This window comes from Pseudomonas sp. NFPP02, from assembly GCF_900119355.1.
Taxonomy (GTDB): domain Bacteria; phylum Pseudomonadota; class Gammaproteobacteria; order Pseudomonadales; family Pseudomonadaceae; genus Aquipseudomonas; species Aquipseudomonas paracarnis.
In genome coordinates, this window is sequence record NZ_FPJI01000002.1 from 1,818 (window position 1) to 59,488 (window position 57,671).

At 59.9% G+C, this 57,671-nt stretch carries 45 protein-coding genes (1 of these 45 only partly in view); 39 read left to right on the plus strand and 6 right to left on the minus strand.

All coding sequences use genetic code 11. The features are described 5' to 3' along the window. Positions 1–1,130: retention module-containing protein (locus BT204_RS03455; RefSeq protein WP_072445718.1), on the minus strand; the 1,130-nt coding region annotated here is incomplete at its 3' end. Between the two features lie 339 nt (positions 1,131–1,469). Here BT204_RS03455 and BT204_RS03460 point away from each other — a divergent pair. From BT204_RS03460 to BT204_RS03510, 11 genes are all read left to right on the plus strand, one after another. Then, positions 1,470–2,825 (plus strand): TolC family outer membrane protein, encoded by a 1,356-nt coding sequence (locus BT204_RS03460; RefSeq protein ID WP_034125411.1) that lies wholly within the window; start codon positions 1,470–1,472, stop codon positions 2,823–2,825. 41 nt (positions 2,826–2,866) lie between these two features. Next, positions 2,867–5,023, plus strand: coding sequence for a type I secretion system permease/ATPase (locus BT204_RS03465; RefSeq protein WP_072445719.1), 2,157 nt, complete (start codon positions 2,867–2,869; stop codon positions 5,021–5,023). Continuing rightward, positions 5,013–6,377, plus strand: coding sequence for an HlyD family type I secretion periplasmic adaptor subunit (locus BT204_RS03470; RefSeq protein ID WP_014716369.1), 1,365 nt, complete (start codon positions 5,013–5,015; stop codon positions 6,375–6,377). The genes BT204_RS03465 and BT204_RS03470 overlap by 11 nt, the downstream gene beginning before the upstream one ends. A gap of 213 nt (positions 6,378–6,590) precedes the next feature. Next, on the plus strand, positions 6,591–7,463 hold the full coding sequence (locus BT204_RS03475; RefSeq protein WP_087149556.1) for a TauD/TfdA dioxygenase family protein: 873 nt from the start codon (positions 6,591–6,593) through the stop codon (positions 7,461–7,463). A gap of 60 nt (positions 7,464–7,523) precedes the next feature. Beyond that, entirely contained in the window at positions 7,524–8,444 is a 921-nt protein-coding gene (locus tag BT204_RS03480; protein ID WP_072445720.1) for a LysR family transcriptional regulator, read from the plus strand. Positions 8,445–8,671: 227 nt separating this feature from the next. Further along, positions 8,672–10,207 carry an MFS transporter gene (locus BT204_RS03485; RefSeq protein ID WP_072445721.1) on the plus strand — a complete coding sequence of 512 codons (1,536 nt, stop codon included), beginning with the start codon at positions 8,672–8,674 and terminating at the stop codon, positions 10,205–10,207. 15 nt (positions 10,208–10,222) lie between these two features. After that, positions 10,223–11,281: an HlyD family secretion protein gene (locus BT204_RS03490; protein ID WP_032878511.1), complete on the plus strand. Its 1,059-nt coding sequence runs from the start codon at positions 10,223–10,225 to the stop codon at positions 11,279–11,281. Then, on the plus strand, positions 11,278–12,723 hold the full coding sequence (locus BT204_RS03495; protein WP_072445722.1) for an efflux transporter outer membrane subunit: 1,446 nt from the start codon (positions 11,278–11,280) through the stop codon (positions 12,721–12,723). Before BT204_RS03490 ends, BT204_RS03495 begins: the two co-directional genes overlap by 4 nt. Before the next feature lie 74 nt (positions 12,724–12,797). Further along, positions 12,798–13,307, plus strand: coding sequence for a sigma-70 family RNA polymerase sigma factor (locus BT204_RS03500; protein WP_054922440.1), 510 nt, complete (start codon positions 12,798–12,800; stop codon positions 13,305–13,307). Continuing rightward, complete coding sequence (locus BT204_RS03505) at positions 13,304–14,254, plus strand: FecR domain-containing protein (protein WP_054922438.1); 951 nt, start codon at positions 13,304–13,306, stop codon at positions 14,252–14,254. Before BT204_RS03500 ends, BT204_RS03505 begins: the two co-directional genes overlap by 4 nt. Before the next feature lie 92 nt (positions 14,255–14,346). Beyond that, positions 14,347–16,800 (plus strand): TonB-dependent siderophore receptor, encoded by a 2,454-nt coding sequence (locus BT204_RS03510; RefSeq protein WP_054896851.1) that lies wholly within the window; start codon positions 14,347–14,349, stop codon positions 16,798–16,800. Positions 16,801–16,862: 62 nt separating this feature from the next. Here BT204_RS03510 and BT204_RS03515 read toward each other — a convergent pair whose 3' ends face one another. From BT204_RS03515 to BT204_RS03530, 4 genes are all read right to left on the minus strand, one after another. Further along, a complete protein-coding gene (locus BT204_RS03515; protein ID WP_239695906.1) occupies positions 16,863–17,387 on the minus strand; it encodes a HipA domain-containing protein in 525 nt (174 codons plus the stop codon). Between the two features lie 68 nt (positions 17,388–17,455). After that, entirely contained in the window at positions 17,456–17,815 is a 360-nt protein-coding gene (locus BT204_RS03520) for a helix-turn-helix domain-containing protein (protein WP_070415449.1), read from the minus strand. A 105-nt stretch (positions 17,816–17,920) separates the two neighbouring features. Next, positions 17,921–18,625, minus strand: a complete 705-nt coding sequence (locus BT204_RS03525; RefSeq protein ID WP_072445723.1) for a DUF3142 domain-containing protein — start codon at positions 18,623–18,625, stop codon at positions 17,921–17,923. After that, positions 18,622–20,784: a PA5441 family protein gene (locus BT204_RS03530; RefSeq protein ID WP_072445724.1), complete on the minus strand. Its 2,163-nt coding sequence runs from the start codon at positions 20,782–20,784 to the stop codon at positions 18,622–18,624. The genes BT204_RS03525 and BT204_RS03530 overlap by 4 nt, the downstream gene beginning before the upstream one ends. A gap of 193 nt (positions 20,785–20,977) precedes the next feature. On the opposite strand from BT204_RS03530, the gene BT204_RS03535 reads away from it, so the two are divergent. The 23 genes from BT204_RS03535 (at position 20,978) to BT204_RS03650 (ending at position 54,023) form a co-directional block, all read left to right on the plus strand. After that, the gene (locus BT204_RS03535) at positions 20,978–22,558 is read left to right on the plus strand and encodes a glycosyltransferase family 39 protein (protein WP_057977812.1); all 1,581 of its coding nucleotides are present in this window, start codon (positions 20,978–20,980) and stop codon (positions 22,556–22,558) included. 32 nt (positions 22,559–22,590) lie between these two features. After that, positions 22,591–22,836, plus strand: coding sequence for a DUF2789 domain-containing protein (locus BT204_RS03540; RefSeq protein WP_072445725.1), 246 nt, complete (start codon positions 22,591–22,593; stop codon positions 22,834–22,836). Positions 22,837–22,937: 101 nt separating this feature from the next. Further along, positions 22,938–24,410 (plus strand): Fic family protein, encoded by a 1,473-nt coding sequence (locus BT204_RS03545; RefSeq protein ID WP_057977815.1) that lies wholly within the window; start codon positions 22,938–22,940, stop codon positions 24,408–24,410. Positions 24,411–24,510: 100 nt separating this feature from the next. Then, entirely contained in the window at positions 24,511–24,795 is a 285-nt protein-coding gene (locus BT204_RS27115) for a hypothetical protein (protein WP_125919887.1), read from the plus strand. Between the two features lie 285 nt (positions 24,796–25,080). Continuing rightward, positions 25,081–25,500 carry a MarR family winged helix-turn-helix transcriptional regulator gene (locus tag BT204_RS03550; RefSeq protein ID WP_034125424.1) on the plus strand — a complete coding sequence of 140 codons (420 nt, stop codon included), beginning with the start codon at positions 25,081–25,083 and terminating at the stop codon, positions 25,498–25,500. Then, positions 25,497–27,575, plus strand: coding sequence for an FUSC family protein (locus tag BT204_RS03555; protein WP_054922453.1), 2,079 nt, complete (start codon positions 25,497–25,499; stop codon positions 27,573–27,575). Before BT204_RS03550 ends, BT204_RS03555 begins: the two co-directional genes overlap by 4 nt. Further along, a complete protein-coding gene (locus tag BT204_RS03560; RefSeq protein ID WP_003187469.1) occupies positions 27,572–27,781 on the plus strand; it encodes a DUF1656 domain-containing protein in 210 nt (69 codons plus the stop codon). The genes BT204_RS03555 and BT204_RS03560 overlap by 4 nt, the downstream gene beginning before the upstream one ends. Continuing rightward, entirely contained in the window at positions 27,778–28,668 is an 891-nt protein-coding gene (locus tag BT204_RS03565; protein WP_032878498.1) for an efflux RND transporter periplasmic adaptor subunit, read from the plus strand. The genes BT204_RS03560 and BT204_RS03565 overlap by 4 nt, the downstream gene beginning before the upstream one ends. Beyond that, a complete protein-coding gene (locus BT204_RS03570; RefSeq protein WP_072445726.1) occupies positions 28,665–30,107 on the plus strand; it encodes an efflux transporter outer membrane subunit in 1,443 nt (480 codons plus the stop codon). Before BT204_RS03565 ends, BT204_RS03570 begins: the two co-directional genes overlap by 4 nt. Before the next feature lie 81 nt (positions 30,108–30,188). After that, the gene (locus BT204_RS03575) at positions 30,189–30,821 is read left to right on the plus strand and encodes a hypothetical protein (protein ID WP_019819550.1); all 633 of its coding nucleotides are present in this window, start codon (positions 30,189–30,191) and stop codon (positions 30,819–30,821) included. 147 nt (positions 30,822–30,968) lie between these two features. Continuing rightward, a complete protein-coding gene (locus BT204_RS03580; protein WP_034125427.1) occupies positions 30,969–32,465 on the plus strand; it encodes a YdgA family protein in 1,497 nt (498 codons plus the stop codon). 336 nt (positions 32,466–32,801) lie between these two features. After that, positions 32,802–35,282 (plus strand): poly-beta-1,6 N-acetyl-D-glucosamine export porin PgaA, encoded by a 2,481-nt coding sequence (gene pgaA / locus BT204_RS03585; RefSeq protein WP_072445727.1) that lies wholly within the window; start codon positions 32,802–32,804, stop codon positions 35,280–35,282. Positions 35,283–35,294: 12 nt separating this feature from the next. Continuing rightward, on the plus strand, positions 35,295–37,292 hold the full coding sequence (gene pgaB, locus BT204_RS03590) for a poly-beta-1,6-N-acetyl-D-glucosamine N-deacetylase PgaB (RefSeq protein WP_072445728.1): 1,998 nt from the start codon (positions 35,295–35,297) through the stop codon (positions 37,290–37,292). Between the two features lie 2 nt (positions 37,293–37,294). Then, entirely contained in the window at positions 37,295–38,635 is a 1,341-nt protein-coding gene (gene pgaC, locus BT204_RS03595) for a poly-beta-1,6-N-acetyl-D-glucosamine synthase (RefSeq protein WP_054896841.1), read from the plus strand. Between the two features lie 2 nt (positions 38,636–38,637). Next, positions 38,638–39,114, plus strand: coding sequence for a poly-beta-1,6-N-acetyl-D-glucosamine biosynthesis protein PgaD (gene pgaD, locus BT204_RS03600; RefSeq protein WP_034125431.1), 477 nt, complete (start codon positions 38,638–38,640; stop codon positions 39,112–39,114). 455 nt (positions 39,115–39,569) lie between these two features. Further along, the gene (locus BT204_RS03605; protein WP_072445729.1) at positions 39,570–41,291 is read left to right on the plus strand and encodes a ShlB/FhaC/HecB family hemolysin secretion/activation protein; all 1,722 of its coding nucleotides are present in this window, start codon (positions 39,570–39,572) and stop codon (positions 41,289–41,291) included. 30 nt (positions 41,292–41,321) lie between these two features. After that, positions 41,322–49,478: a two-partner secretion domain-containing protein gene (locus BT204_RS03610; protein ID WP_083544048.1), complete on the plus strand. Its 8,157-nt coding sequence runs from the start codon at positions 41,322–41,324 to the stop codon at positions 49,476–49,478. Beyond that, a complete protein-coding gene (locus BT204_RS27120; protein WP_054896839.1) occupies positions 49,475–49,876 on the plus strand; it encodes a DUF6911 family protein in 402 nt (133 codons plus the stop codon). Before BT204_RS03610 ends, BT204_RS27120 begins: the two co-directional genes overlap by 4 nt. A gap of 1,010 nt (positions 49,877–50,886) precedes the next feature. After that, positions 50,887–51,318, plus strand: coding sequence for a hypothetical protein (locus BT204_RS03630; protein WP_054896837.1), 432 nt, complete (start codon positions 50,887–50,889; stop codon positions 51,316–51,318). Positions 51,319–51,717: 399 nt separating this feature from the next. After that, on the plus strand, positions 51,718–52,074 hold the full coding sequence (locus BT204_RS03635) for a hypothetical protein (RefSeq protein WP_054896836.1): 357 nt from the start codon (positions 51,718–51,720) through the stop codon (positions 52,072–52,074). 234 nt (positions 52,075–52,308) lie between these two features. Further along, positions 52,309–52,890 carry an imm11 family protein gene (locus BT204_RS03640; RefSeq protein ID WP_229999312.1) on the plus strand — a complete coding sequence of 194 codons (582 nt, stop codon included), beginning with the start codon at positions 52,309–52,311 and terminating at the stop codon, positions 52,888–52,890. Between the two features lie 105 nt (positions 52,891–52,995). Next, the gene (gene comJ / locus BT204_RS03645; RefSeq protein WP_072445731.1) at positions 52,996–53,469 is read left to right on the plus strand and encodes a competence protein ComJ; all 474 of its coding nucleotides are present in this window, start codon (positions 52,996–52,998) and stop codon (positions 53,467–53,469) included. Positions 53,470–53,579: 110 nt separating this feature from the next. Beyond that, positions 53,580–54,023, plus strand: a complete 444-nt coding sequence (locus tag BT204_RS03650) for a hypothetical protein (protein WP_072445732.1) — start codon at positions 53,580–53,582, stop codon at positions 54,021–54,023. A 77-nt stretch (positions 54,024–54,100) separates the two neighbouring features. Here the strand turns inward: BT204_RS03650 and BT204_RS03655 are convergent, their stop codons facing one another. Next, complete coding sequence (locus BT204_RS03655) at positions 54,101–54,358, minus strand: hypothetical protein (RefSeq protein ID WP_005783616.1); 258 nt, start codon at positions 54,356–54,358, stop codon at positions 54,101–54,103. 254 nt (positions 54,359–54,612) lie between these two features. Between BT204_RS03655 and BT204_RS03660 the strand changes: the two genes are divergently transcribed. From BT204_RS03660 to BT204_RS03680, 5 genes are all read left to right on the plus strand, one after another. Beyond that, on the plus strand, positions 54,613–55,305 hold the full coding sequence (locus BT204_RS03660) for a hypothetical protein (RefSeq protein WP_054920389.1): 693 nt from the start codon (positions 54,613–54,615) through the stop codon (positions 55,303–55,305). A 374-nt stretch (positions 55,306–55,679) separates the two neighbouring features. Then, positions 55,680–56,360: a CsgG/HfaB family protein gene (locus BT204_RS03665; protein WP_054920387.1), complete on the plus strand. Its 681-nt coding sequence runs from the start codon at positions 55,680–55,682 to the stop codon at positions 56,358–56,360. A 29-nt stretch (positions 56,361–56,389) separates the two neighbouring features. Then, positions 56,390–56,752 carry a DUF4810 domain-containing protein gene (locus BT204_RS03670; RefSeq protein ID WP_005783622.1) on the plus strand — a complete coding sequence of 121 codons (363 nt, stop codon included), beginning with the start codon at positions 56,390–56,392 and terminating at the stop codon, positions 56,750–56,752. Beyond that, entirely contained in the window at positions 56,749–57,399 is a 651-nt protein-coding gene (locus tag BT204_RS03675; protein ID WP_005783625.1) for a DUF799 domain-containing protein, read from the plus strand. Before BT204_RS03670 ends, BT204_RS03675 begins: the two co-directional genes overlap by 4 nt. A gap of 201 nt (positions 57,400–57,600) precedes the next feature. Continuing rightward, positions 57,601–57,671, plus strand: the start of a protein-coding gene (locus tag BT204_RS03680; protein ID WP_072445733.1) for a vWA domain-containing protein. 1,558 nt of this gene lie beyond the right edge of the window; only the first 71 of its 1,629 coding nucleotides appear in the window; it begins with the start codon at positions 57,601–57,603; its stop codon lies off the right edge, out of view.

Consider the following 57,671-nt stretch of genomic DNA (forward strand, 5'->3'; position numbering starts at 1 on the left):
ACCGTGGTGGTGTCGATCGAATCGGTAATGGTGGTGACCGCTGGCGTGGTATTCGGTACCAGGTTCTCGAAGTTACCGCCCGTTGCGCCCGTGATCGTGGTGCTGACCGTCGAACCGTTGTTGTAGACGTCGTTAGCTGGCGTATCTACGACAACGCTGCCCGTCGATTCACCGGCCTTGATCGTGATCACCGAGCCATTGCTCAAGGTGACATTCACCGGCGTCTGCGCCGGGTTGGTCAAGGTGGCGGTGTAGGTGATTTGACCGCCTTCGGTCACGGTCGAACCAGCCGTTAGAGTGACCGTGGTGGTGTCGATGGTGTCGGTGATCTGCGTCACGGCCGGGTTAGGGTCGATGGTCAATACCAGGTTGCCGCCACCGGTGGTGCCCGTAACGCCCACGCTGATCTGGCTCGGGTCGTTGTACGGGGTGTCGTTGGGCGCCAGGGGTACGTTGACCGTACCGGTCAGTTGGCCTGACGGGATAGTAATCACCGCGCCATTGGACAAGGTGACGGTAAGGTCGCTGCTGGATGGTCGCGTCACGGTCGCGGTGTAGGTCAGCACACCACCGGCTTCGGTGATGGTGGGGGTTGCGCTCAGGGACAGGGTCGAAGGCTGCAGCACCAGGTTGCCCGCGTCAGCGGAGCCTGGGGCACCGGTCAGCGCGTTGAGAGCCGAAGTGCCCTGACCAAGCGTACCGGTGGGGAAGCCGATGGTCGGATCAACACGGCCGGCGGTCGCATCCAGCACCACGAAGCTGTGGCCACCCCCGGCTGCGCCGTTACCGGCAGCGTTTGCGCCGGCGGCGGTGGCTTCCAGGTCGGTGGTCGGGTCGGCGCCAGCGGCGATGGCTTGTTGCAGCTCGGCAACCGATGGCGCGGCTTGCTCGCTGGCAGCGGCGAGGTCGAGGCTGGAGTCCGGCAGGTCGGCGCTCCACTGGGTGTCACGGCCCAGGTCCAGAATGCGACCGTCGGCCAGCTCCAGGCTCACGGCGCCCGACATACCGGTGTCGATCTGGTCGCCCGCGAACAAGCGATCACCTTCAACGAGTACGCGCCGAGCACCTTCCGGAGAAATAACGAAAACTTGACCAACAATGCTTTTGACGATGGCAACAACACTGCTCATTAAAATTTTCTCCGGCGATCCGTTTCGACAAATTCCATTTCGCAGCACGCTATTAGGGCTGCCAATTGGGAGGGCGTAGTCTATATATGCATTGACGTCAAATAATTGGCTAGATTTTTTAGCTATCTAGTTAGTGCCAAACTATTGACCTTAGGGCCGCCATCCTAAACAATCGGCCCCGTAATGTCACATTGATATTTATGCGGCGAACCGTCCTACATGTGTGTGAAGCAGTTCCGCTTTTTGAACTTTCCGACGTACGGTCATTACGGTAGCCATTATCCGACGCAGCGGTGCCAATCGCTGTGATTTGAGACAAGAAGTCCTAGGGAATTTTAAATGCGTCTGCACCTGTTCAAGGCAATACCGTTCGTTCTCGCCGCCAGTTTCGTACAAGCCCAGACACTGCCCCAAGCCATGCAACAGGCATTGGATGTACACCCGGAAATCCAGGCAGGTGTTAACAGCCGCATCGCTGCCGATTACCAATTGCGCGCCGCACAAGGCGGCTACCTGCCGCGTGTCGACCTGAACGCCGGTTACGGCCGCCAAGGAACCGACAACGCCACCACCCGCGCCAACAATCCTGGCGGCAATCACTGGGACACGCTCAACCGCGGTGAATCCAGCCTGCGCCTGCAGCAAATGATTTTTGACGGTTTCGCCACCTCCAGCGAAGTCGGGCGTCAACAAGCCAACGTTAATTCCCGCGCTTACTCTTTGCTCGGGACTTCCGAGCGCACCGCGCTGACCGTTGCCCAGGTTTACCTGGAAGTATTGACCCGTCGTGAGTTCGTACGCCTGGCCGAAGATAACCTGCGCAACCACGAACGCATCTACGACCAGATCAAGTTGCGCACCGAGCGCGGCGTCGGCAACGGTGCCGACCAGGACCAGGCCGAAGCGCGCCTGGCCCAGGCCCGTAACAACTTGATCACCGAGCAGACCAACCTGGCCGATGCGCAGGTCAACTACCTCAGCGCCGTCGGCCAGATGCCCGACGAACTCGAGCGTCCGGCCCCATTCATGGCCATGCTGCCGGCAGACCTGAATGAAGCGCGTCGCCAGATGCTCGACAACAGCCCGATCCTGCGTTCGGCCGAGTCGGATATCTCTGCCGCCGAGAAGCAGTACGACGCCGCCAAGTCCAACTTCTATCCGCGTTTTGACGCTGAATTGGGTACCAACGCCGACAACAACGTCTCCGGTGATCCCAACCACAGCAATGGTTGGGAAGCCATGGTGCGCATGCGCTTCAACCTGTTCGCCGGTGGCAGCAACAAGGCCGACCTGCAATCGAAGTCCTACCAGGCCAACCAGGCGCTGGACATCCGTAACAATGCCTTGCGCCAACTCAATGAAGAACTAGGCTTGGCCTGGAACGCCCTGAACAACGCCAATGCGCAATTGCCGGTCGCCCAGCAGTACGTGGATCACAGCACCCGCGTACGCACGTCCTACCAGCAACAGTTCAGCCTTGGTCAACGTACGCTGTTGGATTTGCTCGACAGCGAAAATGAATTGTTCACCGCTTCCCGCCGCCTGGAAGAAATCAAGAACATTCAGTTATTTACTCAGTACCGAATCAAGGCGACCATGGGCGAATTGCTCAAGAGCCAGGGAGTGGTTGCACCAATGGCCTCCGTCGTGCAGAACGACGTGAAACCTAAAGTCCAACTGCCTGGGATGAATTGAGCCACCCCAATAGCCCCATCTGTTAGTCGAGAGTGCCCCGCGTGGAACCTGAAGTCAGTCGAGTTCATCTCAGTCATGATCCACGCGCACTGCACGACGACCCGTTACTCGACGGGTTGTTGGCGCTCTGCGCCCTGCATCAAAAACCGGCCAGTGCGGCCATGCTCACCACCGGCCTGCCGCTGCCTTCGCAACGCTTGAGTGCCGAACTGCTGCCGCGTGCCGCTGCGCGGGCCGGGTTGCAAGGCCGGCTGCTGCAACGCAAGTTGGAACAGATCCCGACCATTGCACTGCCGGCGCTGCTGTTGCTCAAGGACGGTCGCAGTACCGTGCTGGTGGGCTGGGAGGGCGAAGATGAAGCGCGGATCCTGCTCAGCGAAAGCGACGGCGGTGAAGTGCTGATCAAGCGCGAAGCACTGGTCGACGACTACATCGGCAAAGTCTTCTTTGCACAGCCGCAGCACAAGTTCGACGTCAACCACGGCAGCCTGATTCCGCGGGCGCGCTCGTGGTTCCGTGACACCCTCATGCGTTCACGCTGGCTCTACACCGACGCCATCGCCGCCAGCTTCCTGATCAACATCATCGCCATGGCCGCGCCGCTGTTCGTGATGAACGTGTACGACCGCGTTGTGCCGAACCAGGCCACCGCCACCCTGTGGGTGCTGGCCGTGGGCATCTGCGGTGCCTACCTGTTCGACCTGATCCTCAAAAGCCTGCGCAGCCTGTGCCTGGACCTGGCCGGTAAAAAGACCGACCTGATCATCTCGGCCACGCTGTTCGAGCGCATCGTCGGCATGTCCATGAAATACCGCCCGGCGCGGGTCGGCAGCTTCGCGCAGAACATCCATGAGTTTCAAAGCCTGCGCGACTTCCTCGCGTCGCTGACCCTCACCAGCCTGATCGACTTGCCGTTTACGCTGCTGATCTTCCTGGTCATCGCCATTCTCGGCGGGCACCTGGTGTGGATCCCGGTGCTGGCGTTCCCACTGGCCCTGGGCATCGGCTACGCCTTGCAAAAGCCCTTGGTCGCGACCATGGAACGCACCATGGCGCTGGCCGCCGAGCGCCAGTCGAGCCTGATCGAAACCCTCGCCGGGCTTGATGCGGTCAAGGTCAACAATGCCGAGAGCGAGCGTCAGTACGGCTGGGAACAGACCATCGGTACCCTGAGCCGGCTTGAGCTGCGGGTGAAGTTGCTGTCGGGCCTGTCGATGAACATGACCCTGCTGATCCAGCAACTGGCCGGCGTGATCATGATCGTGTTCGGCGTGTACCAGATCATCGACGGCAACCTCAGCATGGGCGGCCTGATTGCCTGCTACATGCTCAGTGGTCGTGCCTTGAGCCCGTTGGCCTCGCTGTCGGGCCTGCTGACGCGCTATCAGCAAGCCAAGGTCACCATGACCTCGGTGGACCAGATGATGGAGCTGCCCCAGGAGCGCAACTTCGAAGAGCGCCCCATGAGCCGTCGCACCCTGCAAGGCGCCATCGAGTGCCGGGGCCTGAACTTCACTTACCCGAACCAGCAGAACCTGGCGCTGAAAAACATCAACCTGGTGATCAAGCCAGGGGAAAAAATCGGCATCATCGGCCGCAGCGGCTCGGGCAAAAGCTCCCTGGCCAAGCTGATCGTCGGCCTTTACCAACCCGACTCCGGCTCCTTGCTGGTGGACGGCGTGGACGTGCGCCAGATCGACGTGAGCGAACTGCGCCACAACATCGGCTATGTCGCCCAAGACATTCAATTGCTGGCCGGCACCCTGCGCGACAACCTGGTCAGCGGTGCGCGCTACGTCGAGGATGAAATGGTCCTGCAAGCCGCCGAACTGGCTGGCGTGCACGAATTTGCCCGTCTGCATCCCCAAGGCTACGAACTGCAAGTCGGCGAGCGTGGGCAGAACCTGTCCGGCGGCCAGCGCCAGAACGTTGCCCTGGCCCGTGCGCTGCTGCTCAACCCGCCCATGCTGCTGCTGGACGAACCCACCAGCGCTATGGACAACACCGGCGAAGAACGCTTGAAGCAACGCCTGCAAGCCGTGGTGCAAAACAAAACCGTGGTGCTGGTCACGCACCGAGCCTCACTGCTCTCCCTGGTTGATCGTCTGCTGGTGGTCGACCGTGGGCAGATTCTCGCGGACGGCCCGAAAGCCGTGGTCATGGAAGCGTTGAAGAAGGGGCAGATCAGTGTTGCTTAATTCCATCAAGAGTGCGGTCGGCCGCTACTTCAAAGGCTCCGATTCGCTGCAGGGCCAGCCGCTGCCCGAGGTCAACAAGGCGCTGATCGAAGATGCGCCACGGGTCATCCGCCTGACCATTTGGGCAATCATCGCGTTCTTTGTATTTCTGGTGGTGTGGGCCGGTTTCTCCCAGATCGACGAAGTGACCCGTGGCGACGGCAAGGCGATTCCGTCGTCCAAGCTGCAGAAAATCCAGAACCTTGAAGGCGGCATCGTCGCCGAGCTGTACGTCAAGGAAGGCCAGATCGTAGAGGCCGGCGCGCCGTTGATTCGTCTCGACGACACGCGGTTTGTCTCCAACGCCGGGGAAACCGAAGCCCTGCGCCTGGCCATGCAACTGCGTGTCGAGCGTTTGAGCGCCCAGGTGGATGACCGCCCGCTGAACATCCCTGACGAGGTGCTCAAGGCCGCGCCGAGCCAGGCCGCCAACGAGCGCTCCTTGTATGAAAGCCGCCGCCAGCAGTTGAAAGACGAAGTCGGCGGCTTGCAGGAGCAACTCGTGCAACGCCAACAGGAGCTGCGCGAGTTCACCTCCAAGCAGGGCCAATACCGCAGCCAGTTGTCCCTGCAACGCCAGGAAATCAACATGTCCGAGCCGCTGGTGGCCCAGGGCGCGGTGTCGCCGGTAGAAGTGCTGCGCCTCAAGCGCGCCGAAATGGAAACCCGCGGGCAGTTGGACGCCACCACCCTGGCGATCCCGCGTGCTGAATCGGCGATCAAGGAAGTGCAACGCAAGATCGATGAAACCCGCGGCAAATTCCGCAGCGAAGCCCTGACCCAACTCAACGAAGCCCGTACTGAACTGAACAAGGCCGAGTCCACCGGCCGCGCGCTGGAAGACCGGGTCAGCCGCACCCTGGTCACCTCGCCAGTGCGCGGGATCGTCAAGCAGTTGCTGGTCAACACCGTTGGGGGTGTGATCCAGCCGGGCAGCGACATGGTCGAAATCGTGCCGCTGGACGACACCCTGCTGGTAGAAGCCAAGATCCGCCCGCAAGACATCGCCTTCCTGCACCCAGGGCAGGAAGCGGTGGTCAAGTTCACCGCTTACGACTACACGGTCTACGGTGGCCTGAAGGCCAAGCTCGAACGCATCGGTGCCGACACCATCACGGATGAAGACAAGAAGACCACCTACTACATGATCACTTTGCGCACTGACCGCAGCCACTTGGGTACGGATGAGAAACCGCTGCTGATCATCCCTGGCATGGTTGCTTCGGTGGATATCATCACCGGCAAGAAAAGCATCCTCAGCTACCTGCTCAAGCCGATCATCAAGGCGCGGGCCGAGGCGTTGCACGAGCGTTGATCTTCAGCGCCTGTCCGACCTTATCGCAGGCAAGCCAGCTCCCACATTTGAATGTGTTCACCAATCAGAATGTGGGAGGGGGCTTGCCCCCGGTGAGCCGTCAGCATCACGCTACAGCTCAAACCAAACGCCATATCCATATGCGCTAACGGTATTTAAGCTTCCATCCTTATGCCTATAAATTCACTCCCCTGTCCGCCGGGAATGAATCAAATGTCTGCCACCACCGCCCTCCAAACCTTCGACATCCACCCCTTCCCCGGCAGTGTCGGCGCCGAGATCATCGGCCTGGACTTATCCCGCCCAGTCAACGAGCAGGACTTCGCCCGCATCCATCGCGCACACTTGGACTACCACGTCATCGTGTTCCGCGACCAACGCATCACCCCCGAACAACAGATCGCCTTCAGCCGCCGTTTCGGCGTGTTGCAGATCCATGTGCTCAAGCAGTTCCTGTTGGCCAACCACCCCGAGATCCTGATCGTTTCCAACATCATCGAGAACGGCCAATCCATCGGCCTGGGGGATGCAGGCAAGTTCTGGCATTCGGACCTGTCATACAAAGAACTGCCCAGCCTGGGTTCGATGCTGCATGCCCAGGAACTGCCATCTGAAGGCGGCGACACTCTGTTCGCCGATATGCACAAAGCCTGGGAGCACTTGCCAGGTCACCTGCGCAACGCGGTCGAAGGCCGCAGCGCCGCGCATTCCTACACGGCGCGCTACAGCGAGACCAAATTCGAAGGCAACTGGCGCCCAACCCTTACCCCCGAACAGCTCGCCCAGGTTGCCGAAGTGGTGCACCCCGTTGTGCGCACCCACCCGGAAAACGGCCGTAAGGCGCTGTTCGTCAGCGAGGGCTTCACCACCCGTATCGTCGGCTTGCCCGATGACGAAAGCCGTGACCTGCTGGCCCAGCTCTATGCCTACAGCGTGCTGCCGGAAAATATCTACCGTCATCAGTGGCAGCCCCACGACCTGGTGTTCTGGGACAACCGCTCGCTGATCCACCTGGCCGCCGGGTGCCCAAGCCATCTGCGCCGCAAGTTGTACCGCACCACGATTCAGGGTGACGCGCCGTTCTAACCCGATAAAGCCTGCTAGGATTGCGCCCAGTTCACTCCCAACGGACCACGAGTGCTTGGCATGCAACTACCAGACATGAACCTGCTGGTCGCCCTCGACGCGTTGCTCGACGAGGGCAGTGTGGTGGGCGCCGCGCGGCGGATGAACCTTAGCCCGGCCGCCATGAGCCGCACCCTCACGCGTATCCGTGAAGCGGTCGGTGACCCGATCCTGGTGCGTGCCGGCCGTGGCCTGGTGCCGACGCCCAAGGCGCTCGAGTTGCAAGGCCAGGTGCGCAATGTGGTGGAGCAGGCTGCGTTGCTGTTCCGTTCGGCGGACCAAGTCGATCTGAGCACCTTGCGCCGCCGCTTCAGCGTGCGCGCCAATGACTTTTTCATCGGCGTGTATGGCGGGCGACTGTTCGACACCATGGAGCGCATGGCGCCGCTGTGCGAGCTGCGCTTCGTGCCCGAAGGCGACACGGACGATGAAGCCTTGCGCGAAGGGCGGTTGGACTTGCGGGTGAGCAACACCATGCCTGCCAGCCCGGAAGTGAAGGTGCAGAACCTGTTCTCCACCACCTTTGTCGGCCTGGCACGACAAGACCACCCGCTGTTCGACGAAGAAATCACGGCGGCACGCTTTGCCAGCTACTCCCACATCAGCATCTCCCGGCGCGGCATCGCCCGTGGGCCCATCGATACCGCGTTGAATGCCCAAGGCCTGGAGCGCCGTGTGGCCATGATCGCCCCAGGCTTTCACGGTGCGATGTTCATGCTGCCCGATTCCGACCTGCTGTTGCCGGTACCCAAGGAAGCCCTCCTGAGCGCCAAGCGTCTGAACCTGCCACTGCGCGCATTTGCCTTGCCGATTCCACTGCAAACCCTGGTCCTGGCGCAATCCTGGCACCCACGCTTCGACAAAGACCCGGCGCACAAATGGCTGCGTGAAACCATGCGCGAAAGCTGTCATGCCACCTGGCTAGAAGCCCAGCCGGTATAAAGCGAACGCGGATGAATGTGGGAGCTGGCTTGCCTGCGAAGGCGGCGTGTCAGTCACTGAATCTCTTACTGAACTGGCGCTATCGCAGGCAAGCCAGCTCCCACAGGGTTCAGTGTTGATGTTCAAAGTTGCGCCTGGCGCACTTATAACCTGCCAACAAGTAACTTTTTGTCATGAGAGTGCCTGATTAAACTGCTCGGGTATTTCTCATTCCGAGTTACCTGTTCATGACGTCCCTCGCTGCCCCCGTCCTCCAGGCCGCAGCCAAACCTACGGCCCCGAGCCCACCCGTGTTCGGCCCGCGCATCATCATCGGCTTGCTCGGCGTGTTGCTGGCGGTGCTGGTCTCCGGTCTCAACGAGATGGTCACCAAGGTCGCTCTCGCCGATATTCGTGGTGCGCTGTACATCGGCTTTGATGAAGGCACGTGGTTGGTCGCTGCCTACACCGCCACCTCCGTGGCAGCCATGGCCTTCGCGCCGTGGTGTTCGGTGACGTTTTCCCTGCGTCGCTTCACCCTGTGCGCTATCGGTTTGTTCACCGTGCTGGGCATCCTCTGCCCGTTCGCGCCGAACTACGAAAGCCTGTTGCTGCTGCGTACCGTGCAAGGCCTGGCCGGTGGCGCGCTGCCGCCGATGCTGATGACCGTGGCGCTGCGTTTTTTGCCGGCCAACGTCAAGTTGTACGGGTTGGCCGGTTACGCACTGACCGCCACCTTCGGGCCCAGCCTGGGCACGCCGCTGGCGGCGTTGTGGACCGAATACGTCGGCTGGCAGTGGGCGTTCTGGCAGATCGTCGCGCCGTGCCTGCTGGCCATGGCGGCCGTGGCCTACGGTTTGCCACAAGACCCGCTGCGCCTGGAGCGCTTCAAGCAGTTCAACTGGCGTGGCTTGCTGTTGGGCTTTCCGGCGATTTGCATGCTGGTGATCGGCTTGTTGCAGGGCAATCGCCTGGACTGGTTCGAATCGGGCCTGATTACCTTCCTGCTGTGTGGCGGCACATTGTTGCTGGTGCTGTTCATGCTCAACGAATGGTCGCAGCCGCTGCCCTTCTTCAACCTGCAGATGCTCGGCCTGCGCAACCTGGCCTTCGCCCTGATCGTGCTGGCCGGCGTGCTGATGGTGCTGACCTCGGTGATCATCATTCCGTCGAGTTTCCTCGCCCAGGTCCAGGGCTACCGGCCGCTGCAAACTGCGCCGGTGATGCTGCTGATGGCGCTGCCACAGTTGATTGCGCTGCCGCTGGTGGCGGCGCTGTGCAACCTGCGCTGGGTCGATTGCCGCTGGGTGCTGGGCATTGGCCTGAGCATGTTGGTGCTGTGCTGCATCGGCAGTTCTCACCTGACTTCGGCGTGGATTCGTGACGACTTTTACGGCTGGTACCTGCTGCAGATTTTCGGTCAGCCGATGGCCGTGTTGCCTCTGCTGATGCTGTCCACCGGCAGTATCCAGCCCATCGAAGGGCCGTTTGCCTCGGCCTGGTTCAATACCGTCAAAGGCCTGGCTGCTGTGATCGCCACTGCGGTGCTGGATACATTGACCACCCAGCGCGGGCATTTCCATTCAACCATGTTGGTGGACCGCCTGGGCAATTCGCCCCTGGCCGACGCTGACGCGCCGGGCCTCGCCCACCGCTTGCACGAGCAGACCGTGGTGCTGACCTCTTCGGATCTTTACGTCGTCATGGCCGGTGTCGCGGTGGCGTTGATCCTGCTGATTTTCTGGATGCCCACGCGGATCTATCCGCCTCGCGCTCTGGCCTGACCTCAAGGACTTTCCATGAAACGCAAAGACAAAATTGCCGTCTCCGTTATTGCTGTATTTGCCGTCGGCGTGTTGGTTTACCTGGTTGCGCCGGGCGTACTGGGCAGCAAGCACCAGACCACCAACGACGCCTTTGTCGCCGCCGACTTCACTCTGGTGGCGCCGCGGGTGGCAGGCTTCATCAAGGAAGTGCTGGTAGAAGACAACCAGCGCGTCAAGGCTGGCCAACTGTTGGCGTTGATCGACGACCGCGATTTTCGCGCCGCCGCCCAGGCCGCCGATGCCGACACCCTGGTCGCCCAGGCCCAGCTGAAAAACGCCAGCGCGACCCTGGAGCGCCAGAGCTCGGTGATCGCCCAGGCCCAGGCCACCGTGGCAGCAGATCGCGCAGAAGTGGCGTTTGCCGAGCATGAACTGAATCGCTACAACCACCTCGCTGGCGTCGGTGCGGGCACCGTGCAGAACGCCCAGCAAGCCAAGACCCGCATCGACCAGGCTACCGCGCGCCTGGCCAAATCCACCGCCGTGCTGGCCGCCGAACGCAAGCAGGTGGAAATCCTCACCGCCCAGCGTGACGCCGCCGAAGGTGGGCTTAAACGCGCCCAGGCCGCGCTGGAAATGGCCAGTTATCAGCTGTCTTACACGCGCATTGTCGCACCGGTGGATGGCATGGTCGGTGAGCGTGCGGTGCGGGTCGGCGCCTATGTGACACCGGGCAGCAAGATCCTCGCGGTGGTGCCACTGGCCGAAGCCTACGTGGTGGCCAATTTCCAAGAGACCCAACTGTCGCATATGCACGCGGGGCAAGCGGTGCAAGTCAGCGTCGACAGCCTTGACGGCGAACTGCTCAAAGGCCATCTGGAAAGCCTGGCGCCTGCCACCGGGGTGACCTTCGCCTCGGTCAAGCCCGACAACGCCACCGGCAACTTCACCAAGGTGGTGCAGCGTATTCCGGTGAAGATCGTCCTCGAACCGAACCAGCCACTGACCGAGCGTTTGCGCGTCGGCATGTCGGTGGAAGCCAGCGTCGACACCCGGCCGGTCGCGCAACAGCGTGAGGTGGCCCAGCAATGAAACACCTCGCCTGGCTCACCTTGAGCCTGATCAGCCTGAGTGCCTGCACGGTCGGTCCCGACTTCCAGCGGCCCGAGAGCCCGCAGATCAATCAATGGAGCGAACCTCAGGGCCGACAAGCTGCCAGCCGTGCCGTCAGCGATCCCTTGCAGGAGCGCTGGTGGGACGTGTTCCACGACGCGCAGCTCTCAGCCCTGACACGCCGCGCCCTCAGCGATAACCTAGACCTGAAGTTGGCCAGCAGCCGCCTGCAACAGAGCCGCGCGGTACGTGAGGTAACCACCGCCGAGCGCTACCCGAATGTCGATGCGGGCGGCGGTTACCAGCGCAAGCGCAACAGCGGCAAAGGTTTGAACGACCCTTCCGGCGAGAATGGCCGCGCAGCCTTCAACCAATGGGACATGGGCTTCTCCGCTTCTTGGGAACTGGACTTCTGGGGCCGGGTCAAGCGCGAAACCGAAGCCGCCGACGGCACCCTGGAAGTCGCCGAAAACGACCGTCGCGCCGTGTTGTTGTCGGTACTGGCCGAGACCGCCCAGGACTACATCCAACTGCGCGGCGTCCAAAACACCCGCGCCGTGACCGAGCAAAACCTCGACGTTGCGCGCCACAGCCTCAAGCTCTCGCAATTGCGGTTGGCCGACGGCGTGGCGACCGACTTGGACGTGGCCGAAGCCGCCGCCCAGGTCGCGGCTATCGAAGCGCGCCTGCCGGATCTGCAGCAGCGTCAGGACCAGTTGATCAACGCCCTGAGCCTGCTGATGGGCGAGCCACCCCAGGCGCTGTACGCGCAGCTGTCCAAAGACGCCCCTGTGCCGCAAACACAGCGCCAGGTCGCGATCGGCCTGCCATCGGAACTCGCCGAGCGCCGCCCAGACATCCGTCAGGCAGAGGCTCGCTTGCACGCCGCCACTGCCAGCATCGGCGTGGCCAAGGGCGACTTTTACCCACGTATCACCCTGTCTGGCAGCCTGGGCTCCCAAGCCATGCAACTCTCGGATTTCGGCTCCTGGGGTTCCCGTGCCTTTGCCTTCGGCCCGCAATTGAGCCTACCGCTGTTCAACGGCGGGCGCCTGCAAGGCATGGTCGATTTGCGTGAAGCCCAGCAACAGGAAGCGGCGCTGGCCTACCAGCAAACCGTGCTACGCGCCTGGCATGAAATCGATGATCAACTGTCCCGCTACAACGCCAGCCAACTGCGTCGCGACAGCCTGGCCGAAGCGGTGCGCCAGAACCAGATCGCACTGACCACTGCGCAACATCAGTACGTCGAAGGCGTGGCGGATTTCGTCAACGTACTCACCGTGCAAAGCGCATTGCTGGCGACGCAGGAGCAGTGGGTGGAAAGCTCCACCGGCGTGTCGTTGGCCATGGTCGGGCTGTACAAAGCGCTGGGAGGAGGGTGGGAGTCGGTGTACCCGTTGCAGACCGCTGTGCGCTGAGCGAGAAAGAGTTTTTGTCAGTCGCCAAATAAGATGTAATGATAATTGCTCTCAATAACACTTCTGAGCTTTTCATGGGCATCGCGACTGACGGCCAGCAACAGCTTCACATCCTGTACCGCGACCATCATGGCTGGCTGCAAGGCTGGTTGCGCAAGCGTCTGGGCGACCGGGAACAGGCCGCCGATGTGGCTCAGGACACCTTCCTGCGCCTGCTGGTGGCCGGGCGCTTCCCGGGTGACAAAGAAAGCCGCAGCTACTTGGCGCAGATCGCCCGCAACCTGGTGATCGACCAATGGCGCCGCCTGCGCATCGAGCGTGCGTACCTGGAAAGCATCGCGCACCTGCCCGAGCCCGAGTCGCCTTCCCTGGAAACCCGCGCGCTGATCCTCGAAACCCTGATGCAGATCGACGCCATGCTCGACCGCATGCCCGACAATGTACGCCGTGCGTTTTTACTTTCGCAGTTCGAAGGCTTGAGCTATGCGCAAATCGCCGTACGCCTGGGCGTCACCGTCAGCTCGGTGCAGAAGTACATGACCCGCGCCATTGTCGCCTGCTACCAGGTGGTGTACGAAGAATGAAACACGACGCGCCTATCGCCCCCGCGATTGTCGAGCAAGCCAGCGAGTGGTTGATGCTGCAATGGGGCGACGAGCTCAAGGGCGAGCAGCGCCAGGCGTTTGCCCGCTGGCAGGCCGCTGACCCGGAACACCGCCGCGCCTGGCAGCGCTTGCAGCAGCTGCAACACACCCTGGGCGGCGTACCTGCCGACAGCGCTCGCGCAGTATTGCGCGACACCCCGGATACCCAACGCCGGGCCGCGCTCAAACTGCTCGGCCTGCTGTTGGTGGCCGGTGGCAGCGGCTACCTGGTGCAACGCAGTGAAACCTGGCAAGCGGCCTTTGCAGAGCTGCGTACCGCCACGGGCGAAATTCGCCATATGACCTTGAGCGACGGCACGCAACTGGACCTTAACAGTGACAGCGCCGTAGACCTGCGTTTCAGTGCTACCGAGCGGCGTATTCGGCTGATCCGAGGCGAGGTCCTGCTGACCAGCGGCCACGACGCCTCGCGCCCGTTGATCGTCGAAACGCCAGCCGGTGATGTGCAGGCGTTGGGCACGCGCTTTGCGGTGCGTGAACTGCCCGACGGCAGCCGCGTGGATTTGTACGAAGGTCGCCTGCGGGTCACGCCGTTGCAGGGTACGCCGGTGCATATGCAGGCAGGGGACAGCCTGTGGTTCAACGCGCGTCAAAGCACCGCGTTGCCGGCAGTGAGCGCCAATGCCGGCAGTTGGACCGAGCACCGTCTGGTTGCCGAGCGCCAGCCGTTGGGTGAGTTCGTGGCGCAACTGAGCCGCTACCGCCCGGGCCTGTTGCGCTGTGATCAGGCGGTGTCGAAGCTGCTGTTGACCGGCGTCTTCCCGCTGAACGACACCGACGCGATCCTGGCGGCCTTGGAGCGTTCATTGCCCGTGCACGTGCAGGCGGTGACCCGTTACTGGGTAACGATCAAGGCGCGGGTCTGAAAATACTTTGTACAGGGCTTGTCGGTTTCTGCGGCCCGTTCGGGATACCTCTTGAAAGCCAATCAAGAAGCGTTCTCACGGGGAGTCCTGCCATGTCGCACCACCCAATCCAACCTTTGGCCCGCGCGCTGCGTCGTGGCCTGTTTGCCGGCCTGCTGGCAACGGCGCCTGTACTGCCGAGCATGGTTCAAGCCGAAGAAAGCACCGAAGCGCTGCGCAGCTATGACATTCCCGCGGGCAGCCTCGACCAGGCGTTGAACCGTTTCGCCAGTGCCTCAGGCATCTTGCTGTCGGTTGACGCATCGCTCACCGACGGCAAGCGCAGCGCCGGCTTGAAAGGGCGTTACGGCGTAGGTTCGGGGTTGCAGCGCTTGCTGGCGGGCAGCGGTTTGGCGGCGGTGCAATCCCAGGGCGGTTGGTCGTTGCAGGCCCTTTCCGGCGACGGAGCCTTGCAGTTGGGCGCGACCCAGATAAGTGGCCGGCAGGAGCAGGAAAGCGCCTGGGGCCCGGTGGACGGTATTGTCGCCAAGCGCAGCGCCTCGGGCAGCAAGACCGACTCGGCGCTGGTAGAAATCCCCCAGACCATCAACGTGATCACCGCCGCCGAGATCAAGGCACGTGGCGCCCAGAGTGTCACCCAGGCGTTGCTCTACACCCCAGGTATGAGCGCTGGTGGTTTTGCCGACCGAGTCAAATTGTTCGATGAGCCGACGTCACGCGGCTTCTCGCCCACGCCGCTGTACCTGGACGGGCTGCACCTGCCTTATGGCGGCGGCAGCACCGGGGGCGCGTTGCAGATCGAGCCGTATTCCCTGGAGCGCATCGAGGTGCTGAAGGGCCCGGCGTCCGTACTTTACGGCCAGAACCAGCCGGGCGGTATCGTCAATATGGTCAGCAAGCGCCCCAGCGAAACGCCGATACACCAAGTGGTACTGGAAGCCGGCACCTACGAACACAAAAGCGCGGCCATCGACCTGGGCGGCCCGCTGGACGAGGAGGGGCAGTTTCTCTACCGCCTGACCGGCCTGGCGAATGATGCGCAAGACGAAATCAACTACGTCGAAAACAAGCGCCAGTTCATCGCCCCCAGCCTCACCTGGCGCCCCAACGACGACACCAGCCTGACCCTGTTCGCCCAGTACCAGAAAGATAAAGGCGTGCCCGAAGCCCAAGGCCTGCCGGCGTCCGGCACGCTGTGGGACAACCCCAACGGCAAGATCAAGCGCGATGTGTTTATCGGCGAGCCGGGCGTCAACCAGTACAACCGCGAGCAATACGTGCTGGGTTACGAAGTTTCCCATCGCCTCAACGACATCTGGACCCTTAAGCAAAACGCCCGTTACGCCGAGGTCGACGACCGCTACACCGCGCCGCTGCACGGCTACCGCTTCGTCGCCAACCCCAACACCGGCGTGCAGGACCAACGCTACCTGCAACGCTTCGGCGTGGACTGGTCGCAGACCAACAAAGTGTTCGGCGTGGACAGCATCGCCCAGGCTGAATTCGACACGGGCGCACTGTCCCACACCTTCATCGTTGGCCTGGACTACTACCATTCCAACTCGCAGTTCCATGGCCTGTATGACCGCAACCCGCCGATCATCGACCTGTTCAAACCGGTGTACGGCCAGCCCTTGAACTTCGGCCAACCGTACCGCTGGGACCGCACCATTACCCAGACCGGCCTGTATCTGCAGGACCAGATCAAGCTGGATAAATGGGTGCTGGTACTCGGTGGCCGCTATGACTGGGCGAATGTGGTGAACAAGGAGCCGATACAGGACACCCGCTTTGCCAGCAAAGACCAGGCATTCACCGGCCGTGCGGGCCTGGTGTACCTGTTCGATAACGGCGTGTCGCCCTTCGTCAGCTATTCGGAATCCTTCCTGCCGCTGGCCGGCACTGATGCGAACCGAAAACCCTTCGAACCCTCCACCGGCAAACAGTACGAAGTCGGCGTGAAGTTCCAGCCGCCGGGCCAGAAGAGCTTCATCCAGGCCTCTGTTTATCAACTGGATCAGGAAAACGTGCTGACCACCAACCCGGTGGACACCACCTTCAGCACCCAAAGCGGCGCCCTGCGCTCGCGAGGTGTTGAACTGGAAGCCAAGGCCGTCTTGAGTGATGCCTGGGACGTGGTCGCCTCGGCTGCGCGCAATGACGTCAAATACACCAAGGACAACGATGGCCGCCAAGGTCGCCACCCGGCCGGCATCTCCCCACTCACCGCCTCGATGTGGGTCAACTACACCGTGCTCGGCGACACGCCCTTGGCGGGGCTGGGTGCAGGGCTTGGCGTGCGTTACGCCCGTCAAAGCCTGGGCGACTACTACGAAGGCGCCTTCAACGTGCCGTCCTACAGTGTCTACGATGCAAGCCTAAGCTACGACCTGGGCGCCTCGCCGCTCAAGCTCAAGGGCGTGAAGCTGGCGATGAACGTGCAGAACCTCAGCAACAAGACCTACGTCTCGCAGTGCACCAGTGATCTGGATTGCTACTACGGGGAAGGACGCACGGTGGTGTCGAGCCTGACCTACGATTGGTAACTTAGCGTTTAGGTGATATTTGCTGCGGCGCGCACCCTTCAAGGGTGCGCTCTGTTGCCGCCCTACACCAGGTCCGCTGCAAATCGTGTACACACATTGGAAAGCATGCGCACCTCGGCACCGCTGCAGCCTGCTGCTTCGAAAAAACCGGAGGCTTCTCGCACGACGGCATACATATCCGTGACGATGGACCTTGCTTCATCGGCCCCCAACCCAAAGCGTTCAGGCGTACTCAGCAAATTACTGACAGACGATAACCGGCCTTCATTGCCGATGATGAGCGCCTGCAAGCCTAGTTGGGTAGGGTGGGGCAACACGTCAAATACTGGCGCAAGGGAATAGCCCGAGGCGCTGGTCAGCAGCAGCCCGGTTTGTTTCAGGTGGTCGTCGCTATTGCCGATGAGCACATTGAAGGCCATGCGCTTGTAAAGCTCACGCATATCAAACGTTGCATCGTCGCTGACCTTCTTCAAAACGTCTGCGATCCTGTAATAGGAAACGGCACTTTCAACCGCGTCGACGCGGGTCAATCGCAAATGCGTCGGGCCGCGCGAGCCAACTGTTGGCGTAGCGAAAAACGAATCCATTCCCATGCATGGCCACTTCGCCAACAGGGACCGGGTCACCGACTAAGTGAGCTGAAAAAACAAAGGCATTACCAATCGGCTTCCAGGACATCGTGTTCTCCTTCAGTGCGAATGCGCTTAGGCTCACGGGCGAGGCTCATGGTAATCCCAACCTGGTCAAGTTCTGGTGACGCAATGCTCGCCATACCTTCTTCCAAGTCCATCGCGCTAAGCACATTCATCAGCACGCCGAGGGATACGCCGGCCTCGCCCTGCCTCAGCCGCTGATACGTCTGCCGCGTAATGCCCGCGCGGCTGCATATGGTGGAAATTTTCAACCGGCGACGAATGCGGGCTATTTCGATACCGTTCCCGATACCTCTCATCAGCTCAGCGCTTCTCTCAGAGATGTACCCTTTGTGCGGGTAGGGCTTCGCTGTTTCTTGCATGATATATCATCCTTTAAATCAATAAAGGTAACTTATATCATCCAAGCCTCTAAGGCCACCTGCAAAAAACCGGCTCGAGGCCGGCTTTTTGCAGGGTTGGAAGAATCAAAGGTTTTGCAAAAACACCACATACCCCCGAAACCACTCATCGGCCCCCAGATACCCCGGCTCTTGCCACTCCCCGCCCTGAATCAAGCCAATCTTGAACGGCACGCCCAGCCGATTCATCCGCGGCAAATACGCGGCATAGTCAGGGATGCTGTGACGCCCTTGATACGTCTGCACCACCACTTCATCCACCACGCCCTTGAGTTGGGCGATAGCGGCCGGGTCGGCGTTGCTGCTCCAGTCCATCAGGCCGGTGATGCTCAACCGCAGGTCGGCAGGCAGGCGCTGGCGCAGGTCGCGCAGAAAATCGGCGTATTCGTGCAGATATTGGGTGCGGGCGTCGAAGTCGATCTGGATGCCGATCACCGGGTTGCCGGCGTCACGCCAGCGTTGCACCTGGCCCAGCACCTGGGTGTAGACCCGTTCCGGCCAGCGCAAGGTGTGGGCGCGGTACACCACCCAGACGTGGCCTTGAGTAATACGCGGCACGCTCATGCCCTGGGCGATCAATTGCACGCCGCGCTGGGGCGCGCGACGAGTGGAGTTGATCTGGCCTTGCAGGATGTACAGGGTTTTTGCCTGCTTGATGACCGGCTGGGGCGTGACGCCACTCCACAGCCAGAAGGCGTCGTAGTCGCCTGCGTCAACGGCGCCAAAAGCCGGGCTTGCCAGCAACAGCAAGCCTAGCCACAGCGATTTCACCAGTAGTACTGCAGCGATTTGCCCCACTGGGTATCGGCAAAACTGCTCTTGAGTTGGCGGAACCAGGCTTTGCGCACTGCCGGCGCAACGTCTTCGCCGCCGCAACTGTTATAGCCGGCTGGCGCGTAGCAGTTGATGGCGCGAAACAGCGCATACGCCTTGTCGGTTTTCGGCGCCTTGGCGTTGGCGATGACCTGCTTGTAGCCGTCCAGACGCGAGAAGGTTTCCCCCTTGAACTGCGAGGCGGTGCTGCCCAGGCTGCCGGCGGCGCGGGGTTGTTCCAACGGCATGCCGTCCAGGCCGTTGCGCAGGATGAATTCACCGAAGCAGTTCAACGCGTGCGGGTTTTTGGCCTCGTTCTGCAGGGTCGCCGCGGTTTGCGCGATGCTTGGGCACGCGTACCCAGATTCGGCCTTGTCGCCGTTCCATTGGAACAGCTTCAAGGTCTGGCCGCTGGTATAGGTGTAGCCCAGGCTGGTGCCGAGTTTGTCGTCAGAGAGCGAGGCCTGCTTGAGGTCATCGGCGAAGTTGGCGTACTGGCCGCGCAGCAGGTCTTTGTAGAGGAGCACGAATTGCGCGCTCTGACGCTCGATCGGGTCGCTGGCGTTGGCGATCTGCTGGCGTAGCAGGTCGGGGCCGGCGACGTTGCGCAGCAGGATGTAGCGCACTTGCTTGGCGCTGATCGGTGAGTCGGCGGCGAACACCTTGGCCAGTTGGCCGCTGCGCTCGTAGTTCATGGCCAATGCCAGCTCCAGCTGGTCACGTTGCAGCGGTTGCTTGGCCAGCGGCAGCAGTTGCAGCCACAGGGCTTCGGCGCCTTTCCAGTCCTGCTTGGCCTCCAGGGCGAGGGCGCGCAGGGTCTGTTGGCTGAAGGCGAAGTAATCCAGGCTCGATGGCACATCCGCAGGCAGGTGCTTCAAGGCCGTGTCGGGTTGGTGCTCGACGTACAGGGCATAGCTGGCTTGCAGGAAGTCAAACAGCGCGGGCTCAGTGGCGAAGGTGCTCTTTTGCTTATCCAGGTCTTCGCGGCTCAACAGCGGCGGGGTGTGGGCCCGCATCGCCATCAGGTCGCTGACCACTTGCAGCATCGGGCTGTTCGCGGCTTTGTTGCCGACCATCAGTAACTTGAGGTCGGCCTCTTCCACCAGTTCGTCCACGCTCACATTGCGCTGGGCGTCGGTGGCCTCGGTGAATTGCCAGGTGAAGTCTTCGGCAAGCTTGGCATCGTCGTTCGCCAGCCAGTGCACACGGCGCAAGAGCCCACGGGCGGAGGCGACGTAATCGCCCTGTGGGTAAGTTTTCAGGTAACCGAGAAAGCCTTGCTCGGCATCGCTCAGGGCCGACTTATCCACATGCTCGCGTTGCGGCATGCCGTATTCGTCGAAGGCTTCGGCCTGGGCCTGATTCAGCGACGTACGCGCAGTCATGTACAGCGCCGTTTCCTTCAGCCATGGCACATCGCTGGTGGCGGCGGCGGCGAACCCGCGCTCGGCGTAATCGAAGCGCCCGCTGTAGAAATCGCCGGCGGCCTGCAAGTAGGTGCGAAACAACTGGGCGTTGGCCGAGGGGGTCAACTGCGCGTCCACGACCTGGCGGCTCCAGTCACAGGTGCTCAGTAATTGCAGGCGTGCTTTGACCAACACATCGCGCTCGGCGGGCGGCATCTGGGCCTTGATCACCTGGCTGATAAACGCCGTGGCGCTGTCATCGTCATTGCTGCGGCAACGGCTGCCTTCGCCATTCAGGAAGGCCTGGCCTGCGGTCTTGTACTCCTCGCGCTTGATACCCAGGGGCTGGAGCAAAGTGTCGAGTTCGGCTGTGCGTGAATCGTCAGCCTTGTTGTCAGGCTCCTCATTCGTGGCCGGAGCCGGCACCAGGCGGTACACCGGAAACGGCACCGGGCCGAACCCTTGCGCCAAATCGTCTTCGCCCAAGGCATTGGGGGCCAGGGGCGCTGCTTTCTTGTCGGCCAGCAACAGGCGCAGGTTCACTCGGCTGTCGTTGCCCGGGCTGAGAAAGGGCTGGTTGCTGCAAGGCTCGTAGCTGTCACGCGATACCCGCCAGTCGGGGTAGCACGAGTCGTCAGAACTGGCCTGGGCCGGTAGGGAAAAACCGGCCAGCAGGGCCAGGGCCAGAGGTGACAACAAACCGATGCGCATAACGTTTCCTTGATCCTGAGTCCTTGGAGAAGGGGCAATAATAGCCTGATCCGGCGAGTGCTTCGGTGAAGGCCTACACAAATTGCTGATTTGTCCGATTCCAGCAGCGAGGCCAGGGCTTTTGGCCTAGAGTGGCGGTGTTTGCGCATGCGCAGTGTTTGTCCTGTAAGAGGGCAGTAGTAGCGGAGTCGATATGCGTCGGTCTGTGGTAGAGCAACACGAAAAAGTCGAGGCATTGCCTGCCTTTCATCGCTTGAGCTGGGAGGGCGCCGGCTGGCTCAGCCGTTTATGGTGGGTACCGATCCTGGCGCTGGCCATGGCCCTGCGGTTTTACCACCTCACCTCGGCGGCGATCTGGGGCGACGAAGGCTCCAGCCTGTTGCTCAGCGAATACGCCCTGGCCGACCTGTGGTTTCACGCGGCCCATGATGTGCACCCGCCGCTGTACTTCTTGCTGCTGCGCGGTTGGATCGAGGTGTTCGGCGACAGCATCGGCTCAATTCGCAGCCTGAGTGCGATCCCCGGCGTGGCCGTCGTGGGCCTGGGCATCTGGCTGACACGGCAACTGTCCACCCGACGCGCAGCCGTGCTGGCGGGGATCCTGCTGGTTCTACTGCCCACTGCGGTGCGCTACAGCCAGGAAGTGCGTATGTATTCGCTGCTCGGCGTGTGGCTACTGGGCGCCACGCTGGCGCTGGTGTACTGGGTGAGGCAGCCCGAACGCGCGCGCTATTTGGCTGTGTATGTGCTGCTGATGAGCGCCGGCTTCTATACCCACTACTTCACTGCGCTGTGCGTGCTGGTGCATTGGGCGTACCTGGGGTTGCAGGCGCCGGGTCAGCGCTTGATCACGCGACCTGCCTGGTGGGTCGCCAACGTGGCGATAGTGTTGCTGTATCTACCCTGGCTGCCCAACCTGCTGGACCTGGTGCAGCACGTCGAACAGCTCAAAGTCGGCGGCGACATTGGTTGGGAAGAGCCGGTCAATCTGCTGTCGCTACCGTCGATGGTCTGGCAGTTCCTGTTGCAGGATGACGGTCTCGGCCTGTGGCCGCCGCTGTTCTGGCTGTTACCCCTGCTGCTGGCCGTGGTGGTTGTATCGACGGCCTGGCGCAATAACGCGGCGCGCCTACCGGCACTGTTTTGCCTACTACCGCTGCTGCTGGTCTATGGCGTGTCCTTTATCTCGCCCGTGTTTATCGAGCGCTACCTCACGGTGTATGCGTTAGGCCTGCCGATAGTCCTGGCGCTTGCCATCGACCGTTTGCCGTCCCGTTTGTCCTGGCTGGGCGTGGCGTTGTTCGCACTGTTTGTTGGCGTAGAACTGCTGGGGTTAAAAAACAACTTCGAGGTGGATGAACACGACCAGTTCAACGTGCCGGTGGAGTTCGTCAATCGCAACTACCAGGAAGGCGACCGCATCGTCCTCAGCGACATGATGTGGTACCTCAGCTACGTGTATTACGACCAGACCGACGCGCAACTTCAGCTCTACACCCCCCCCAAACCCGACGGGACTGCCACTCGCCCGAACGCCTATGGTTTCGGCACACTGGTGGACCAGGACGGTGGCCGCATCTATCTGGACCGCCTCTCAGCACTGCCTGCTCAAACGCGACGGGTATGGTTGATCAGCAGCAACGAAGCCCCGGATGAATTCGCGCCGCTGCCCACCAGTTGGCACGAACTCAGTCGCCAGGACGGCGGTGGCGCCAGGGCGCGGTTGTTCGTGCTATGCAACGCACCGGCGCCGCAACCTGAAGGCTGCCGCTAGACTCACTTCAACCTACTTATGAGGAACCCTCCATGGAATCGCCAGTGCACAGCCTACCGGCTTTGTTCAAACAGCTTGGCTTGCCGCACGACCCGGTCAGTATCGAGCAATTTGTCGCCTCTCATTCGCCGCTCAAGCCGGAGTTGCAACTGGCGGATGCGTTTTTTTGGAGCGACGCCCAGAAGGCATTTTTGCGTGAAGAGATTCTGGATGATGCGGATTGGGCGGTGGTGGTGGATGAGTTGAATCTGATGTTGCGGGGTGGACGAGGGGTGTAAAAAAATATCCAAATAAGGGCGAGTATGTAAAAAAAAATGGTGAGCGGTAAAAAAAACTGGGCTTTAATCGCCTAAGTGAATTTTTTCTGGAAAGCATCGCCATGCCAACAGTCGGATACGCTCATCTGTGTGAGGCGCTGGATCTAAAGGTTATCGCACCCTTGAGGACTGCGATGATCAAGCCGGTGACCAGGATTACCTTGATCGGCGACTGCCTGGCAGTTCCCCATTCGGTGGCGCCCGCCCAACATGCGCTGTTTGAGCATGTGTTATTTGCGCTTAAGCATGAAGGCGTAAACCTGGCGATACTTGCCCAGGTGTTTGAACAGCTCGGCCCAGAACCGTTTTTGGACGCGCTGGCCGACTCGCCTAACGGTGCGTTTATCCGAAAAGCCTGTTTTCTGTGGGAAGGCTTTACCGGGAAAATGCTGGATCACACCCTTCCTGTTCGTGGTCGCGTTGTTCCCTTGTTCGATCCCCAGCGCTATGTAACCGGCCCGAGCATTCGCAACAGTCGTTGGCGAGTGGATTTCAACGGTTTGGGCTCTTTGCATTATTGCGCCACCGTAGAGCGAACGCCTGAGCTGGAAGCGTTGTTGGCGCTTGATGTATTGGCTCGTGCCAAATCCTTCATGGCCACCCTCCCTCCGGAAATGATGGACCGCGCCATCCAGTGGGCATACCTGCACGAAACCCGCGACTCATTTGCCATCGAAAAAGAACAACCCAGCGAAGAAAAATCCCGCCGCTTCGTCCAACTCCTGCGCCAGGCCCACGAAGGCCGGTTGCTCACCGAGGACTACTTGGTCGAGCTGCAAAACAGCACCATCTCCAATCCGTTTGACAAAGCCGTCGCGTTTCGCCACGAACAGAACCATCTGCACAACGGGCTACGCGGCGCAGCCGGTGTGAGCTACGTGCCGCCAGCTCCCGCGCTTTGCCAGGAATTGATGGAAGAGCTGATGGCCTTCGCCAACCAGCCCGTGCGAGACGTCGATCCTTTAGTGGCGGCCGCGGTCACCGCTTTTGGTTTCGTCTTCCTGCACCCGTTCATGGACGGGAATGGGCGCCTGTCTCGCTTCCTGATTCACCAGACGCTCTGCCACTACGGCGCACTGGAAAATGGCTTGCTGCTACCGGTCTCTGTCGCCATGAAGCACGAGGAACAAGCCTATCTGGAGGCACTCAAGACCTTCTCCCAGCCGACTCGGGAATTCTGGAACGTCACCTGGCTGGACGCCGACCACATGGCGTTCGACTTCATCGGCCACCCCTCGATCTATCGCTACTGGGATGCGACCCGCTGCGTCGAATTCACCCTGCAAATGGCCCGCCGCGCACTGGAAGTGGAACTGCGCGAAGAAACCGAATTCCTCGACCGTTATGACCAAGTGATCAAAGCGGTGAACCAACGCTACGACGTGCGCGGCAGCGATCTGTCGAAGCTGGTGATGATGTGCCTGGATAACGGTGGGAAGCTTTCCAAGCATCGGCGTAAGCAGTTTCAGTACAGTGTGGCGGAAGAGGTGTTTGGGTTTATTGAGGAGGAGAGCTTGAGGTTGATGGGCGAGTAAGAGGTCATCCAGTCACGCCAGATGAGGCGTCTGAAAAAAAGGAATTCCGTATCTGAGTGATGTGATAAGCGCCTCAGATGTTTTGCGAGAGCACAGTGATGTGCAAATTGTCATGTTTATGGGGGCGTTGGTTGGTTTTACAGGCCTCAATTTTCGCATCCTGTGCCATGTTTTTTCTTCAGAAAAAATCAGTCAGGTGGCTTGTCTTTTTTCAAACCCCCTTACGACTTGTGCACATTATTCCGTCCGTTTCGCTCCTGTTGATTGGCGCTCGAGTTTTCCCGCATTACAACGTACTGGCAATGGCTGGATTGATCGCTGCGTCGGAGATTTTAAAAGTCTGGAGCGTGTGGCGATGGAGCAAAAAATGCTGACGCTGACCTAATGTGGGAGCGGGCTTGCCCGCGAAGGCGGCGTGTCAGTCACTGAATATTCAACTGAACCACCGCTTTCGCAGGCAAGCCAGCTCCCACATTTTGTTTGTCGTATGGCGAATATCAGCGATTTGCTGATGCCTACCCTAAAACCCGCTTTACTCAAGCCACATCCCACCACTCATCTGCGAAATTGTTTCAAAACTTGACGATGCTCCATGCATCGACCATATTGATAGTTAGCAAACTAACTGTATGCGAACTATCCAGTGCCTCAATCCCTCGAACAACTCCAGATGAGCCTCAGCAGCAGCATGGTGGTGGGCGCCCGTAATTGGCGCAAAATCTGCCAGACCACGCTGGTGAGCTATGGCATCTCCGAAGCCTGCGCCGTGCCGTTGTTGATGATCGGTCGCTTGGGCGACGGGGTACACCAGGTCAAAGTAGCCCAGGCTTCCGGTATGGAAAGCCCATCACTGGTGCGCCTGCTCGACCGGCTGTGCGGTGACGGTTACGTCTGCCGCACCGAAGACATCCACGACCGCCGCGCCAAGGCCCTGAGCCTTACCGAGCGTGGCCGTGAGCTGGTGCAGGCGGTGGAGGCGCAACTGGTGCGCCTTCGCAAGGACGTGTTGGCGGATATCGCCCCCGACGATCTGCAAGCGGCACTGCGTGTATTGCGCGCCTTCGAAGCGGCCGAGGCTGTGTCGCCTTGAACGGATTTTTTACCGGCTTCCCGCCTGCCCGCGATTGGTTCTACGGGGTGCGTACTTTCGCCGCGTCGATGATCGCGCTGTATATCGCCATGCTCATGCAGATGCCGCGTCCGTACTGGGCGATGGCCACGGTGTATATCGTATCCAGCCCGTTTGTCGGCCCTACCAGTTCCAAAGCCCTGTACCGCGCCATCGGCACCTTGATGGGCGCGGCGGCGGCGGTGCTGTTTGTGCCGATGTTCGTGCAGTCACCCTACATTCTGGTGGTGGTGATTGCGTTGTGGACCGGCACCTTGCTGTTTCTGTCCATGCACCTGCGCACCGCCAATAACTACGCCCTGATGCTGGCCGGCTACACCTTGCCGCTGATTGCCTTGCCGGTGGTGGATAACCCCTTGGCGGTCTGGGATGTGGCGGAGGCGCGTACCGAAGAAATCTTCCTCGGCATCGCGGTCGCAGCGGTGGTGGGCGCGATGTTCTGGCCTCGGCGCCTGATGCCGGTGTTCGATGGCTCGGTGGCCAAGTGGTTCAGCGACGCCCAGGTCTATAGCCAGCGCTTCCTCACCCGTCAGGTAGACCCAGAAGAAGTCAGTAACCTGCGCGGCGGCATGGTCGCCACCTTCAACACCCTTGAGTTGATGATCGGCCAGTTGCCTCACGAAGGCGCGCGGCCACAAACGGTGCGCAACACCAAGGAACTGCGCGGGCGCATGATCCATCTGCTGCCGGTAATCGATGCACTGGATGATGCGGTGTACGCCATCGAGCATCGCGCACCGGAGTTTCTCGACCGGCTCAAACCGTTGCTGGAAGAGGCCAACGCCTGGCTGCAAAGCACCACCGAACAAGCACCCCTGGAACGCTGGCGCGTGCTGCGTGACCAGATCGACGCCGCCCAACCCCAGGGCGAAGCGCTGGATGACCGCCACACGTTGCTGTTCTCCAACGCCCTGTACCGCCTGGGCGAATGGGTCGACCTGTGGCAAGACTGTCGTAGCCTGCAAGCCGCCATCCAGTGTGAAAGCCAGGACACCTGGCGCGCCGTCTACCGCCACTGGCGCCTGGGACGGCTCACGCCGTTCCTCGACCGTGGGCTGATGTTCTACTCGGCGTTCTCCACCGTGACCGCGATCATCGTCGCCTCGGTGCTGTGGATTCTGCTGGGCTGGACCGACGGCGGCAGCGCCGTGATCCTTGCCGCCGTCGCCTGCAGCTTTTTCGCCTCGATGGACGATCCGGCACCGCAGATCTACCGGTTCTTTTTCTGGACCGCCATGTCGGTGCTGTTCGCCAGCTTGTATCTGTTTCTGGTGCTGCCCAACCTGCATGACTTCCCCATGCTGGTGCTGGCCTTCGCCGTGCCGTTTATCTGCATCGGCACCCTTACGGTTCAGCCACGCTTCTACCTGGGCATGTTGCTGACGCTGGTGAACACCTCGTCGTTCATCAGCATCCAGGGCGCCTATGACGCGGACTTTCTCAACTTCGCCAACGTCAACCTGGCCGGGCCCGTTGGCCTGCTGTTCGCGTTCGTGTGGACGTTGATCGCCCGACCCTTCGGCGCTGAATTGGCGGCCAAGCGCCTCACCCGTTTCAGCTGGCGCGACATCGTCAGCCTCACCGAGCCCGCCACCCTGGCCGAGCACCGGCACATGGCCGTACAAATGCTCGACCGCCTGATGCAACACCTGCCGCGCCTGGCCCTCACCGGCCAGGACACTGGCATCGCTCTGCGCGACCTGCGCGTGGCGCTGAACCTGCTCGACCTGCTGGCCTACTCGCCACGCATCCTCGGTGTGCCACGGGTGTTGCTCAACCAGGTGGTGGAAGGCGTGGGCGGTTACTTCAAGGCCTGCCTCAAGGCGGGTGAACGCTTGCCCGCGCCCAGCGGTCTGCTGATGACCCTGGACCGCACGCGTCGCGCCCTCAATGGCCAGGGCCTGCAAGACGAAGACGACACGCGCCTGCATCTGCTGCACGCCTTGGCCGGCCTGCGTCTGGCGCTGTTGCCCGGTGTGGAGTTCATTGGCGGTACAGAGATGCAAGCGCCGTTACCTGATGGAGCGCCTTTATGATCGGTGACCTGGATATCAGCGGGGTGTTCCTGCCCACGCTGCTGGTACTGATGGGCATTACTTATGTGTTGTTTCTGGTGGTGCACGGGCTGTTGACGCGCATGCACTTCTATCGCCTGGTCTGGCACCGGGCATTGTTCAATGTGGGGCTCTACGCGCTGTTGCTGGGCGCGGTGGACTCACTCAGTCGATATTTGATGACATGAAAAAACCTTTTTTGACTATCGGCCGTGTCGTCCTGACGTTGTTGATCGTGAGTTTCGCGGTCGTCGTTGTGTGGCGCATGGTCATGTACTACATGTTTGCGCCCTGGACCCGTGACGGCCACATCCGTGCCGACATCGTGCAGATCGCCCCGGACGTTTCCGGGCTGATCCAGCGCGTTGACGTGCGCGACAACCAGTTGGTGACCAAGGGCCAGGTGCTCTTCGCCGTCGACCAGGACCGCTTCAAGCTGGCCCTGCGCCAAGCCCAGGCCGCCGTGGCCGACCGCCAGGAAACCCTGGCCCAGGCCCAGCGCGAGTACAAGCGTAACCGTGGCCTGGGCAACCTGGTGCCCAGCGAGCAACTGGAAGAGAGCCAGTCCCGCGTCGCCCGCGCCCAATCGGCACTGGCCGAAGCGCAAGTGACGGTGGACTCCGCCCAACTCAACCTCGACCGCTCGGTGATCCGCAGCCCTGTGGACGGCTACGTCAACGACCGCGCACCGCGTACCCAGGAGTTCGTCACCGCCGGGCGCCCGGTGCTGTCGGTGGTAGACAGCAACTCCTTCCACATCGACGGCTATTTCGAAGAGACCAAACTCGACGGTATCCACGTCGGTATGGGCGTGGATATCCGTGTGATCGGCGACAACGCGCGCCTGCATGGCCACGTGCAGAGCATCGTCGCCGGTATCGAAGACCGCGACCGCAGCAGCGGCTCCAACCTGTTGCCCAACGTCAACCCTGCTTTCAGCTGGGTGCGCCTGGCCCAGCGGATCCCGGTGCGCATTGCCTTCGATGACGTGCCGGCGGACTTTCGCATGATCGCCGGGCGCACGGCGACGGTGTCGATCATTGACGACAAAGTTAAAGACGGGGACAAACCATGAAGCGGCTTCTGGCAACCGCTTCCCTGGGGTTGTTGCTGTCGGCCTGCCAAGTGGTGGGGCCCGATTACAAACTGCCGGAACAGGCCGCCGTCAACCGTGGCGACCTGCAAGGGCCGATCATGGGCGAGGACAGCAACGTCGTCTCGGCACCGGTGCCGGCCGATTGGTGGAAGCTGTACAAAGACCCGCGCCTGGACGAACTGGTGCGCCAGGCCATGGCCTCCAACACCGACCTGCGCGTGGCCGCCGCCAACTTGCAGCGCTCGCGTTATCAGGTGCAGCAGGCCGAATCCGCTGGCGGCTGGAGTGCCGGCGTCAAGGCCGAGGCCCAGCGTTTGCAGGAATCTGGCGAGGCCTTCTTGCTGCCGGACAAAGTCCCGGTAGGCAATATCGGTAGCGTCGGGATTACCACGTCCTATCAATTCGACCTCTTCGGCACCTTGCAGCGCGGCATCGAAAGCGCCCAGGCCAGCGCCGATGCCACCCAGGCCGCGGCGGATATCGCCCGCATCACCCTGGTGGCCGATGTGGTGCGCTCCTATACCCAGGTGTGCGCGGCCAACGAAGAACTGGCGATTGCCAACGAGTCCCTCGACCTGCAAGCCCAGAGCACCAAACTGACCCAGCGCTTGCGAGATGCCGGGCGTGGCGATGAGACCCAGGTGACACGTTCGCAAACCCAATACAAATCCCTGCGTGCCGACATACCGCGTTATGAAGCCTCGCGTCAGGCGGCGCTGTTCCGGCTGTCGATGTTGCTGGCCAAACCTGTCGACCAACTGCCAGCCGGCACGGGCACCTGTGCCGAGCTGCCACATATTGCTCAACTGCTGCCGGTAGGCGATGGCGCCACGCTGCTCAAGCGTCGCCCTGATGTGCGCCAGGCCGAACGCCAGCTGGCCGCCGCCACGGCGCGTATTGGCGTGGCGACCGGCGCGTTGTACCCGGATATCAGCATCGGCGCCACGGTCGGCACCGTCGGCCTGCTGGAAAACCTCGGCACGCCTGCCACCAACCGCTGGGGCTTTGGCCCGATGATCAGCTGGACTGTACCGACCAACGGCGCTCGCGCCCGCGTGCATGAAGCTGAAGCCGCGACCCAGGGCGCCCTGGCCCACTTCGACGGCGTGGTGCTCAACGCCATCCGCGAAACCCAGACCGGCCTGGCCCAATACACCGCCGTGTTGCAACGCCGCGACGCCCTGACCGACGCCGAACAGTCGGCGCGAGAAGCCGCCGGCCAGACCCATCGCTTCTTCCAGGCCGGCCGCGAATCCTTCCTGGCCGACCTGCAAGCCACGCGCACCTACACCGATATGCGTGCGCAACTGGCGGCGGCCAACACCCAGGTTGCCATGAGCCAGATCGACCTGTTCCTGGCCCTGGGCGGCGGTTGGGAAAGCGGACGAACGCAAGGGGAAAAACCCGGCAAACCGTGAGGTGATTGCTATGCTTTCTTGGGTGAGGCCCGCTGGCGCCTCACCCGACAAAGCTCGCGTTTGCTCATGGGGATTCCAAGAATGAAAAACCCTTATGCTCCCGCTTTCTGGTGCGTGCTCTTCGCACTGGTTTTGTTATCGGCCGCGTATTTTTACGGCGTCATGCTCGCCCATCAACTCGACAAGGCCATGGTGTTCCTCGACAGCGCCTGCCTGGTGATCGGCACCTTGTCCATCGGCGTAGTGGCCTGGGCGTCGTATCAAAACCAGCGCGTGAAGAAAAAACTCCTCGAACAGGGCAAGACCCGCGTGGCGATCTGGGACACCAAGGTCGCCCTGCGCCGTGTCGAAACCGTGTTCGATCGCTATTTCTGGGGCAGTTACTGGCAGCCGGGGCGCACGTTCCAGGAAGTCATGGGCGACCTCACCGGCACGCCGCTGGAAAAAAGCCTCGAAGTCCTGAAAAAACAATGCGTGCTGCTGGACCGACAGGTTGCCGACGGTAGGCACTGGCTGGATAACGCGCGGGAATTGTCCGACGTGGCCACGCAAATGGCCCGCGAGCGCTACCAGCTGGACTTTTGCGACCCCAAGGCCGACACCCCCGGCAATGCCGTGATACATCGCGAGTTCGAGGTGCTGGTGTACACCTGGACCGCACGCTTGAAGAGTTTTGATCACCAACTGGATGAAGTCGAACAGGAGTACTCCTGAACTCCTGCTGAACTGATCCCTCTGAAAGGTTGGGCCGTTTACGCCCGCCAGTGCTAATCTTCCTCCGTTTTCGGCGGGCTTGAGCCAATCCCCTCAGGGGTTCAAGGAAGACAGCCCACTTCTCACAGGATTTGATCAGGTCACTTCATGAATAAGCCAGCCGTTGTTTTCTTGGGTTTTGTTGTCGCCGTCGGCGCCGTCAGTGCGGGCGGTGCCTGGTACACCGGTAAACAACTGGAGCCGGTCCTGCAAACCGCTATCCAGAGCGCCAATAAAGAACTGCAGACCTCCATGGCCGGCGTCGATGGCAGCGTGACCCTGGAGCTGGTGTCCCTGGACCGTGGCGTGTTCAGCAGCACCGCGCATTATCGCCTCAAGGGCCAAGGCAGCGTGTTCGGCGAAGACAACCCGAACCCCGAATTGCTGTTCGTCGACCACATCGAACACGGCCCGCTGCCGTTCTCGCGCCTGGTGACCCTCAAGTGGCTGCCGGTCATGGCCACCAGTCACTACGAACTGGAAAAGAACCCCACCACCGAAAAATGGTTCGCCGCCAGCAAAGACGTGTCGCCGCTCAAAGGCGTGGCGAATATCGGCTATAGCCGTTCGGTCAGCGGCAACATCGAATTGCTGCCCCTGGAGTTCAAGGACGCCACTTCCTCGGTGAGCTTCTCCGGCGCCAACCTCAACTTCGACAGCAGCGCTGAAGGCCAGAAGGTCAAGGCCGAAGGCTTCATGAACAGCCTCAAGGTTGCCGCAGTGGACGCCGAAGGCGCACCGTTCGAAGCGGAGCTGGCCGGCCTGACCGTCGCCAGCAACCTGGAAAAAACCACCTTCGGTTTCTACACCGGCCAGAACACCGTGGAGCTGACCGACACCAAGGTCACCTTCGGCCCGCAGAAAGCCGTGCTGACCCTCAAGGGTTTCGAGCAGAAAGACTCCAGCGAAACCAAGGACAACAACCTGGCTGGCCGCGTCGACTACAAGATCGACGAGATCGGCTACCAGGGCAAAGCAGTCGGTTCGGCCGCCATGGCCGTGAGCATGAAGAACGTCGACATTCCGGCGATGCTGGTGCTGACCAAGCTCTACCAGGACAAGATGCAACCGGTGCAAGCTGCCGCTGCTGCCGGTCAACCGGTGCCGGAGCTGCAAATGACCGAAGCCGAGCAAGCCCTTGCGGAAGCCAACGTCAACCAGGTGCTGGCCGCCAAGCCGCAACTGGCCGTGGAAAACCTGTCGCTCAAAACCACCCGTGGCGAAAGCAAGTTCAACCTGGTGGTGGACCTGGCCAAGCCAACGTCCATGGAGCTGCCGCCGGTTGAACTGGGCAAGCAAATGGTCTCGCTGCTGGATGCCAACCTGACCCTGTCCAAGCCGATGATCAGCGACGTGGCGGCCCTGCAAGCCCAGGTGGGCGGCGTGACCGACCCGCAAGCCATCGAACAGCAATCGCAGATGGCGGCTGAGATGGTCAGCAGCATGGCGGTCGGTACTCAACTGGCGACCCTGGTGGGCACCGACGTGGTTTCCAAGCTGCACTACGCCAACAACGAGGTGACCTTCAACGGCCAGAAGATGACCGTTGAGCAGTTCCTCAGCTTTGTGATGTCCAAAGCCGGTGCGGTCAGCGGCGCCCAATAAACCTGAAATGCGATAAAAAAATGTGGGAGCTGGCTTGTGTGGGAGCTGGCTTGCCTGCGATAGCATCGCCCCGGTCTGGCTGGACGACCGAGGTGCCTGCATCGCGGGCAAGCCCGGCTCCCACACAAACCCGGCTCCCACTTTTGTTTTGTGTGAGGGCAAAAAATCGCGGTCGTACAATTCTGAACAATTGTTCTGAATTGTGCTTCCCCCTACTTCCCTAAGGGATAGTTCCTACAGGAAAGCTAGGTCGGGTCCCGAGACGCCGACACCCTGAAGCGTTTCGCTCAGGACCATCTATCGTTAGAGCTTTCCGTGTGTAAGGAAGCTCACGACATGCTGCGAAACCACCCCTACAGTGCCTCAGGCCGGTTGCGTCTGCTTATCGGAGCCGCACTGTGCAGCCAATTGCTGGTCCCAGGCCTTGCATTTGCCGACCCTGCCTACGACGCTCTGATCATCCAGGCCCGCAACGGTCACTTCACGCCGGCGCTGACCCAACTTCGCCAACTCTCCGCCGAACGCCAGACCCCAGGCCAGGTCAGCGACCACCTGGTGATCGCCGGCTGGGCCGGGCAAGATGCTGAAGTGCTCAAGGTTTACGAGGCGCAAGGCAAGCATCGCAACCTCACCACCCAGGCACTCGCCACGGTGGCGCGCACTTATCGCAATCAAAAGCAGTGGGCTCAGGCCGAAGCGGTCTATCGCCAGGCGCTGCTGCGTGAACCCAATAACGTCGACCTGCAACTGGGCCAGGCCCTCACCCAGGCCGATGGCGGCAAAGCCAACGAAGCGGTACAACGCCTGCGCACGCTGGTGGCGGCGCAACCCAATGACCCCAATCGCCGCATGGCCCTGGGATATGCGCTGACACGTGCCGGCCTGAACTACGACGCGCTGTTCGAATTCGACCAAGCCTTTATCCGGGCGGGCGATAAACCCGAAGTGGCGCGTGAATACATCGTTGCCCTGCAAAAGGCGCGGCTGCCGGAGCCGGCACTGCGCCTCTCGGCCAAGCGCCCGGGGCTGGTGGACGCAGTCACCCAGCGCCGCCTCGAAGGTGACCTTGCCGCCGAGCGTGTGCGCATGGCTGAGTTCGCCACACGCAGCGAGAAGGAACGCTACGTCATCGCAGACCGTGCCCTGCAGGACTACGACAAACTGATCAGTCGCTGGGCGCCGGACGCCACAGCCAAGGACGACGTCATCCGCTGGCGCATTGACCGCCTGGGCGCGCTCAAAGCGCGAGCACGGCATGCCGAGGTGATCCGCGATTACCAGACCCTCACTGGCGAAGGCGTGCAACTACCTACCTACGCGTTGCGTTGGGTTGCCGGCTCTTACCTGGAACAGCGCCAGCCGGAAAAGGCCGAGCCGTTGTACCGCCAGGTACTCACCGCCCCCGACACCGATGCCAGCTATCGGGTCGATGACAGCACGGCGCTGTTCTACGCCTTGTTGGAAAGCGACAAGGTCGAAGAGGCTCGCCAGGTCGCTAACAACCTGGCCAAGGAGCAAAACCCCCGCGTTGAGCTCAAGGGCTTGCCCATTGGTAACCCCAATGACAACTGGATGGACGCCCAACAATTATCCGCCCAGGCCGGTACCTATGGCGGTGACCTGCCCGGCAGCGAAGCCAGCCTGGAAGCCCTGGTGGCCAAGGCACCGGGCAATGTGGGCCTGCGTCTGGCCCAGGCCGACATGTACCGCGCCCGCGACTGGCCGCGTCGCGCCGAAGGCACGCTCAAGGAAACCGAAACCCAGGCTCCCCGCGATATCGGCCTGGAAGTCTCCCAGGCCTATACCGCCATGGACTTGCAAGAATGGCGGCAGATGGACGCGCTCACCGACGACGTGCTCGCCCGTAACCCGGACAACCGTCAGGTGCAGCGCCTGAGCCGCCTGCGCGATGTGCACGACATGGCCGAGTTGCGTGTCGAGGCCTACACCGGCAAGAGCTACGGTGGTGGCAATAACAACGACGCTGGTGCCGTCTCCGGCAGCCGAGACTGGGGCATTGAAAGCGTGATCTACACGCCTCCCATCGACGAAGATTGGCGCCTGTTCGCCGGTGCCGGCTATGCCACCGCCGACTTCCAGGAGGGCACTGGCCAACATCGCTGGCAGCGCGTGGGCGTGGAGCGTCGCACCCGTGACATGACCATCGAAGCCGAAGTGTCCAACCACTCCTATGGCGACGGTTCCAAGCAAGGCGCCAGCGTGTCGATTGCCCGCGACATCAACGACCACTGGCAATACGGCGGCAGCCTTGGTTATTTGCTCAGCACCACGCCGTTGCGGGCCCTGAATGACGGTGTCACAGCCAACGGCGGCAGCGGTTTTATCCGCTGGCGCGCCAACGAAAGCCGCGAGTGGAAACTGACCCTCAGCCCGTCCCATTTCAGCGACGGCAACGACCGCTTCGAAGCCTTGCTCACCGGCCGCGAGGGCCTCTACAGCTCGCCCCATGTGCAAGTGGACCTGGGCCTGGAAGTGGGCGCCAGCCGCAACAGCAAGGAAGACTCCGTGTACTTCAACCCGAAGTCGGACTTCACGGTGTTGCCCATGATCAACGTCAATCACGTGCTCTATCACCGCTACGAAACCCAGTGGAGTCAGCAGTTCCAAATCGGCGCGGGTACCTACAGCCAGCGTGACTACTCCACCGGCGGTATTGGCCTGATTGGCTACGGCCAACGCTATCGCTGGAATGACGTACTGGAAATGGGCGCCAACCTCAGCCTGATCAGCCGACCTTATGACGGTGATCGCGAACGCGATCTGCGCCTGCTCGTCGACCTCACTTACCGTTTCTAAAAGAGCCTGACCATGACCGTCCTCAGCCGTTGCTTGTTGGTCCTGGGTGTAATGCTGGCCGCCGCCTGCGCCCAACAACCCGCGCCCTACACCCCACCCGCCGAACGGCCGATAGCGCCCAACGAAGCGCCGTGGCCGAAGAACCACTTTTTGGGCATTGCCTATCACGACGTAGAAGATCGCGACCCCGATCAAGCCGTGGTGGCGGTGCGCACCGAGCGTTTGATCGAGCAACTGGCGTGGCTGCGGGAGAATGGCTACCAGGCGGTCAGCGTCGACCAGATTCTGGCGGCCAGGCGTGGCGGCCCGGCATTGCCGCCCAAGGCGGTGATGCTCAGCTTCGATGACGGTTATTCCAGCTTCTACACCCGCGTGATGCCGATTCTGCGTGCCTACCACTGGCCTGCATTGTTGGCGCCGGTGGGGTCCTGGATCGACACGCCGTTGAACCAACCGGTGGATTTTGCCGGTACGCCACGACCACGGGGAGAGTTCCTGACGTGGCAGCAGATTCGCGAGGTGTCGCAGTCTGGCCTGGTGGAAATCGCCGCCCACACCGATGCCAATCACAAAGGCATCCTGGCCAACCCCCAGGGCAACCTGGAACCGGCCGCCACCACGCGAAGCTTTGACCCCAAAACCAACGGCTACGAAAGCGAAGCGCAGTTCCAGGCGCGTATGCGGGCTGACGTCGCCGCGATTTCGAACAAAATCCGAACCGTCACCGGCAAGGCGCCACGTGTATGGGTGTGGCCATACGGGGCCGCCGATGGCACCTCGTTGGCGGTGGTCGGCGAGCACGGCTACGAGATGGCGCTGACCCTGGAAGACGGGCTCGACGACCTCGGCAACCTGATGAACAGCCCACGCTTTCTGGTGGCCTCAGACCCGGACGGCGAGCATTTCGCCAACAGCATGGTCGCCGTGCAGACCAAAGCGCCGATGCGCGTGCTGCACGTAGACCTGGACAACGTGTACGACCCCGACCCGGCCCAACAGGCGCGCAACCTCGACGTGCTGGTTCAGCGCGTGGTGGACATGGGCGCTGGCACCGTCTTCCTGCAAGCCTTTGCCGACCCCAAGGGCGACGGCCTGGTGCATTCGCTGTACTTCCCCAACCGGCACCTGCCGATGCGTGCCGACCTGTTCAACCGGGTTGCCTGGCAATTGCATACCCGTGCCCATGCCAGTGTGTACGCTTGGATGCCGGTGCTGAGTTTTGCCCTGGACCCCAAGCTGCCGCGTGTCACCCGCTGGGACCCGAAAACCGGCCAGGTCGGCCCCGACCCGGATCAATACAAACGCCTGTCGCCGTTTGATCCCAAGGTGCGGCAGGTCATCGGTGAGATCTACCAAGACCTGGCGCGTGTAGGGCCGATTGACGGCATCCTTTATCACGATGATGCGGTGTTCAACGACTTCGAAGACGCCAGCCCCGCAGCGCTCAAGGCCTACGCCGCCCAAGGCCTGCCGGACACCATCGCCGCCCTGCGTGCCGACCCGGCCGTGATGCAGCGCTGGACCCGTTTCAAAAGCCGCTACCTGATCGACTTCACCCATGAGCTCACCGCCAAGGTCCGCGCTATCCGTGGGCCGCAGGTACTCACCGCGCGCAATATCTTCGCCGAGCCGATGCTCAACCCTGGCAGCGAAACCTGGTTCGCGCAGAACCTTGATGACTTCCTCCAGGCCTACGACTGGACCGCGCCGATGGCGATGCCGTTGATGGAAGGCCAGGAAGTGAAGACCTCCAACGCCTGGCTGGAAAAACTCATCGCCACGGTCAAGGCGCGCCCCGGCGCCATGGAAAAAACCATCTTCGAATTGCAAGCCAAAGACTGGCGCACCCAGGCCGCACCGGATATCAGCGCTGAGCGATTGGCAGAGTGGATGGGTGTACTCAAACGCCAGGGCGTCACCAGTTTCGGCTACTACCCGGACAACTTCCTGGAAAACTCCCCGGACTTGAAAACTATTCGTCCGGCCCTCTCCAACCAATGGAACCCTTGATCATGGTTGACAGAATCCTGGCTCTATTCGTGTTGGCACTGGTACTGGGCTTGCCCCTGGGCCTGATCTTCCTGGTGACCGGGCAGTTCCTGATGGACTTCGTGTTCTTCTACCCGTTGTTCATGTCGGCACTATGGATAGCCGGTGGCCTGTATTTCTGGCTGCACTGGGAACGCCACTGGCCGTGGAAAGAAGACACGCCGGCGCCGACCCTGGCCGGCGAGCCGCTGATCTCGATCATCATCCCTTGCTACAACGAGGGCGATAACGTCGCTGACACCATTGGCGCGGCCCTCGGCCAGTTGTACCCGAACATCGAAGTGATCGCGGTCAACGACGGCTCCAGCGACAACACCGCCGCAGTTCTCGATGCCCTGGCGTTGCAACACCCGCGCTTGCGCGTGCTGCACCTGGCGCAGAACCAGGGCAAAGCCGTGGCCCTGCGCATGGGCGCCGTGGCCGCCCGCAGCGAATACCTGGTGTGCATCGACGGCGATGCCTTGCTCGACAAAAACGCGGCCGCCTACATGGTCGCGCCGATGCTCGACAACCCGCGCCTGGGGGCCGTCACCGGCAACCCGCGCATTCGTACCCGCTCCACCCTGATTGGCCGGGTGCAGGTGGGCGAGTTCTCCTCGATCATCGGTTTGATCAAGCGTACCCAGCGGGTATTCGGTCGGATCTTCACGGTCTCCGGTGTGGTGGTGGCGTTTCGCAAGAAGGCCCTGGACCGCATCGACTACTGGAGCACCGACATGATCACCGAGGACATCGATGTCAGTTGGAAGCTGCAACTCGATCACTGGGCGATCTTCTACGAGCCGCGCGCGCTGTGCTGGATCCTCATGCCCGAAACCGTCGGCGGCCTGTGGAAACAACGCCTGCGTTGGGCCCAGGGCGGCGCTGAAGTGCTGTTCAAGAACATCCGTGGCATCTGGCAATGGCGCCACCGCTACCTGTGGCCGCTGCTGTTCGAGTACTGCCTGTCTACCGGTTGGGCCTTCACCTTCCTGCTGTCGGTGATCTTCTGGGCCGTGGGTAAATTCGTCACGCTGCCGGCGGCGATCACCGTGAGCTCGTTGGTGCCGCCCGCGTTCACCGGCCTGGTGCTGGCGATGGTGTGCCTGCTGCAGTTTGCGGTGAGCATCCTGATCGACCGGCGCTACGAAAAAGACCTGTGGAAAACCCTGTTCTGGACCGTGTGGTACCCGATGGTGTTCTGGCTGGTCAGCCTGCTCACCACCCTGGTCAGCTTTCCCAAGGTGTTGTTCAACCAGCATCAGAAACGCGCACGCTGGGTCAGCCCGGACCGCGGTATCAAACCTGCACAAGAGGAGGCGTGATCATGAAACTGGTCAGAACTCGCCAAAACACACTGATGTGGATCGTCGATGTGCTGCTGACCCTGCTGGCCTGGGGTGGGTTGATCTGGCTGCTGGCGCGAGGCATCAGCGCCATGCTTGAAACCCACGGCGGCCCACGCATCGAGGCGCCTATCTTTGCTGCGCTCAACACCTTGCAGGTTTACCTGTGGATCGCGCTGTTCAATGCGGTGATCCTGATCAGCTGGGCACGTTATCAGCAGCATCGCGGGCGCAAATTCGCCCAGCGCCGCGCCGAGGCCAATGCGCTGAGCGACCAGCACCTGAGTGAAAGTTTCAACTTGGGCGACGGCGACCTCGAACAACTGCGCCGCCCCGGCGTGCTGGTGATTCACAACGATGAAGAGGGCGGCGTCGAAGAAGTGAAGTCCCACGTCTCCCGCGACGTCGAACGCCCCGGCCTGACCCTGGTACCCGACAAAGACAAGGGCATTATGTAGGAGCGAGCTTGCTCGCGAAAAACGCCAGCGATAACGCGTGCTTTCTGAATAAACGCGGCGCCTGTGAGTTTTTCGCGAGCGAGCTCGCTCCTACAAAATGGCGCGAGTGCTCCCCACCTGATTCAACGCACGTGTCGCAATTCCGATAAATGGGATCCAATTCACAAAACCCCCGCGAACTTTTCCCCCTTCTCCGGTACTAACCTAACTCGGCGAACATCTGATGGCTAAGTAATGGCAGTCGGAAAGTCATTCGTCGAATCGCCATCAAAACAGTTGCCACTTGTCGGAATAATCACTGCAAGTGCCCGACTTAAACTCTTTTGATGAAAAATTATTATTAATAATCAAAAGGTTAGAAAACTAATCAGTCGAACGGCCCCACGTCGCCCGTTTCTAGGCGGGCTGGAAGTTCGATGTTAGTTTCGCGGCCCTTGATTTTCGATGGATCGAACATGTCTTCGTTATTGCCACGGACCCGGTTACTGCTCTGCACCCTCCTGCTCACCTGCATGGGCCTGAACAGTGCATCCGCCGCCCCCACGCCTGGCGATCAAGACTTGATCCGCGACCGGCAGAACCGCTTGCTTGAAGAGCAACAGCGGCGCCTCCAGGAGCTGCAGGACCTGCCCGGCAAAGCGGACAAGCCCCAAGCCCCGGCAACCCCGGCCGACACCCGTTGCTTCCCGATCAAAACCATCGAACTCAAAGGCGCCGACAGCCTGCCGGCGCCCGACCGCGAGCGCCTGCTCAAGCCCTACATCGGCCAGTGCCTGGGCGTGTCCCAGCTGAACGACCTGCTCAAAACCATCACCGACTACTACCTCGGCAAAGGCCGCGTCACCAGCCGTGCCTACCTGCCGCAGCAAGACCTCTCCACCGGCCATCTGCAAGTGCTGGTGGTGGAAGGCAAACTCGAAGCGTTGCGCAGCGCCGAAGGCAGCACGGTGACCGACCGCGAACTGGCCATGGCCTTTCCCGGCAAAGTCGGCGAAGCACTTAACCTGCGTGAAATCGAGCAACTGGTGGACCAGCTCAACCGCCTGCCGTCCAAACAGGCGCAGATGGAACTCACCCCCGGCAAGCAAATCGGCGGCAGCGACGTGGTGGTCAAGAACACCGCGCAAAAGCCCTGGCGCGCCAGCCTGTCGCGCAACAACGATGGGCAGAAAAGCACCGGCGAACAGCAATGGGGCGCTGGCCTTGAGTGGGACAGCCCACTGGGCCTGGGTGACCAACTGATGCTGCGCGGCGGCCACGACGCCATCAGCGACCACCAGAAAACCTCGAAAAACACCATGCTCTACTACAACCTGCCCTGGGGCTGGTGGAACTTCAGCTACACCTACAGCGAGAGCGACTACCGCACCTACGGCGTGACCGACGGCTTCAAATTCAAGCAGGACGGCGACAACCAGAACCACCAACTGCGCGCCGAGCGGGTGATCCATCGCGACGACGTGAGCAAGACCTCGGTCAACGTCGGCCTGGCGCACCTGCGTACCAACAACTACATCCTCGACACACGCACCGAGGCCAGCAGCAACCGCCTCAGCGAACTGCAACTGGGCGTCAACCACGGTCGGCGCATCGGCAGTGCCTTCGTCAACCTGGACCTGGGCATGCAAAGCGGCATCGGCCTGCTCGACGCCCAGTCTCAAGACGAGCGTGACCCGCTCGGTCGGCGTCAGCCCAATTCGCGCTACCGCAAATACACCGCCACCGTCAGCTACCTGCAACCGTTCAGCCTGTGGGGCGAGTCGTTCAGCTTCAGCAGTTTGGCCACCGGCCAACGCAGCGAAGACATTCTGTTTTCGCCCCAGCGCATGAGCCTCGGCGGCTCGGCGTCGGTGCGCGGTTTCAAGGACCAGTTGCTGACCGGCGACAGCGGCGGCTACTGGCGCAACGAAGTGCGCTGGGCACGCCCGGTGACCCTCGACTGGATGCGCCCGGCCTTCGCCGAATACGGCGCCAGCGTCGGTTATGACCAAGGCGTGATCCGCAACGACCGCTACAACGACAACGTTCATGGCCGGGTGTCCAGCAACTCCCTGGAGCTGTTCGCCCGTGGCAAACACGTCAGCACCAGCGTGACCTTTGCTCATTCGTTAGAAAGACCCGGTGTGGTGACCGAGCGCGAAGCGCCGATCTACTTCCGCATGGATTTTTTCCTGTAATTCAACGCCCCGCTGCATGAGAGCCTGACAATGGATGTTCGCCAATTCGCCTTCCTGGCCCGCCAACCTTCTGCCGCCCTGAAGCGCCGGGACGCGTTCTTCGGCCTGCCCAAGCGCGGGCTGGCGTTGATCCTTGCCAACGCACTGTTCTGGCAGCCGCTGCTGGCCCAGGCCGAGGGCATTGTGGTCAGTGCGCCGGGCACCACCGTGGGCGCGGCGGGCAATGGCGTGCCGGTGGTAAACATCGCTACCCCCAATGGCGCGGGCTTGTCCCATAACCAGTTCAAGGACTACAACGTCGGCCCCAACGGCGTGATCCTCAACAACGGCAACACCGCCATGGTCAACACCCAACTGGGCGGGATCATTGTCGGCAACCCCAACCTCAAGGGCGGCGCGGCGAACGTCATCCTCAACGAAGTCAACGGCGGCAGCCCCAGCCAGTTGCGCGGCTACACCGAAGTGGCGGGGCAGTCGGCCAAGGTCATTGTCGCCAACCCGTACGGCGTGACGTGCAGCGGTTGCGGCTTTATCAACACCCCCAACGTCACCCTCACCACCGGCAAACCGGTGCTCGACGCCAGCGGCCAATTGCAGCGCTATGAAGTGGATGGCGGCGCCGTGACCATCGACGGCGAAGGCTTGAACGCCAGCAACGTCGAACGTTTCGACATCATCACCCGCTCGGCCAAGATCAACGCACAAATCAACGCCCGCGAACTCAACGTGATCGCCGGGCGCAACGACGTCGATGCGCAAAGCCTGAAAACCACCGCCCGCGCCGATGACGGCAGCGCCAAGCCGGAGCTGGCGATCGACTCGTCGGCCCTGGGCGGCATGTATGCCGGCGCGATCAAACTGGTGGGCACCGAGGCAGGTGTGGGCGTGAAGCTCGACGGCACCCTGGCCGCCAGTGGCGGCGATATTCAGCTCGACGCCAACGGGCGCCTGAGCATGGCGCAGGCGGCGGCCACCGGTAACGTCAAGGTCACCGCGCAAAACGTCGACCTCACCGACAAGGTCTACGCCAACGGCAACGTGCAGGTCACCAGCGCCCAGGCCCTGGTCAACCGCAAAAGCATCGCCGCCGGCCAGCGCATCGACATCAACGCGGCCAGCGTGAACAACCCCGGCATCATCGAAGCCGGCGTCGCCGCCGATAACAGCCGCAACACCACCGGCGATCTGGTGGTAAACGCGCAAACCGTCACCACCAGCGGCAACCTGTTGGCCAGCCGCGCACTGGCGATTACCGCCGCGCAAGCGCTGACCAACCAGGGCGCGATCATCCAGGCCAAGACCGTCGAGGTCAGCAGCGCCAAACTCACCAACCAGGGCGCCAGCGCACGTCTGTTTGGCGAACAAACCCTGGCGATCAACTCGCCGGCCATCGTCAACCTCGGCGGCCTGATCCGCTTCGGCGAAGGCCAGGCCGCCACGCTCAACAGCGCCTCCCTGGACAACCGCCAGGGCCGTATCGAAATGGCCGGCGGCAGCCTGGTGCTCACCAGCGCCGACCTGAACAACAGCGGTGGGCAAGTCATCGCCAACGACCTGACCGTCAACGCCGGCAGCCTGAACAACCAGAACGGCGTGCTGGTGGCCAAGACCGCGACCGTCACTGCCAGCAACCTCGACAACAGCCTCAAGGGCCTGATCCAGGCCGACGGCGGCGCGCTCAACCTCGCCGTGTCCAACACCTTCAACAACAACCAGGGTTTCGCCCAGGCCAGCACCGATCTGAACGTTACGGCCGGCACCCTCAGCAGCAACGCAGGCGGCGTACTGAGCGCCGACACCGGCAAGCTCACCCTCACCGCCGCGCAACAGCTCAACAACGCCCAGGGCCGCTTGCAGGCCGGGCAGGGCGATATCGAACTGCACGCCGCCAACCTGGATAACCAGGGCGGCACCATCGTCGGCAAGCAACTGCTGCTCGACGTGGCCGGCGGCGATATCGACAACCGCGCCGGGCGCGTGTTGGGTGACCACCTCGACGTGCGCGCCTCGGGCCTCGACAACCGCAACGCCGGCCTGCTGGCCGGTGGCGCCCAGGGCGTAAGCCTGCTGCTCAAAGGCCCGGGCCAGTTGCTCAACGCCCAGGGCCGCATCCAGAGCGAGGGCCTGCTGCAACTGCAAGGCGAGCGCTTCGACAACAGCGCCGGCATCCTGCTGGGCCAGACCGTCGACGTCACCGCGCAGACCTTCACCAACAGCAACAAAGGCGCGCTGGTCAGCGATGGCGGTGATGTGGTGCTCAAGGTCAGCGACCTGCTCACCAACGTCGGCGGCCAGATCGACGCAGGCGAACGCAGCGTGCTGGTCAAGCAGCTCACCACCCTCAACAACGACGGCGGCACCCTGCGCGGCAAGCGCCTGGACATCGCCGCCCAGCACCTGAACAACGACAACGGCCAACTGCTGGCCGGCGCCGAAGGCCTGAGCTACAGCGGCCAGGATGTAAGCAACCGCAAAGGCCTGATCCTCAGCGGCGGCGCCCTCACCGAACTGAACACCACCCGCCTGGATAACCAGGGCGGCACCGTGCAGGGCGACAGCCTGAGCGTCACCGCCAACAGCGTCGACAACGCCAGCGGCGGCCTGATGGCAAGCCTGGTCGGCAACCTGCAACTGACCGTAGAAGCCCTGGCCAACCGTGGCGGCAAACTGTTCGGCAAAGAACAAGTGACCGTCAGCGGCGCCAGCCTCGACAACAGCGCGGGCGGCCAGATCAGCGGCAACCAGATCAACCTGACCTCACGTGGCACCCTCAGCAACCAGGGCGGCCTGATCGAAGCCAACCAGGGCCTGACCCTCACCGGCGGCAACCTGGACAACAGCGCCAGCGGGCAACTGCGTGCCCTGGGCGGCGCCAGCAGCAAACTCAACCTCAGCGGTGCGTTGAACAACCAGAACGGCACCCTCGAATTCGGCAGCCAGGCCTTCAGCCTCGACGCGGCCAGCTTCAACAACCAGAACGGGATGCTGCAACACGCCGGCACCGGCCTGTTCCACCTCAACACCGCCAGCCTCGCAGGCAGCCAGGGCAATATCCAGGGCATGGGCAGCGCCGACTGGGCATTCGGCAACGTCGATGGCCTGGGCCGCGTGCAACTCAACGACGTGCTCACCTACAAGAGCGACCAAGGGCTGGCCCTCAAGGCCGGTGACCGCATGGCCAGCGCCAAGGGCTTGATCCTCAACGTGGCCAGCCTGGACAACGGCGGCGAACTGCTCAGCGACGGTGACATCAGCATCACCACCGGCGATATCACCAACAGCGGCCGCGTCTCGGCCCTGCAAACACTTACCGTCGCCGCCAACAACCTCAGCCAGAACGGCGGCCGCCTGGCCGCAACCAATACGCGCCTGACCCTGGGCGGCACCCTGGACAACCTCGGGTTCCTCACCGCCCGCCAGCAACTGGACATCGCCGCCGCGCAAATCAACAACCGTGGCACCCTCGGTGCCCAGGGCGCAGTGAACCTCACCGCAGTCAACGGCATCACCAATGCCGCCGACACGCTGCTGTTCAGCGGCGGCGACATGACCTTGCGCAGCAATGGCTTCAGCAACAGCTATGGCGATGTCTACAGCAAAGGCAACCTGAGCTTCGCCGCCCGCGATGGCGGGCGTGCCGTGCTGTTCAGCAACCGCTCCGGCACCGTGGAAAGCGAAGGCTCGATCGCCATCAATGCGGGCTTTATCGAAAACGCCAAAGATGAATTCGAACTCGGGCAAACGCTGACCACCGGCAGCTTGAGTTGGATCTGTGGCCAGCACTGCGGCGAGAGCGACAACTGGGAACGCGGCGAGATCACCATCTACGAAACGTACCTCGAGGCGGCGACCAAGGACTCGGTAGCGGCGCGCCTGGTGGCGGGCAAAAACATGCTGCTGCAAGGCGACAACGTGCAGAACCGCTACAGCCTGATGGCCGCCAATGGCGACCTGAGCATCACTGCCGGTGACCTGCTCAACCAGGGCGCCGCCACGCGCACGGGCCAGCGCAAGCTTGTCATCGGCACGCCAGGTCACGTCTCCGACGATTTGTTTGAACGCATGCAATACGTCGACGTGCCCGCGTTCAATGCGGCCACGGCGGCCGGGAATTTTGATAAGGCGCGCTTCGAAGAACTCAAAAGCCGCTCACCCAACAGCCTGCCGTTCGCCTACGCAAGTGACGTCACCACCTGGACCAACAACAGCGGCCCCGGCTACGACGCCACCCTGCAAGCGGGCGGCACGGTCAACCTCAACGTCGCCCGCACCCTGCAAAACGGCACGCTGCACAACAACACCCTGGCCCAGTTGACCGGCACCCTCGGCGACGACCAGACCGGCATCCCCGTCGGCGGCATCAACATCAACCTGAGCAAACACGCCAACGACCCGAGCGCCCAGGCGCCCGGCAGCGTATTGCCCGTGGTAGGCGTGGCCCCTGGTGGCGGCTTCGTGCCCGTGGACTACACCGGCACCGCGTTTGCCCCGGTCGACCCCACCACCTCGCCCACCTTCCAACTTCCCAAGGGCGAGTACGGCCTGTTCGTCAAAAACGCCGACCCCGCCAGCCACTACCTGATCGAAACCAACCCCGAGTTCACTTCCGTATCGGGCTTCCTCAGCTCCGACTACCTGCTCGGCAAGCTCGGCTTCAACGCCGACAACGCCTGGCGCCGCCTCGGAGACGGTCAGTACGAAACCCGCCTGATCCGCGACGCCGTGCTCGCGCAAACCGGCCAGCGCTTCCTCGCCGGCGGCCTGTACAGCGACGCCGACCAGTTCCGCTACCTGATGGACAACGGCCTCGCCAGCAAAGACGCCCTGCGCCTGAGCCTGGGCGTGGCCCTCACCGACCAGCAAGTCGGCGCCCTGACCCACGACATCGTGTGGATGGAAAACCGCGTCATCGACGGCCAGACCGTGCTCGTACCGGTGCTGTACCTGGCCCAGGCCGACTCGCGCAACGTGCGCGGCAACAGCCTGATCCAGGGCCGCGACCTCAACCTGGTCACCGGCGGCGACCTGATCAACGTCGGCACCCTGCGCGCCAGCAACAACCTCTCCGCCATCAGCAGCGGCAGCATCTACACCGGCGGCCTGGTCGAAGCCGGCAACAACCTCAACCTGCTCGCCCAAGACAGCATCCGCAACGCCATGGCCGGCGAAATCCGCGGCAAACAAGTCAGCCTCACGGCGCTCAAAGGCGACATCACCAACGAGACCACCGCCATCCAGGTACGTGACGGCGCCGGCATGCGCACCCTCACCGACACCAGCGCCGGCACCATCGTCGCCCGCGAAAACCTCGCCATCGACGCCGGCCGCGACCTCACCAACCGAGGCGCTCTCACCGCTGGCAACGACGCCAACCTCACCGCCGGCCGCGACCTCAACCTCATCGCCGCCAGCGACACCCGCGTCAAACACGAAACCCGCGACGGCGGCGAGAAATCCAGCATCACCACCGACGTCAAAAACCTCGCCGCCAGCGTCACGGCGGGCGGCAACCTCAACATGCAGGCCGGGCAAGACGTCAACATCATTGGCAGCACCGCCACCGCCGGCAAAGACCTCAACATCGCCGCCGGCCGCGACCTCAACGTCGCCTCGGTCAGCGACATGCACAACGTCGAGGGCAAGGAAAAGGACGGCAAAAAACGCATCAAGACTTCGGACGACCAGACTACTCAAGTGGCAAGCGTGCTGACTGCGGGTGGGGATTTCGTCAGCCAGGCGGGGCGTGATACCACGATTGTGGCGAGCAGGATCAGTGCGGGGAATGAGGCTTATCTGTATAGCGGGGATAAGTTGAACCTGCTGGCGGCGCAGAACAGCACCTACAGCCTTTACGACATGAAGGAGAAGGGGGGCTGGGGCGCGAAGAAGACCAAGCGTGATGAGGTGACCCACGTCACGAATGTGGGGACTGAGATCAAGACTGGTGGTGATCTGTCGCTGGTCAGTGGCGGTGATCAGTTGTATCAGCGGGCCAAGCTTGAGAGCGGTAAGGACCTGGCCATCACCAGTGGCGGCGCGGTGACCTTCGAGGCGGTCAAAGACCTGCACCAGGAGAGCCACGAGAAGAGCAAGAGTGACCTGGCGTGGACCAGCGCGAAGGGCAAGGGGAATACCGACGAGACGTTGCGCCAAAGTGAGTTGAAGGCACAGGGTGAGTTGGCGATCAAGGCGGTTAACGGGCTGAAGATCGACATTAAACAGATTGATCAGAACACGGTTAGCCAGACGATTGATGTGATGGTCAAAGCAGACCCACAGTTGGCTTGGTTGAAAGAAGCCGAGAAGCGTGGGGATGTGGATTGGCGGCAAGTGCAGGAACTGCATGATTCGTTCAAGTACAGCCATTCCAGCTTAGGCCAAGGAGCCATGCTGGCGATCATCATCGTAGTGACAGTTTTGACGGCTGGGGCCGCAAGTAGCGTCGCGGGCGCTGCTGCGGGTGCCAGTGCCGGGTCTGGTACGGCAATGGCTGCGGCAGGCAGTTCGGCTATGGTCTCAGCTGGTACGGCGGTTGGGACCGCAGCAGCCGGTTGGGGCAACGTTATGGCAACTGCTGCGTTAACTTCAGTTGCCAGTGGAAGCACCGTCAGCTTCATCAATAACGGCGGAAACATCGGTGCAACTTTTCAAGACATTACGTCAAGCAAAGCCTTGAAGGGGTATGCAACTGGGGCGTTAGCTGCAGGTTTTACCGCTGGCGTGCTTGATCCTGCGTTTGGTGTAACTGGCGACAACGTCAATCACATTACAAAAGGGTTTGACCTCAGTTCCGCGTCTGACATCGGTAGGTTTGCCGTCTATTCGGGGGCACAAGGAGTTGCCCAAGCAAGTTTAAACACTGCTATTCAAGGCGGTAGTTTTGGAGACAATCTCGGTAGTTCCCTACGGTCGCAGTTGCAGAGCACGTTGCAAGCGGTCGCCTTTAACGCTGTAGGCGATTACTCGAAAGGCCAAAAATGGTCAGAATCAGGGCCTCAAAAAATCGCTCTGCATGCTTTGGTTGGCGGGCTTTTGAGTGAAGCTGGCGGCGGCAGTTTTGCTACGGGCGCTCTCGCTGCTGGAGCTAACGAAGCACTGGTAACCTCACTGGCGAAAGTGGTAGATGGCGATCCAGCGTTGTTGCTAGCCGCTTCGCAATTGGTCGGAATTGCGGCCGCTGGTGCGACTGACGGTGACGTGCAGAAAGGTGCTGAAATCGCGAAAAATGCCACGGCCTATAACTACCTAAATCACCATGAAGTTGATGATTTAGTTAAGGATTTGAAAGGGTGCCGTGGGGCAGCCAGCCCTTCATCCTGCCGTAGCGATGTGGCTACTAAGTACGCAGGAATCAGCGATAAGAAAACTGGCATTACGCTGCTGAAGTGTGATGATCCTACGAGTTGTAATGCGCAGCGCCTAGACGTGGAGGCGGGTAATGCAGCGCTGGATAAATATGATCAGAGCGGCGGGCTCAACAAAGCAGAACAGTCTATCGTTCGGGGCTTCCAAGATAAGAATCAGGACGACACGCGCCTCGCGGTGCAGCAAACTATGAAGGGTGATCATGCCGAAATGGTTGGCATGATGTTCGGCGGTGGGTTAGGAGGGGCAGGTAAGGTTGCTGGGCGAGTCGTTGAAGGAGCAGAGTTAGGAGCAGCCAAAGGCGCTGCGTCTAAGAATGCAAACGCAACAAGCATGTTTACGGATTCCGAAACCGCTGCACTGGCCGAGAGGAATGTTATAGAAGGGGCGGCTAAGGGCGCGGCTCCGAAAGTAGCCGCAGAGGGAAAGGTAGGTGGACAAACCTTCCAAGACGTCAATCAGACCTCTCGTCCGCTCAACGAGGCAGACCCGAAAATACCTTCGTTGATCACGGATAGGATTGCAGATAAAGCTGCTACGAATCCTGGCAAGCTTTATCCAAACGGAAATATGAAAGATGCCCACGCAGAAATAGGTGTGATTCAGCAAGCATATAGCTCTGGTAAAACTGCGGGGGCGGACATGTCCATGACGGTCGCAGGAAAAGATGTATGCGGTTTCTGCAAAGGTGACATTGCTGCTGCCGCAGAAAAAGCTGAGTTGAAATCGCTCACCGTGAAAGCTATAGATGATAAAACGGGACTTCCGAAAAACTATTACTGGGAGTCAGGCATGAAGTCCATTAAGGAGAAAAATAGATGATAATTGGAGGGTATACACTTAATCCTGAACACGGTAGATTGCAAATCCCTCTTGTTCGCCAACCGTCCCTGGAAGATGTGAAGTCCATTATAAGCAAGTATAGAAAATTTGACGGTGTCGCTTCGTTGTCTATTTCACCGACGCCTGAATATGGACCGTATGAAATCAATCTTTACGCTGATTCTGGAAATTATCTTTTGATGCTAAATCAATACCTTGAAGATGGTGAGCACGTCGTGCGTACTCTTAATAATACGTCGATGGGGACAAGTTCAGTTGAGATTTTGGGCGACTATTACCCGGCGAGTTTCATAACTAGAGATATAGGTGTCGTTACTTCTTGTTTTCAAGAGTTTTTGAATTTTGGTGATGTGAGTTCGTTCGTCTTGAGTGCATAGAAATAATAAAAATGTAATAAAAGAGTAAAAGGGGACAGTAAAAGGGGACAGATTTATTTTAATTCGAGATGGCGGTAAAGCCCTATTAAATAAATCTGTCCCCTTTTGTTCGTGCCGCCTGCTCTGCTTGTAAATTATGGAGCACTGTACGATAAGTACCGCCCAGCAATTGAGTCGGAGAAAAAGCGTGAAAATTAATAAATGGCTTTTAGTAGTATTATTGTCGGCCTTGGCTGGCTGCGCACCTTCCCATTCCAATTGGGAAAATGGAATGAATCTATGGGTAGGTACTCATTTCGATTCCCACCTTTACAAAGACTGCACTCGAGGATGTGGCGACTCATATTGGTCGCCTGTAAATAAAAATAAGACCTTTGATAAGGTTGTTGATGAAAACGGAGGCAGGCGGTATTACATAACTTGGATTAGGGATTGCCGATATTCGGTTTTTGTCGCTGCGGATCGGCTAATAAAGTCATGGAGATACGAAACTTCTAACGTAAAAGGATGTTATGTCGTTTAACTGCTGTTTTAAGGGTAAAGAAAAGAGAGAAAAGGGGGCGGATTTATTTAAATTAGAGTTTAAAGGTGCATTAAATAAATCAGTCCCCTTTTGTTGAGAAGAACGAATTAGTATGGTTTCCAATTTCGGTGAGCTGCAGAAAACCGTGAGTTTGATAGGCGCTAAGTTGGGAGCGCCTAAGTCTATGCTGTTGGTTAGAGAGAGCTCCCCCGAAGATGGTACTCCTCACGTGGAGTTTAAAAGTGAGGGTTTTGAATATGTCTCCTCAGAAAGAGGTTATGAGAAAGGGGACAGATTTATTTAAATTAGAGTTGAAAAGCATATTAAATAAATCTGTCCCCTTTTGTTATGTTCAGGGTTCGCCACTTACTGTGCCACTGCCTGATACACGGCATTTGGATGCGCATATGCCAGGAGGGTTTAGATATAATCCAGGCGGTCCAGGGTCGGCTCTCCCGGCATACCCTCCAAAAAAAGGAGCTGAATAATGCATTCCGTACCGCTAGAACATGAGAAGCAAAAGTTGATTTTCTACGTGGCTCAAGACTTAGATCAGTCTATTAGATCTAATGTGCAGCAGCTCGTGAATGAGCTCGCTGCGTCAAGAATATGGAGCATTGCCCCGCCAACCTTTATTGACGCGATAGACGAAGGGGGCGCGGAAGTGGTGGGTGGAATGTTGGAGATTTATTCAGCACTGCAACCGAATATACTGTCTGTTGATATGGATTCAAAAAATCTAGATGAAGTGGAAGAAATAGTCTGTGCCGTAAAAAAGTTATCGGAAAAGGAAGATATTTCCTTTGAGTTTCAGTTGGATACAACTTTTGTCGGCGCCATTGATGATGGTGTTGTTGATCGAGTCTTGTTGGAGGGACTGCTCGTGCCGTGGCGAAATCATATAAATGGAAAAAGTTGAGTCGGTGCCAGAGCGGAGATGAATAAAAAAGTGAGAAAAGGGAAAGGCTTATTTAGAATTAGAGTTGAAAAACGTATTAAATAAATATGTCCCATTTTTCACATTTTCACGGAGAGAAAACGTGAAAAAAATTAGCGTAATAATGGTAGTTGTATTTCTGATTGTGGGTTGCGCGCCGTCACGGTCTGCGTGGGTATCCAGTAAAGATGGATGGGTAGGTACCACCTTTTAATCTCACGAGAAAAGGGGACAGATTTATTTAATATTAGAGTTTAAAGGCGCATTAAATAAATCTGTCCCCTTTTGCAGTGATCCTCATGGTAAGCAGTACTTTAGCCCCGCGACTACTTTTGAAAAGAATTTTTCAGGTTATGTTGTTGTTCCAAAGGATGCTCTGAAATGAAATTAAGCATTAAGTTTCCCGAGAATTTGTTAACCCACAGCCTGCTCGAGCAAAGGCTGATTCCTTGCATTTGCAAAATTGCAACGGAGTTTGAAATTGAATTTTTGGACCCTTTGCCAGAAGCTGCAGGAACCGTTCTGGAGTGGGATCGTGCAGAACTTGAAAAAAGAGCGATAGGTGGGGTAGGTGGGCAATACTCTCACTATGCACACGGTCGGGTGTCGTTAAAAAAAGTTGATATTGATATCTACCAAATATTGGATCTTGAAATGTTTTATAGGCTTTTTGGATGGTGCAGCATCTTGGAAGATGGTAACTATGCGCCGCCGGGGCAGTTATGGGATGATGAATAAGTTGAAGAAAAGGGGACTGAAGAAAAGGGACAAGAAAAGAGGGCAGATTTATCTAGACTAGAGTTTAAAGGCTGTCTAGTCCTGAAGCAGGTGTAAACCTATTTCAGGACTAGACAGTCCCCTTTTTTCGTTGATTCGTGACAAAAATATTGGAAGGGATTAAGTCAGAAGCAGTAATCGTGGGTAGTGAAGTTAATAAATGGCTTACGAGGGACTGAAATGAGATATTACTTAATGCGACAAGATGTAACTGTCTGCGATAGGTGGGTGCTCGGAGATGTACATCATGTAGATAACTGGCATTTCAGTGATCCTCCAGTTAATTTTATGGAGCCAGGCACATATACCCTCGATGTAAGGTTCGACGGTAAAGAAGTTGATTATTCCCTCGCTGGATACGCCAGTATTCCTGTTTTAAGCGAGAGGGCAAAAAATTCGCTCGCCGGTTTGCCAGAGACAGACGAACTTTATCAGCATGTCGTTTTTGAGCCGGTGAAGATAAACAATAAAGTGGTTTGCCAGAGCTATTTTTTGATGATTATTGAAACGCAAATTGATTGCGTGGATGAAAAGCGCTCTCGCTATAAAAAGTTTGAGGTAGATGATCCTGTTAGGCCAGATATGGCCGGCAACTATCGTGCTTTCTACAATTTAGTAGTTGACCCGGGCAGGGTCGGATCAAGTCATATATTTAGACTTAAAAAATATTTGGGTGCGGTCATAGTAAGTGAAGAAGTGAAACGGCGATTTATGGCGGCTGGTGTTGTCGGCGTACTGTTTGATTCTGTTAATGGCGATCAAGAAACCGTTGCCTAGTTAGTCAGGTAGTTGTGAGGGCGGCGAATTTACTTAATTCGTGGTGGTAGTACAAAGGCTATTGAGTAAATCTGTCCCCTTTTGTTGAATTAAGGTGGTGGGCTAATGGCTGGGTTTAGAGAAAGTATATATTTGTCTTATTCGCAATTTTGCGTGTTTTTAAGCTCGCTTGATCAGCCGTATAATGATTGGAGTGATCGTAGTTATGCGCAAGGATTTGCGTGGAGGTTAGGAAGTGCCTCTTTTAGAGCTTTGATCGACGAAGGGGATCATATAATTAGCGTTTTCATTAACGAGCAAGTGCCCGCTATTAGCGCAGACGTGGTTCGGGCTCTTAAAGTTCCCTTCACGGTGAAAGATAGAAATGTTGAGCTTGGTAGTATTTCGAGTACGGTTCCTCTAGAACTGCCTGAAGGAGATTATTCTCTTCAGGTCGAATTTATAAGACCCTCCTCAAGTGGAGCGTATGAAATAAATGTCCATTTGAATTTAGGGGGCTGCGATTTTGAGGTGTTGAGAGCAGACGCCGAAATTGACGAGCAAGGTGAGTTTGATATCGATGCGGTTCCAGCAGGATAAAAATTCGGAGAAATGGGTAGAAAAGGGACAGATTTATTTAAATTAGAATTGAGAGCCTATTAAGTAATTCTGTCCCCTTTTGTTGTATTTAATTACATAGGGGGCGATTTGTGTCGGACAAACAAGTATATGAGCTAACGATTGATGATCTTGATAGCTATAGCGTTTGGTTTTTTCCGATGGACGAAACAGTGGAGGATGAGTCAACTGTACGCCCCCTCGCCGAACAGGAAACGTGCTCAGATTTTCAGATTATCGTTCTAACTGATTTTCTTGGTGAAAGTGGCGCTGTGTATCGCGGTTATTTATATTGGGACTCCAATGCCGCAATTGAATACGTAAAGCCTGTTATATTGTCTGATAAGGGAGACGCAGTAAGTTTTTGGAGCGGTATAGTCACTCCAACGTGGGAAAGTTCGGAGTTTGCCTGTTCGATTAGAACCGAGCTGCCTATTTCTTATGCCTCAGAATCGGTTTTCGGTCTTCCTTCCATTTGCGGAAAGCTGGAGGGACTTTATTATCTTTCGGATGATCAGGTTTGCTGCGTGAAATGACGAAAAAAGTGGACTGGTTTATTAAGTTGAATTGCTCACGCATAAAGGGGGCGACACTAAGGCCGCCCGATTTTCACTCAGGACGGATCGGCATTCAGCCTGCGACTGATGACATCCAGCAAGTCACACCCATCGCGCAGCGGAATGGCCAGCAAATGGGCGAAGTCTGAAAGCACGACGGCATCGCTGCTGAGTTGTTCGCGGAAGGCCAGGTTTTCCAGCAGTTGGGTGACGGCCCGAATGCGGTGCACGGCGGCGTCGTGAAGGACGTCGAGAGGTGCCTGGGTGTCGATGATCAGGGCTGGGACGGTGCAGTCGTGGCCGGTTAGGGGAATGTATCGATTCATCATTAAGCTCTCTGGATTATTGAGGGCTCGTTCTTCGGGTCGCCAAACCCGGTCGCTTTTTGAGCGACGGCCGGACTATAAGCCGCACCACCAAGCCCGCGCAAGGCATCAAAATGCCGCTGCTTCGGAGCGTGTACGCAGCTACTAACGTCTTGCCACCCATTGCCGACATACTGCTCACGAACAAACGCACTACGACTATGCAAATCTGAAAGCCTCACCCCAAACATTAAAGGACCAATGTGAAAAACCTCCTCCTCATTCTCCTCACCACCCTCATCCTCGGCGGCTGCGTCAGCCACCCCCTCACTCCCGAAAACCGCGCGCAGATCAAGACCGTCAAAGTCCTGCCCGTGAAGTGGGAAAAGAACATGGTGTACTTCGGCCGCGAACAGGCCTGGGGCGCGGCCCTGGGTGCCGGGGTTGGCGCGGGTGTTGGCATGGCCAGCGGGGCGTCCAAGGTGGGTACTGCGGCGTTGAGTGGTGCCGGGTTTGCCGGCGGCATGAAGCTTGGGCAGTTGGCCGAGATGCCGACGCCGGTGGCTATTCTGACGGTGATGGAGGCGGAAAAACTCGATGTTGGCGTGTTGCTCAAGCAGGGCTTTGTCGATGAGTTGGGTAAGACGTCGACGCTCAAGGTGGTCGGCGACGATGAGCCGGCTGATGCGCAGATTCAGCTGACCGTGTCCGAGTGGGGCTTTCGCCTGACCCAGGGTTTCAGCAGTGTGATTTATCCGACCCTTAACGTGTTAGCGCAGATGGATCGCGGCGATGAGATGATCTGGCGCACCTTTGAAGCGGTCACGCCGTTTAATGGTCAGAACGTTTATGGCTATACGCCGTTAACCTACCGCACGGACCCGGAAGCTTTGCGCCGGGCGTTGACCGGGATTACGCAGATTTCTGCGCAGTACCTGGTGAAGGAGCTCAAGTAGGGCTGTGCGAAGGCAGGCTGCTGTTGGTGGGCGGGCTTGGACTAATACCAGTCAGGGTTAAACGCAGTTCCCCTGTGGGAGCGGGCTTGCCCGCGAAGGCGGTGTGTCAGTCGCTGCATCTGTTGCTGCACTATCGCTTTCGCAGGCAAGCCAGCTCCCACATTTGATCTTTGTTGCTTTGAGTATTGCGGTCGGCAGTAGGGTAAGCCACCCACCTATGGCCGAAACAACTTGAGAACCGCTCTCAACCCCGTAAAATGCCGCAGCCGTTGTATCACCGTCTTTCAGGGAAGAATCCAGGCCAGTGCGTTTTCAGGCTGCCTTTCTCCTTGGAAAACCCAGCAACGCTGATTTCCTCACCCAAGGAGCACCCTGTGAAGACACTGTCCAAAATCCTGCTGTCGGGCCTCACCGCCGCGGCGCTGTTGACCGTGGCCGGTTGTGCCACCGAGAGCAACCGCGCGATGCCGGTGGAGCAAGTCGCCAGCGCCCACCTGGCCTATTCCGGCGTGCGTGTGCCGATTGCCGTGGGTAAGTTCGATAACCGCTCCAGCTACATGCGCGGCATCTTCTCCGATGGCGTTGACCGTCTCGGCGGCCAGGCCAAGACCATCCTTATCACCCACTTGCAGCAGACCAACCGCTTCAGCGTGCTGGACCGCGACAACATGGGCGAGATCTCCCAGGAAGCCAAAATCAAAGGCACCGTGCAGAAGCTCAAGGGCGCTGACTATGTGGTGACTGGCGATGTGACCGAGTTCGGCCGCAAAGAGACCGGCGACCGCCAGCTGTTCGGCATCCTCGGCCGTGGCAAGACCCAAGTGGCCTACGCCAAAGTTGCGTTGAATATCGTCAACATCAATACCTCCGAAGTGGTGTATTCCACCCAGGGCGCCGGTGAGTACGCGCTGTCCAACCGTGAAGTGATCGGCTTCGGCGGCACCGCCAGCTATGACTCCACCCTCAATGGCAAGGTGCTGGACCTGGCCATGCGCGAAGCGATCAACCGCCTGGTCGACGGCATCAACGCTGGCGCCTGGAACCCGCGTAACTGATCAGCCACACCACAAGGAGCAGTACACGGATGAGCAAGGCAGTGAAGTTAGCGCTGACGCTGGCAGCAATCGCGACGGTAGCCGGGTGCCAAACGGCGCCCCAGCCCCTGTATCAATGGGAAAGCTACCAGCCGCAGGTTTACGAGTACTTCAAGGGCGAGCCCAAGGAAGCGCAGGTGGAAGCACTGGAGCGCGATCTGCAGAAGATCAACGCCAGTGGCCGCAAGGCGCCGCCAGGTTACCACGCGCACCTGGGCATGCTGTACATGAACATGGGCAAGGATGACCAGATGGTGCAGGAGTTTCGCACCGAGAAGGCGCTGTTCCCTGAGTCTGCTGCGTACATGGACTTTCTGTTGAAAAACGCCAAAGCCGGAGTCGCCACCAAATGAGCCTGTTAAAACTCACCGGCGCCTTGCTGGCCCTGGCGTTGCTCGGCGGTTGCGCCGCGCCCAAGACGGTTGATTATTCGGCGTACAAACAGGCGCGGCCCAAGTCGATCCTGGTATTGCCGCCGATCAACGAATCGCCGGAAGTGCAGGCGTCCTACAGCCTGGTGTCGCAAGTCACCTACCCGCTGGCCGAAGCCGGCTACTACGTGTTGCCGATTGCCCTGGTGGACGAAACCTTCCGCCAGAACGGCCTGACCACCGCCAACGATATCCAGGCCGTACAACCGGCCAAGCTGCATGACATCTTTGGCGCGGACGCGGCGCTTTACATCACCATCAGCGAGTACGGCACCCAGTACATGCTGATCTCCAGCGACACCTCGGTGACGGCCTCGGCCAAACTGGTGGACCTGCGCACCGGCACCACCCTGTGGACCGGTTCGGCGCGGGCGTCGAGCGAAGAAGGCAACAACAACGGTGGCGGCCTGGTGGGCATGTTGATCACGGCTGCGGTCAAGCAGGTGATCAACAGCTCTACCGATGCGGCGCATCCGATTGCCGGTATCACCAGCGCACGGTTGCTGTCGGCGGGGCAGCGCACCGGGATTTTGTACGGCCCGCGTAACCCGAAATACGGCACGGACTAAGAGAACACCGCCATACAACTGTGGGAGCTGGCTTGCCTGCGATAGCGGTGGGCCAGTGCTGGAAAGGCTGCCTGACACACCGCTATCGCAGGCAAGCCAGCTCACACATTGATCGAGGTGAATTTCGAGGGTTTAACCCGAACCCAACCTACCTCGCGTCTGACCTTGTGAACGGCTCATTCATTCACGAGGTTCAGCCCCATGTCCCGCCCTCTGCTTTACCTGCGTCCCGCTGCCCAAGGCTTCACCGTTACCCTGCTGGTGGCGCTGGC

Coding starts and splice junctions, on each gene's coding strand:
- BT204_RS03460 (WP_034125411.1), top strand. CDS start 1,470: ATGCGTCTGCACCTGTTCAAGGCAATACCGTTCGTTCTCGCCGCCAGT.
- BT204_RS03475 (WP_087149556.1), top strand. CDS start 6,591: ATGTCTGCCACCACCGCCCTCCAAACCTTCGACATCCACCCCTTCCCC.
- BT204_RS03480 (WP_072445720.1), top strand. CDS start 7,524: ATGCAACTACCAGACATGAACCTGCTGGTCGCCCTCGACGCGTTGCTC.
- BT204_RS03485 (WP_072445721.1), top strand. CDS start 8,672: ATGACGTCCCTCGCTGCCCCCGTCCTCCAGGCCGCAGCCAAACCTACG.
- BT204_RS03490 (WP_032878511.1), top strand. CDS start 10,223: ATGAAACGCAAAGACAAAATTGCCGTCTCCGTTATTGCTGTATTTGCC.
- BT204_RS03495 (WP_072445722.1), top strand. CDS start 11,278: ATGAAACACCTCGCCTGGCTCACCTTGAGCCTGATCAGCCTGAGTGCC.
- BT204_RS03500 (WP_054922440.1), top strand. CDS start 12,798: ATGGGCATCGCGACTGACGGCCAGCAACAGCTTCACATCCTGTACCGC.
- BT204_RS03505 (WP_054922438.1), top strand. CDS start 13,304: ATGAAACACGACGCGCCTATCGCCCCCGCGATTGTCGAGCAAGCCAGC.
- BT204_RS03510 (WP_054896851.1), top strand. CDS start 14,347: ATGTCGCACCACCCAATCCAACCTTTGGCCCGCGCGCTGCGTCGTGGC.
- BT204_RS03515 (WP_239695906.1), bottom strand. CDS start 17,387: ATGGATTCGTTTTTCGCTACGCCAACAGTTGGCTCGCGCGGCCCGACG.
- BT204_RS03520 (WP_070415449.1), bottom strand. CDS start 17,815: ATGCAAGAAACAGCGAAGCCCTACCCGCACAAAGGGTACATCTCTGAG.
- BT204_RS03530 (WP_072445724.1), bottom strand. CDS start 20,784: ATGCGCATCGGTTTGTTGTCACCTCTGGCCCTGGCCCTGCTGGCCGGT.
- BT204_RS03535 (WP_057977812.1), top strand. CDS start 20,978: ATGCGTCGGTCTGTGGTAGAGCAACACGAAAAAGTCGAGGCATTGCCT.
- BT204_RS03540 (WP_072445725.1), top strand. CDS start 22,591: ATGGAATCGCCAGTGCACAGCCTACCGGCTTTGTTCAAACAGCTTGGC.
- BT204_RS03545 (WP_057977815.1), top strand. CDS start 22,938: ATGCCAACAGTCGGATACGCTCATCTGTGTGAGGCGCTGGATCTAAAG.
- BT204_RS03550 (WP_034125424.1), top strand. CDS start 25,081: ATGAGCCTCAGCAGCAGCATGGTGGTGGGCGCCCGTAATTGGCGCAAA.
- BT204_RS03560 (WP_003187469.1), top strand. CDS start 27,572: ATGATCGGTGACCTGGATATCAGCGGGGTGTTCCTGCCCACGCTGCTG.
- BT204_RS03565 (WP_032878498.1), top strand. CDS start 27,778: ATGAAAAAACCTTTTTTGACTATCGGCCGTGTCGTCCTGACGTTGTTG.
- BT204_RS03570 (WP_072445726.1), top strand. CDS start 28,665: ATGAAGCGGCTTCTGGCAACCGCTTCCCTGGGGTTGTTGCTGTCGGCC.
- BT204_RS03575 (WP_019819550.1), top strand. CDS start 30,189: ATGAAAAACCCTTATGCTCCCGCTTTCTGGTGCGTGCTCTTCGCACTG.
- BT204_RS03580 (WP_034125427.1), top strand. CDS start 30,969: ATGAATAAGCCAGCCGTTGTTTTCTTGGGTTTTGTTGTCGCCGTCGGC.
- pgaA (WP_072445727.1), top strand. CDS start 32,802: ATGCTGCGAAACCACCCCTACAGTGCCTCAGGCCGGTTGCGTCTGCTT.
- pgaB (WP_072445728.1), top strand. CDS start 35,295: ATGACCGTCCTCAGCCGTTGCTTGTTGGTCCTGGGTGTAATGCTGGCC.
- pgaC (WP_054896841.1), top strand. CDS start 37,295: ATGGTTGACAGAATCCTGGCTCTATTCGTGTTGGCACTGGTACTGGGC.
- pgaD (WP_034125431.1), top strand. CDS start 38,638: ATGAAACTGGTCAGAACTCGCCAAAACACACTGATGTGGATCGTCGAT.
- BT204_RS03605 (WP_072445729.1), top strand. CDS start 39,570: ATGTCTTCGTTATTGCCACGGACCCGGTTACTGCTCTGCACCCTCCTG.
- BT204_RS03610 (WP_083544048.1), top strand. CDS start 41,322: ATGGATGTTCGCCAATTCGCCTTCCTGGCCCGCCAACCTTCTGCCGCC.
- BT204_RS27120 (WP_054896839.1), top strand. CDS start 49,475: ATGATAATTGGAGGGTATACACTTAATCCTGAACACGGTAGATTGCAA.
- BT204_RS03630 (WP_054896837.1), top strand. CDS start 50,887: ATGCATTCCGTACCGCTAGAACATGAGAAGCAAAAGTTGATTTTCTAC.
- BT204_RS03635 (WP_054896836.1), top strand. CDS start 51,718: ATGAAATTAAGCATTAAGTTTCCCGAGAATTTGTTAACCCACAGCCTG.
- BT204_RS03640 (WP_229999312.1), top strand. CDS start 52,309: ATGCGACAAGATGTAACTGTCTGCGATAGGTGGGTGCTCGGAGATGTA.
- comJ (WP_072445731.1), top strand. CDS start 52,996: ATGGCTGGGTTTAGAGAAAGTATATATTTGTCTTATTCGCAATTTTGC.
- BT204_RS03670 (WP_005783622.1), top strand. CDS start 56,390: ATGAGCAAGGCAGTGAAGTTAGCGCTGACGCTGGCAGCAATCGCGACG.
- BT204_RS03675 (WP_005783625.1), top strand. CDS start 56,749: ATGAGCCTGTTAAAACTCACCGGCGCCTTGCTGGCCCTGGCGTTGCTC.